At 65.5% G+C, this 55,303-nt stretch carries 54 protein-coding genes and 3 pseudogenes (2 of these 57 running past the window's edge); 19 read left to right on the top strand and 38 right to left on the bottom strand.

Features of this window, described 5'->3' with window-relative positions; genetic code table 11:
- The 4 genes and pseudogenes from IB229_RS10605 to desA form a co-directional block, all read right to left on the bottom strand.
- A protein-coding gene (locus IB229_RS10605) for a cytochrome-c peroxidase (protein ID WP_192328136.1) crosses the window boundary here: on the bottom strand, positions 1-578 show its 5' portion. It extends 415 nt beyond the left edge of the window; the window shows 578 of its 993 coding nt (coding positions 1-578); it begins with the start codon at positions 576-578; its stop codon lies beyond the left edge, outside the window.
- A 152-nt stretch (positions 579-730) separates the two neighbouring features.
- Positions 731-1,063, bottom strand: a pseudogene (locus IB229_RS22255) (methyl-accepting chemotaxis protein); the annotation flags it as partial.
- 245 nt (positions 1,064-1,308) lie between these two features.
- A pseudogene (locus IB229_RS22250) lies at positions 1,309-1,947 on the bottom strand (PAS domain-containing protein); the annotation flags it as partial.
- Between the two features lie 296 nt (positions 1,948-2,243).
- Complete coding sequence (gene desA, locus IB229_RS10595) at positions 2,244-3,434, bottom strand: delta-9 fatty acid desaturase DesA (protein ID WP_192328133.1); 1,191 nt, start codon at positions 3,432-3,434, stop codon at positions 2,244-2,246.
- A 182-nt stretch (positions 3,435-3,616) separates the two neighbouring features.
- On the opposite strand from desA, the gene dibA reads away from it, so the two are divergent.
- Positions 3,617-5,899 carry a phosphodiesterase DibA gene (dibA, locus tag IB229_RS10590; protein WP_192328130.1) on the top strand — a complete coding sequence of 761 codons (2,283 nt, stop codon included), beginning with the start codon at positions 3,617-3,619 and terminating at the stop codon, positions 5,897-5,899.
- Between the two features lie 57 nt (positions 5,900-5,956).
- Here dibA and hmpA read toward each other — a convergent pair whose 3' ends face one another.
- Complete coding sequence (hmpA, locus tag IB229_RS10585; protein WP_192328126.1) at positions 5,957-7,138, bottom strand: NO-inducible flavohemoprotein; 1,182 nt, start codon at positions 7,136-7,138, stop codon at positions 5,957-5,959.
- Positions 7,139-7,445: 307 nt separating this feature from the next.
- Between hmpA and IB229_RS10580 the strand changes: the two genes are divergently transcribed.
- Complete coding sequence (locus IB229_RS10580) at positions 7,446-9,347, top strand: diguanylate cyclase (protein WP_192328123.1); 1,902 nt, start codon at positions 7,446-7,448, stop codon at positions 9,345-9,347.
- A 7-nt stretch (positions 9,348-9,354) separates the two neighbouring features.
- On the opposite strand, the gene IB229_RS10575 is transcribed toward IB229_RS10580, so the two are convergent.
- The 7 genes and pseudogenes from IB229_RS10575 to IB229_RS10545 all read right to left on the bottom strand — a co-directional run bounded on the left by IB229_RS10575 (position 9,355) and on the right by IB229_RS10545 (position 13,729).
- Positions 9,355-10,581 (bottom strand): nucleoside recognition domain-containing protein, encoded by a 1,227-nt coding sequence (locus IB229_RS10575; protein ID WP_192328120.1) that lies wholly within the window; start codon positions 10,579-10,581, stop codon positions 9,355-9,357.
- Between the two features lie 336 nt (positions 10,582-10,917).
- Positions 10,918-11,378: pseudogene (locus tag IB229_RS10570) on the bottom strand (inhibitor of vertebrate lysozyme family protein).
- A 23-nt stretch (positions 11,379-11,401) separates the two neighbouring features.
- On the bottom strand, positions 11,402-11,566 hold the full coding sequence (locus IB229_RS10565) for a DUF1328 domain-containing protein (RefSeq protein ID WP_192328114.1): 165 nt from the start codon (positions 11,564-11,566) through the stop codon (positions 11,402-11,404).
- An 86-nt stretch (positions 11,567-11,652) separates the two neighbouring features.
- Positions 11,653-11,820 (bottom strand): hypothetical protein, encoded by a 168-nt coding sequence (locus IB229_RS10560; protein WP_192328111.1) that lies wholly within the window; start codon positions 11,818-11,820, stop codon positions 11,653-11,655.
- Positions 11,821-11,849: 29 nt separating this feature from the next.
- Positions 11,850-12,116 (bottom strand): hypothetical protein, encoded by a 267-nt coding sequence (locus IB229_RS10555; RefSeq protein ID WP_192328108.1) that lies wholly within the window; start codon positions 12,114-12,116, stop codon positions 11,850-11,852.
- 242 nt (positions 12,117-12,358) lie between these two features.
- Positions 12,359-12,790, bottom strand: coding sequence for a ferritin-like domain-containing protein (locus IB229_RS10550; RefSeq protein WP_192328105.1), 432 nt, complete (start codon positions 12,788-12,790; stop codon positions 12,359-12,361).
- A 93-nt stretch (positions 12,791-12,883) separates the two neighbouring features.
- The gene (locus IB229_RS10545; protein ID WP_192328102.1) at positions 12,884-13,729 is read right to left on the bottom strand and encodes a BON domain-containing protein; all 846 of its coding nucleotides are present in this window, start codon (positions 13,727-13,729) and stop codon (positions 12,884-12,886) included.
- A gap of 207 nt (positions 13,730-13,936) precedes the next feature.
- Between IB229_RS10545 and algB the strand changes: the two genes are divergently transcribed.
- The 3 genes from algB (at position 13,937) to IB229_RS10530 (ending at position 17,791) form a co-directional block, all read left to right on the top strand.
- A complete protein-coding gene (gene algB / locus IB229_RS10540) occupies positions 13,937-15,283 on the top strand; it encodes a sigma-54-dependent response regulator transcription factor AlgB (protein ID WP_192328099.1) in 1,347 nt (448 codons plus the stop codon).
- Positions 15,280-17,055, top strand: coding sequence for an ATP-binding protein (locus IB229_RS10535; RefSeq protein ID WP_192328096.1), 1,776 nt, complete (start codon positions 15,280-15,282; stop codon positions 17,053-17,055). The genes algB and IB229_RS10535 overlap by 4 nt, the downstream gene beginning before the upstream one ends.
- A 79-nt stretch (positions 17,056-17,134) precedes the next feature.
- Positions 17,135-17,791 carry a DUF3313 domain-containing protein gene (locus tag IB229_RS10530; RefSeq protein WP_192328093.1) on the top strand — a complete coding sequence of 219 codons (657 nt, stop codon included), beginning with the start codon at positions 17,135-17,137 and terminating at the stop codon, positions 17,789-17,791.
- 71 nt (positions 17,792-17,862) lie between these two features.
- Here IB229_RS10530 and IB229_RS10525 read toward each other — a convergent pair whose 3' ends face one another.
- The 3 genes from IB229_RS10525 to IB229_RS10515 form a co-directional block, all read right to left on the bottom strand.
- On the bottom strand, positions 17,863-19,446 hold the full coding sequence (locus IB229_RS10525; protein ID WP_192328090.1) for an EAL domain-containing protein: 1,584 nt from the start codon (positions 19,444-19,446) through the stop codon (positions 17,863-17,865).
- A 91-nt stretch (positions 19,447-19,537) separates the two neighbouring features.
- Positions 19,538-20,317: an N-acetylmuramoyl-L-alanine amidase gene (locus tag IB229_RS10520; protein ID WP_192328087.1), complete on the bottom strand. Its 780-nt coding sequence runs from the start codon at positions 20,315-20,317 to the stop codon at positions 19,538-19,540.
- A gap of 66 nt (positions 20,318-20,383) precedes the next feature.
- Positions 20,384-20,977 (bottom strand): MarC family protein, encoded by a 594-nt coding sequence (locus IB229_RS10515; protein ID WP_192328084.1) that lies wholly within the window; start codon positions 20,975-20,977, stop codon positions 20,384-20,386.
- A 228-nt stretch (positions 20,978-21,205) separates the two neighbouring features.
- On the opposite strand from IB229_RS10515, the gene IB229_RS10510 reads away from it, so the two are divergent.
- Positions 21,206-22,627, top strand: a complete 1,422-nt coding sequence (locus IB229_RS10510; RefSeq protein WP_192328081.1) for a DASH family cryptochrome — start codon at positions 21,206-21,208, stop codon at positions 22,625-22,627.
- Between the two features lie 20 nt (positions 22,628-22,647).
- Here IB229_RS10510 and IB229_RS10505 read toward each other — a convergent pair whose 3' ends face one another.
- The 5 genes from IB229_RS10505 to IB229_RS10485 form a co-directional block, all read right to left on the bottom strand.
- Positions 22,648-24,606 carry a GGDEF domain-containing protein gene (locus tag IB229_RS10505; RefSeq protein WP_192328077.1) on the bottom strand — a complete coding sequence of 653 codons (1,959 nt, stop codon included), beginning with the start codon at positions 24,604-24,606 and terminating at the stop codon, positions 22,648-22,650.
- Positions 24,603-25,481: an endonuclease/exonuclease/phosphatase family protein gene (locus IB229_RS10500; RefSeq protein ID WP_192328057.1), complete on the bottom strand. Its 879-nt coding sequence runs from the start codon at positions 25,479-25,481 to the stop codon at positions 24,603-24,605. The genes IB229_RS10505 and IB229_RS10500 overlap by 4 nt, the downstream gene beginning before the upstream one ends.
- 10 nt (positions 25,482-25,491) lie before the next feature.
- Positions 25,492-26,121, bottom strand: a complete 630-nt coding sequence (locus IB229_RS10495) for a thiol:disulfide interchange protein DsbA/DsbL (protein WP_192328054.1) — start codon at positions 26,119-26,121, stop codon at positions 25,492-25,494.
- A gap of 141 nt (positions 26,122-26,262) precedes the next feature.
- On the bottom strand, positions 26,263-26,913 hold the full coding sequence (locus tag IB229_RS10490; protein ID WP_192328051.1) for a c-type cytochrome: 651 nt from the start codon (positions 26,911-26,913) through the stop codon (positions 26,263-26,265).
- Positions 26,914-26,963: 50 nt separating this feature from the next.
- A complete protein-coding gene (locus tag IB229_RS10485) occupies positions 26,964-27,257 on the bottom strand; it encodes a c-type cytochrome (RefSeq protein ID WP_192328046.1) in 294 nt (97 codons plus the stop codon).
- Between the two features lie 181 nt (positions 27,258-27,438).
- On the opposite strand from IB229_RS10485, the gene yihA reads away from it, so the two are divergent.
- Entirely contained in the window at positions 27,439-28,095 is a 657-nt protein-coding gene (yihA, locus tag IB229_RS10480; protein WP_192328043.1) for a ribosome biogenesis GTP-binding protein YihA/YsxC, read from the top strand.
- Between the two features lie 336 nt (positions 28,096-28,431).
- Here the strand turns inward: yihA and polA are convergent, their stop codons facing one another.
- On the bottom strand, positions 28,432-31,239 hold the full coding sequence (polA, locus tag IB229_RS10475; protein WP_192328040.1) for a DNA polymerase I: 2,808 nt from the start codon (positions 31,237-31,239) through the stop codon (positions 28,432-28,434).
- Positions 31,240-31,312: 73 nt separating this feature from the next.
- Between polA and IB229_RS10470 the strand changes: the two genes are divergently transcribed.
- Complete coding sequence (locus IB229_RS10470; RefSeq protein WP_192328037.1) at positions 31,313-31,597, top strand: DUF2782 domain-containing protein; 285 nt, start codon at positions 31,313-31,315, stop codon at positions 31,595-31,597.
- A 50-nt stretch (positions 31,598-31,647) separates the two neighbouring features.
- Complete coding sequence (locus IB229_RS10465; protein WP_192328034.1) at positions 31,648-32,598, top strand: homoserine kinase; 951 nt, start codon at positions 31,648-31,650, stop codon at positions 32,596-32,598.
- 10 nt (positions 32,599-32,608) lie between these two features.
- Here IB229_RS10465 and znuA read toward each other — a convergent pair whose 3' ends face one another.
- Positions 32,609-33,526, bottom strand: coding sequence for a zinc ABC transporter substrate-binding protein ZnuA (gene znuA / locus IB229_RS10460; protein ID WP_192328029.1), 918 nt, complete (start codon positions 33,524-33,526; stop codon positions 32,609-32,611).
- A 63-nt stretch (positions 33,527-33,589) separates the two neighbouring features.
- Here znuA and IB229_RS10455 point away from each other — a divergent pair, with 63 nt between their 5' ends.
- The 7 genes from IB229_RS10455 to IB229_RS10425 all read left to right on the top strand — a co-directional run bounded on the left by IB229_RS10455 (position 33,590) and on the right by IB229_RS10425 (position 39,372).
- Entirely contained in the window at positions 33,590-34,087 is a 498-nt protein-coding gene (locus IB229_RS10455; RefSeq protein WP_192328026.1) for a Fur family transcriptional regulator, read from the top strand.
- Complete coding sequence (znuC, locus tag IB229_RS10450) at positions 34,087-34,878, top strand: zinc ABC transporter ATP-binding protein ZnuC (protein ID WP_192328023.1); 792 nt, start codon at positions 34,087-34,089, stop codon at positions 34,876-34,878. The genes IB229_RS10455 and znuC overlap by 1 nt, the downstream gene beginning before the upstream one ends.
- Positions 34,878-35,666, top strand: a complete 789-nt coding sequence (znuB, locus tag IB229_RS10445; protein ID WP_192328020.1) for a zinc ABC transporter permease subunit ZnuB — start codon at positions 34,878-34,880, stop codon at positions 35,664-35,666. Before znuC ends, znuB begins: the two co-directional genes overlap by 1 nt.
- Before the next feature lie 53 nt (positions 35,667-35,719).
- On the top strand, positions 35,720-36,619 hold the full coding sequence (locus IB229_RS10440) for a hypothetical protein (RefSeq protein ID WP_192328017.1): 900 nt from the start codon (positions 35,720-35,722) through the stop codon (positions 36,617-36,619).
- 214 nt (positions 36,620-36,833) lie between these two features.
- Positions 36,834-37,841 carry a methionine ABC transporter ATP-binding protein gene (locus tag IB229_RS10435; RefSeq protein WP_192328014.1) on the top strand — a complete coding sequence of 336 codons (1,008 nt, stop codon included), beginning with the start codon at positions 36,834-36,836 and terminating at the stop codon, positions 37,839-37,841.
- A gap of 11 nt (positions 37,842-37,852) precedes the next feature.
- Positions 37,853-38,518: a methionine ABC transporter permease gene (locus tag IB229_RS10430; protein ID WP_225579114.1), complete on the top strand. Its 666-nt coding sequence runs from the start codon at positions 37,853-37,855 to the stop codon at positions 38,516-38,518.
- 74 nt (positions 38,519-38,592) lie between these two features.
- Positions 38,593-39,372, top strand: coding sequence for a MetQ/NlpA family ABC transporter substrate-binding protein (locus IB229_RS10425; protein WP_192328008.1), 780 nt, complete (start codon positions 38,593-38,595; stop codon positions 39,370-39,372).
- A gap of 74 nt (positions 39,373-39,446) precedes the next feature.
- Here IB229_RS10425 and IB229_RS10420 read toward each other — a convergent pair whose 3' ends face one another.
- Genes IB229_RS10420 through IB229_RS10400 form a run of 5 tightly spaced genes read right to left on the bottom strand, consistent with a single transcriptional unit; the run spans position 39,447 to position 43,405 of the window.
- Positions 39,447-40,085, bottom strand: a complete 639-nt coding sequence (locus tag IB229_RS10420; protein WP_192328005.1) for an SCO family protein — start codon at positions 40,083-40,085, stop codon at positions 39,447-39,449.
- Positions 40,082-40,981 (bottom strand): heme o synthase, encoded by a 900-nt coding sequence (gene cyoE, locus IB229_RS10415; RefSeq protein ID WP_192328002.1) that lies wholly within the window; start codon positions 40,979-40,981, stop codon positions 40,082-40,084. The genes IB229_RS10420 and cyoE overlap by 4 nt, the downstream gene beginning before the upstream one ends.
- 24 nt (positions 40,982-41,005) lie before the next feature.
- Positions 41,006-42,058, bottom strand: coding sequence for a COX15/CtaA family protein (locus IB229_RS10410; RefSeq protein WP_192327999.1), 1,053 nt, complete (start codon positions 42,056-42,058; stop codon positions 41,006-41,008).
- A 47-nt stretch (positions 42,059-42,105) separates the two neighbouring features.
- Complete coding sequence (locus IB229_RS10405; protein WP_225578947.1) at positions 42,106-42,687, bottom strand: hypothetical protein; 582 nt, start codon at positions 42,685-42,687, stop codon at positions 42,106-42,108.
- Positions 42,662-43,405 (bottom strand): SURF1 family protein, encoded by a 744-nt coding sequence (locus tag IB229_RS10400; RefSeq protein WP_192327992.1) that lies wholly within the window; start codon positions 43,403-43,405, stop codon positions 42,662-42,664. Before IB229_RS10400 ends, IB229_RS10405 begins: the two co-directional genes overlap by 26 nt.
- Positions 43,406-43,480: 75 nt before the next feature.
- Here IB229_RS10400 and IB229_RS10395 point away from each other — a divergent pair, with 75 nt between their 5' ends.
- Entirely contained in the window at positions 43,481-43,684 is a 204-nt protein-coding gene (locus tag IB229_RS10395) for a twin transmembrane helix small protein (protein ID WP_192327989.1), read from the top strand.
- Positions 43,685-43,723: 39 nt separating this feature from the next.
- On the opposite strand, the gene IB229_RS10390 is transcribed toward IB229_RS10395, so the two are convergent.
- From IB229_RS10390 to coxB, 4 genes are read right to left on the bottom strand one after another with little or no spacing between them, the layout of a single operon-like run.
- On the bottom strand, positions 43,724-44,611 hold the full coding sequence (locus IB229_RS10390; RefSeq protein WP_192327986.1) for a cytochrome c oxidase subunit 3: 888 nt from the start codon (positions 44,609-44,611) through the stop codon (positions 43,724-43,726).
- Between the two features lie 12 nt (positions 44,612-44,623).
- On the bottom strand, positions 44,624-45,202 hold the full coding sequence (locus IB229_RS10385; protein WP_192327983.1) for a cytochrome c oxidase assembly protein: 579 nt from the start codon (positions 45,200-45,202) through the stop codon (positions 44,624-44,626).
- A gap of 10 nt (positions 45,203-45,212) precedes the next feature.
- Complete coding sequence (ctaD, locus tag IB229_RS10380; RefSeq protein ID WP_192327980.1) at positions 45,213-46,802, bottom strand: cytochrome c oxidase subunit I; 1,590 nt, start codon at positions 46,800-46,802, stop codon at positions 45,213-45,215.
- Between the two features lies 1 nt (position 46,803).
- Positions 46,804-47,931 carry a cytochrome c oxidase subunit II gene (coxB, locus tag IB229_RS10375; RefSeq protein ID WP_192327977.1) on the bottom strand — a complete coding sequence of 376 codons (1,128 nt, stop codon included), beginning with the start codon at positions 47,929-47,931 and terminating at the stop codon, positions 46,804-46,806.
- A 368-nt stretch (positions 47,932-48,299) separates the two neighbouring features.
- Between coxB and IB229_RS10370 the strand changes: the two genes are divergently transcribed.
- Positions 48,300-48,941: a hypothetical protein gene (locus IB229_RS10370; protein ID WP_192327974.1), complete on the top strand. Its 642-nt coding sequence runs from the start codon at positions 48,300-48,302 to the stop codon at positions 48,939-48,941.
- A 46-nt stretch (positions 48,942-48,987) separates the two neighbouring features.
- On the opposite strand, the gene IB229_RS10365 is transcribed toward IB229_RS10370, so the two are convergent.
- The 4 genes from IB229_RS10365 to IB229_RS10350 form a co-directional block, all read right to left on the bottom strand.
- Positions 48,988-49,713 carry a carbonic anhydrase gene (locus IB229_RS10365; protein WP_192327971.1) on the bottom strand — a complete coding sequence of 242 codons (726 nt, stop codon included), beginning with the start codon at positions 49,711-49,713 and terminating at the stop codon, positions 48,988-48,990.
- 85 nt (positions 49,714-49,798) lie between these two features.
- Positions 49,799-50,860 (bottom strand): PA0069 family radical SAM protein, encoded by a 1,062-nt coding sequence (locus IB229_RS10360; protein ID WP_192327968.1) that lies wholly within the window; start codon positions 50,858-50,860, stop codon positions 49,799-49,801.
- 77 nt (positions 50,861-50,937) lie between these two features.
- Complete coding sequence (locus IB229_RS10355; protein ID WP_192327965.1) at positions 50,938-51,339, bottom strand: hypothetical protein; 402 nt, start codon at positions 51,337-51,339, stop codon at positions 50,938-50,940.
- A gap of 39 nt (positions 51,340-51,378) precedes the next feature.
- Positions 51,379-52,377: a bile acid:sodium symporter family protein gene (locus tag IB229_RS10350; protein WP_192327962.1), complete on the bottom strand. Its 999-nt coding sequence runs from the start codon at positions 52,375-52,377 to the stop codon at positions 51,379-51,381.
- An 84-nt stretch (positions 52,378-52,461) separates the two neighbouring features.
- Between IB229_RS10350 and IB229_RS10345 the strand changes: the two genes are divergently transcribed.
- The gene (locus IB229_RS10345; protein WP_192327958.1) at positions 52,462-53,253 is read left to right on the top strand and encodes an AraC family transcriptional regulator; all 792 of its coding nucleotides are present in this window, start codon (positions 52,462-52,464) and stop codon (positions 53,251-53,253) included.
- On the opposite strand, the gene IB229_RS10340 is transcribed toward IB229_RS10345, so the two are convergent.
- The 3 genes in view from IB229_RS10340 to prlC are tightly spaced (at most 14 nt apart) and all read right to left on the bottom strand, a layout consistent with a single transcriptional unit that may run on beyond the window.
- Positions 53,254-54,657 carry a hypothetical protein gene (locus IB229_RS10340; protein ID WP_192327921.1) on the bottom strand — a complete coding sequence of 468 codons (1,404 nt, stop codon included), beginning with the start codon at positions 54,655-54,657 and terminating at the stop codon, positions 53,254-53,256.
- A gap of 14 nt (positions 54,658-54,671) precedes the next feature.
- A complete protein-coding gene (locus IB229_RS10335) occupies positions 54,672-54,950 on the bottom strand; it encodes a YheV family putative zinc ribbon protein (RefSeq protein WP_192327918.1) in 279 nt (92 codons plus the stop codon).
- Positions 54,947-55,303, bottom strand: partial view of an oligopeptidase A gene (gene prlC / locus IB229_RS10330; RefSeq protein WP_192327915.1) — the 3' portion only. It continues 1,707 nt past the right edge of the window; only the last 357 of its 2,064 coding nucleotides appear in the window; its start codon lies beyond the right edge, outside the window; its stop codon occupies positions 54,947-54,949. The genes IB229_RS10335 and prlC overlap by 4 nt, the downstream gene beginning before the upstream one ends.

Raw genomic sequence — 55,303 nt, 5'->3', positions numbered from 1 at the left:
TCGACCTGGCTGATGGCCTTCTTGTCGCCCTTGAGCCACAGATCGAAACGCGAGTTGGGCGTGACCAGGGTCTTCTCGAATTCGGCGATGGCATCGGTCACCGCATCCAGGGTGATCTCGTCACTCTTGTACACGTCGGCGAATGCCTTGCGGTACTGCGGGATCGAACGCAGCACGTCGAGGGCGAGGATGTGGGTGAAGGCCATTTCTTTCGGGTTGGCGATCGGCCCGCCAGCCTGCGCCTTGAGGTCGGCGGCGCGGCCGTCCCAGAACTGCGCGAGGTTGAGGCTGGAGTTGAGCACCGTCGGCGAGTTGATCGGCCCCTGCTGCCAGTTGTGGCCGATGGAGGTCGGCAGGTTGTCGCTGCCGCCCATGCTCAGGTTGTGGCACGAGTTGCAGGAAATGAACCCCGAACGCGACAGGCGCGGGTCGAAGAACAGCTGCTTGCCAAGTTCGACCTTGGCCGGCTCGGTAATGGTCGCCGCCGCGATGGGCTGGATGGGTTCCTCGGCCGCGGATACGGCCCAGGCACTGGCGCTCAGGCATAGCCCGGCGACCAGCACGTTGGTGATGTGCATGGTTTATCTCCTCATTGGGTCGGCTTGTTTTTTCTCGACCATGCGCGCCGGTTTCATCGGGCGACTTGATCCAGGTCAACAGCGACCAACGGCAGATACCTGCGGATACAAATAGCCCGCCGGGGCGGCGGGCCTGGGAGATGCGGCAGCGGTCAGTCCTGCATGGCCTCGGTGAACTGGCCGATGGCATCGACCACGCGTTGCGCCTCGTCGCGGATCTCCAGCATCACCGTGCCGGCCCGGTTGGCCAGCTGGACCCCCTGTTCGGCCTTACTCTTGCTGCCGTCCATGCCGCTGACCGCCTGCTGCGCGAGATCATGGTTGAGGCGCACCACGTCGTTGATCTCGATCGTCGCCTGACTGGTGCGGGCGGCAAGGTTGCGCACCTCGTCGGCGACCACCGCAAAGCCACGCCCCTGCTCGCCCGCCCGCGCCGCCTCGATGGCCGCATTGAGGGCCAGCAGGTTGGTCTGCTCGGCAATGCCTGGACGATGCTGCTGATGCGCTCGGACTGATCACTCAGGGCGCCGACCTGGGTGGCCACACTGGCCAGTTCGTCGGAGATGCCACGCACCACCTGCACGGTCTCCTCCACCGTGTTCGCCCCGCTCACCGCGCGGGCGTCGGTCTCGCGGGCACTGGCGAAGGCCACCTGCGCCGCTGCGGCCTCGGCCTCGCGGTGCTGCACCTGGTGGGTTATGTCGCTGGCGATCTTGACCACGCCGTACAGCGTGCCGGTGGCGTCGTACAGCGGGTTGTAGGTGGCGCGCAGCCACACCACCTGGCCGGACTTGGCGATGCGCTTGAAACGGTCGGAGATGAACTCGCCCTGGTTCAAGCGCTGCCAGAACCGGCGGTAACCCTCGCTGGCGACCTCTTCCGGCTCGCAGAACTGGCTGTGGTGCCGTCCGCGGATTTCCTCCAGACGGCAGCTCATGGTCTGCAGAAAATTTTCATTGGCATCGACCACCCGCCCTTCGCGGTCGAACTCGATCACCGCCATGGAGCGGTTCAGCGCGTTGAGCAGGCTCTGGTGCTTGTGCTCGGCGGCGACCTGGGCAGTGATGTCGGTGGCCACCTTGATCACCCGGGTGACCTGCCCGTGGCTGTCGCGCACCGGCATGTAGCTGGCTTCCAGCCAGATCTCCCGGCCACCCTTGGCCAGGCGCATGAAGCGGTCGCTGAAGCTCTCGCCACTGCGCAGGCGCTGCCAGAACTGTGCGTAGGCTGGCGAAGACACCTGCTGCGCCGGCATGAACAACCGGTGGTGCTGGCCGCGCAACTCTTCCAGGCGATAGCCCATGGTGTTCAGGAACGCCTGGTTGGCGTCGAGAATCTCGCCATCCGGGCTGAATTCGATCAGGGCCATGGTCTGCCTGATCGCCGCCAGGGTCTGCTGGCTGGACGCCAGCTCATCCTGGCAATGCTGCAGCTGTTTGCGCGTTTCGGATCCAACATGGCACGGTCGCTCCATAGAAAGTCCGAGCGTTGCCTGGCAGCGACCGGAGTATCACCCCTGATAGACCTGACTATAGGTGAAGGAAACGGGTTCCTTGATCCGGATGACAGGGCGGCGGATCACGGCGCTGACGGACGGGCGGTAGGACGCGAATCGCGGGCATGAAAAAGCCCGCCGAGTGGCGGGCTTTTTCATTGCTCAGTGGCTCAGGCCGTCGCGGCGACCGGGCGCAGCGAGTAGGTCTTGAGTTGCTCGGCGAAGTCGCGCAGCGACTGGATGCCGCTGGCCTCGGCGTCGTGCACCCACTGCTTGATGGCTTCGAGCATCTCGTGGCCGTTGGCGCTGGTCTTCACCCAGATCTGCTGCAGGGCGATGCGCTTCTCGTAGATCACCTTCAGCGCGTGGCTCTGCTCCAGCATGGCGGCGATGCGCTGCTGGTGCTGCTCGTCGAGCAGGCTGGTCTCACGCGACAGCAGGCGCTTGGCGCGGCGGAACAGGTGGCGCACCGACTCGTCGGCCTTGGCCAGTTCCTGCTGCACCAGCGGCTTGATCACCAGCTTGCGGTACTGCGCCATGATCTGGAAACGGTTGTTGAGGATGGCCATTGCCGTGTCCATATCCAGCTGCTGCTTGCCGGCGACGCGGTGGGCGATGGGCGCCACGCGCTGCACCTTGGCCAGGCGCAGGAAGCTGAACAGCTGAATCCACGCCCAGCCCATGTCGAACTCCCACTTCTTCACCGACAGCTTGGCGCTGTTGGGGTAGGTGTGGTGGTTGTTGTGCAGCTCTTCGCCGCCGATCAGGATGCCCCACGGCACCAGGTTGGTGGCGGCATCGCGGCATTCGAAGTTGCGGTAGCCGACGGCATGGCCGAGGCCGTTGATCACGCCCGCGGCCCACACCGGGATCCACATCATCTGGATCGCCCAGACGGTGATGCCGAGCACGCCGAACAGGGCCAGGTCGATGATCGCCATGAGGATGATGCCGCCCATCGGGAAGCGCGAGTAAACGTTACGCTCGACCCAGTCTTCCGGGCAGTTCTTGCCGTAGATGCGCAGGGTGTCGGCGTTCTTCGCCTCCTGCTGGTAAAGCTCGGCGCCGGTGCGCAGCACGGTACCCAGGCCCTTGATCACCGGGCTGTGCGGGTCATCGACGGTTTCGCATTTGGCATGGTGCTTGCGGTGGATGGCCGTCCACTCGCGGGTGTTCTGGCCAGTGGTCATCCACAGCCAGAAGCGGAAGAAATGTTTGAGCGCGGGATGCAGTTCCAGCGAACGGTGCGCGGAGTAACGATGCAGGTAAACAGTAACGCTGACGATGGTGATGTGGGTGATCACCAGGGTCACGGCGATGAGTTGCCAGACCGACAGATCGAGGAAGCCGTTGTACCACATGGATGGTGTTGCCTCGCGGGGAAAGAAGCGGCGAAGAGAGACGGTCCGCACGACAGACCTGATCGCATTATCTACGAGCGGGGTGAGAAAACCAGTGCGCCTTTAGAATCGAACGCACTGGATTGTTACTTATCTATAATGTGCGGCAATTCGCATTCCCCAGCCAGGCCCGCCGTTCGCCGATGAAAGTACCCCGTCGCCCGCTCCCCCTGACCCTGCTCTACCTGTTCGTGGCCCTGCTGTGGGTGATCGGTGGCGACAGCCTGTTGCTGCGGCTGGGCACCCCCGGCCAGTTGCCGGTGGGCATCGAAGTGTTCAAGGGCGTGGCCTTCGTGCTGGTCACCGGACTTCTGCTGTTCATCGTCCTCAGCCAGCGCGACCGCCAGCAACTGCAGGCCGACGACGCCCTGCGCGACAGCGAGGAACGCCTGACCCTGGCCATGGACTCGGCCCAGGAAGGCCTGTGGGATTGGGAAGTCGGCGCGCCCAAGGTGTTCTACTCGCGCCGCTACTGCGAAATCCTCGGCTACCAGCGCGACGAGTTCGGCGACACGCCCGACGCCTGGAAGGACCGCCTGCACCCCGACGACCGTGGCCTCGCCGAACAGCGCCTGCGCACCCTGCTCGACGAGCGTAGCCCGCATTACGCCGGCGTGTTCCGCCTGCGCCACCGCGACGGCAGCTACCGCTGGATTCACGCCCGCGGCCAGCTGCTGTTCGATGCCACGGGCAGGCCACAGCGCTTCATCGGCACCGCCGTCGACATCACCCAGCGCCGCGCCGACGAAGAAAGCCTGCGCCAGGCCGCCGCCGTGTTCGACAGCACCCAGGAAGGCGTGGTGGTCACCGACGCCGCGCAGCACATCGTCCACGTCAACCCGGCGTTCAGCCGCATCACCGGCTTCACCCTCGACGAAGTGCTCGGGCAGAACCCGTCGCTGTTCAAGTCCGGTCGCCACGACCAGGCCTTCTATCAAACGCTCTGGCACTCGCTGGAGCAGCGCGGCTCGTGGAGCGGCGAGATCTGGAACCGGCGCAAGGACGGCGACATCTTCCCGATGTGGCAGTGCATCCGCGCCATTCACGACGAGAACGGCAACCTCAGCCACTACGTCGCAGTATTCTCCGACATCAGCGCGATCAAGCACTCGCAACACGAGCTGGACTATCTGGCCCACCACGACCCGCTCACGGCCCTGCCCAACCGCCTGCTGTTCAGCGAGCGTATCGAGCAGGCCGCGCAGCGCGCCAAGCGCGAGAAGATCCGCGGCGCGCTGCTGCTGATCGACCTCGACCACTTCAAGATCATCAACGAGAGCCTGGGGCACAACATCGGTGACCAACTGCTCAAGCTGATCGGCGAGCGCCTGCTGATCGAGGTGGAACACAAGGCCACCCTGGCACGCCTGGGCGGCGACGAGTTCGGCGTGCTCAGCGACAACTGCGCGCACGCCGAGCAGGCCTCGACCCTGGCCCAACGCCTGCTCGACAGCCTGGCCAAGCCGTTCGAGATCAATGGCGAGACGCTGTTCATCAGCGCCAGCATCGGCATCAGCCTGTTCCCCGACGACGGCACCTCGGTCGAGCAACTGCTGCGCAACGCCGACTCGGCGCTGTTCCGTGCCAAGAGCAGCGGCCGGCAGACCTTCAGCTTCTACAGCCAGGACATGACCGCCGTCGCCCAGCAGCGGGTCAAGCTCGAGGCCGAGCTGCGCCAGGCCCTGCTGCAGGATCAGCTGCGCGTGTACTACCAGCCGATCCACAGCCTCGACGACCGGCGCATGCTCGGCGTCGAGGCGCTGGTGCGCTGGCAACACCCGCAACGCGGCCTGGTGCCGCCGATCGAGTTCATCCCCATCGCCGAGGACAGCGGGCTGATCGCCGCCATCGACGCCTGGGTGCTGCAGCAGGCCTGCCAGCAGATGTGCCGCTGGCTGGAGCAGGGCGTGACCCTGGAGTTCGTCGCGGTCAACGTCTCCAGCCGCCTGTTCAGCCGCGGCGAGCTGGATCAGCAGGTCGCCCAGGTGCTGGCCAAGACCGGCCTCGACCCGGCGCGCCTGGAACTGGAAGTCACCGAAAGTGCGGTGATGGATGACCCGGACCGGGCCATGGAACTGCTGCTGCACCTGCGCGCACTGGGCGTGCGCCTGGCGATCGACGATTTCGGCACCGGCTACTCGTCACTGGCCCGCCTCAAACGCCTGCCGGTGGACAAGCTGAAGCTCGACCAGAGCTTCGTCCACGGCCTGCCTCAGGACAACGACGACGCCGCCATCGCCCGCGCAGTCATCACCCTGGGCAAGAGCCTGGGTCTGCGTGTGCTCGCCGAAGGCATCGAAACCGAAGCGCAGGCCAGCTACCTGCTCGAACTCGGCTGCGGCCTGGGCCAGGGCTACTGGTTCGGCCGCCCGCAACCGGTCGACGAACTGCTCGCACAGCTACCGCGAGCCAGCGAACAGGCCTAGCGCAAAAACGCCCGGCGGCAGCGTCGGCGGGCGTGTTGCGAGGCTGCAAGGCCGGACTCAGGCGTCGAGCGAGGACGCGGGGCCGAAGAACTCGTAGCGGCTCTGCTGTTCCGGAACGCCGAGGTCGCGCAGGTTGCGCTTGAGCATGGCCATGAAGGGTTTCGGGCCGAGGAAGTAGGCGTCGATGTCGCGGTCTGCAGGCAGCCAGGCCGCCAGCTGTTCGCGGCTGAGGAAGCCCACCGCATCGGCTACGTCGTCCGCACGCGGCTCGTTGTAGCAGACGTAGTGCTGCAGTTGCGGGTGCTCGGCGGCCAGTTCGGCGACGCGCTCACCGAAGGCGCGCACGCCGGCGTGGCGGGCGCAGTGGATGAAGCGAATCGGCCGGCCGCTGTGCACCGCGCTTTCGAGCATGGTCAGCAGCGGGGTGATGCCGACCCCGGCGCTGATCAGCACCAGTGGCTTGGCCGAACGGTTCAGGGTGAAGTCGCCAGCCGGCGCGAACAGCTCGAGCTCGTCACCTTCGTGCAGCTGGTCGTGCAGGTAGTTGGAGACGCGACCACCGGGCTCGCGCTTGACGCTGATGCGGTAGTCGACACCATTGGCGCCGGCGGACAGCGAGTAATTGCGACGCACCTCTTCGCCGTCGAGGTGCAGACGCAGGCCGATGTACTGGCCGGGGATGAAGTCGATCACCGCACCGCCGTCGACCGGCTGCAGGTAGAAGGAGGTGATCTCCTCGCTCTCGGCGACCTTGCGCGCCACGCGGAAGGCACGTCCGCCGCGCCAGCCACCGTGGGAGCGCTCGGTGGCGGTGTAGACCTCCTCTTCGGCACCGATCAGCAGATCGGCGAGCTGGCCGTAGGCCAAGGTCCAGGCGTCGATCACTTCGTCGGTGGCGATCTCGGCGCCGAGCACTTCGCGGATGGCGCGCAGCAGGCAGCCGCCGACGATCGGGTAATGCTCGGGCAGGATCTGCAGCGAAACGTGCTTGTTGACCACACGGCCGACCAGCGGGCCGAGCTCCTGCAGCTGGTCGATGTGACGGGCATACATCAGCACGCCGTTGGCCAGGGCGCGCGGTTGATCGCCGCTGGCCTGGTGGGCCTGGTTGAACAGCGGGCGCACTTCCGGGTGCTCACTGAGCATCATCCGGTAGAAGTGGGTGGTCAGTGCTTCACCGCCGCTTTCCAGCAGTGGCACGGTGGCTTTGATCAGGGCGGTCTGTTGAGCGGATAGCATGGGTGACTCCGGTTGCACGCAGGGTTTGGTTTCTAGCGGAGTTATTCCAGAATCCGTGCCATATTTTTATTTGTTATAAATCATATATTTACAAATTTAGCGGTCCGTATGACTCCCTGACTAGCGCGGTCAAATCGACCCTGAGCGGTCGGAATGACTCCAGTCTTTCTAACTGACAGCGTGCATTGCAGCGTGAACCTCGCGTCGCCGGATCGGGTCATCCTCTTGTTCGCTTGTACGCGGACGCGCATCACTGCTATAGGTCGACTGCAGCGACCAAAAAACCAAAAACCGTCGGAGTGTCTGCATGCGTTCATCCACCGCATTCCTCTCCCTGCTGTTGCTTCTGTTCTGCCCCCTGCTGCGTGCCGCCGACGTGCCCGCGGCGAATCTCTATCCACTTCACGACAGCCAGCCCACACGCCTGGTCGGCCAGGGCGTCGGCTACCTGCTCGGCAGGGAGCAGGCGACGTTCGAGGAGATCCAGGCTCTGCCGGCCGAGGCCTGGCAGTGGAGCACGCGCAATGCCCTGGCGCTGGGCACGCAGCCGCAGGGGGTGTGGCTGCGCTTCGACGTCCTGCGCGAACATCCGGGTGCCACGCCCTGGCTGCTGGAGATCAAGTGGCCGCTGCTCGACCGCGTCGAGGTTCGCCTGTTCGACCAGGTCAGTGGTGCCTGGAGCCCGCCGATGCTTGCCGGCGATGGCGTGCCGCTGAGCCAGCGGCCGTTGCGCCAGCGCTTCCTGCTGTTCCCGCTGGAGATCGAGGCGCAGCAGCGCAGCAGCGTGTTCATGCACGTGCACGCCGCCGAAGCGCTGATCCTGCCGATGCAACTGGTCAACCAGACACAGCTGCAGGACGACGAGCGCGTGCAGCTGGCGCTGATCTACATGTTCTTCGGCGGGCTGCTGGTGATCCTGCTGTACAACTGCAGCCTGTACCTGTTCACCCGCGACCGTAGCTACCTGTTCTACTCGCTGTATATCGCCAGTGCGATCTGCTACGAGCTGGCGCTGACCGGGCTCGGCCAGCTGTATTTCTGGCGCGAGGTGCCGGCCTTTTCGGTGAAGGCCTACGCGCTGTTCGGCGCGCTGACCTTCCTCACCTCCAGCCTGTTCGCCCGCTACTTCCTCGAGTTGCGCCAGTACGGCGGCTGGGTCTACCGGGTCAATAGCGCGCTGATCGCCTACTGGGCGGTGTTCCTCCTGCCGATCCTGTTCTACCCGGCGGCCGTGAAGTTCTTCCTGCCGGCGATCATGCCGCTGCTGACCTGCGTGATCGCCATCGCCAGCACCACGTACCTGTGGCGCAAGGGCAATCGCTCAGCGCGACTGTTCACCGTCGCCTGGCTGGCACTGATCGTCTTCACCATCATTCACCTGTGCGCCCTCGGCGGGCTGCTGCCGCTCAACACCTTCACCCTGGGCAGCCAGATGCTCGGCGTGTTCGTCGAATTCGTGCTGCTGTCCATCGCCCTGGCCGAGCGCATCAACCGCGAGCGCGCGGCACGGGTGCAGGCGCAGGAGCAGGTGCTGGTATCGACGCAGAACCTCGCCCGCGAGCGCGAGGAGAAACTGCGCGCGCAGCAGCAGACCCTGGAGATCCAGCGCCAGGCCAACGAGCAGCTGGAAGGCCGCGTGCGCGAACGCACGCAGATGCTGCAGGAAGCCAAGGAAGAGCTGGAAAAGGCCATCGAGGAGCTGGCCCGGCTGAACGTCACCGACGCGCTGACCCAGCTCTACAACCGCCGCCATTTCGACAAGGCGATCAAGGACGAGATGGGGCGGGCGCGGCGCACCAGCGTGCCGTTGGCCGTGCTGATGATCGACATCGACCACTTCAAGCAGATCAACGACAACCACGGCCACGTGTTCGGCGACGAGTGCCTGCGCGCGGTCGCCAAGGTGCTGCAGGAGCACGCCCGCCGCGCCGGCGACCTGGCCGCACGCTACGGTGGCGAGGAGTTCATCATGGCGTTGCCGGCCACCGACCTGGCGCATGCCCTGGAGGTTGCCGAGCACGTTCGCCAGGGCATTGCCGCCCTGAGACTGGCGCATCATGGCAACGTCGTAAGTCTGACCGCCAGCCTCGGCGTGGCGCTCTTCGAGACGAGCCGACATGACAGCCTGGAGCAACTGGTCAATGCCGCCGACGATGCGCTGTACCGCGCCAAGCGCGGCGGGCGCAATCAGGTGGTGAGCGCGGCGTGAGCCGCCGTCAGCCGAAGAACCAGTAGCACACGCCGATCGACGCCAGCACCCCGGCCAGGTCGGCGAGCAGGGCACAACCCACGGCGTGCCGCGCACGTTGGATGCCGACCGCGCCGAAGTACACGGCGAGTACATAGAAGGTGGTTTCAGTGCTGCCCTGCATGGTCGCCGCGACCAGCGCCGGGAAGCTGTCGACGCCACTGGTCTGCATGGTTTCGATGAGCATCGCCCGCGCCGCGCTGCCGGAGAACGGCTTGACCAGCCCGGTAGGCAATGCCTCGACGAAGCGGGTGTCCCAGCCCAGGCCTTCGACGCACCAGCGGATGCCTTCCAGCAGCACGTCGAGGGCACCGGAGGCGCGCAATACACCGACCGCGCAGAGCATCGCCACCAGGTACGGCAGCAGGCTTTTCGCCACCTCGAAGCCTTCCTTGGCACCCTCGACGAAGCTCTCGTACACCGGCACCCGACGCAGCGCACCGAGCAGCAGGAAACTGAGGATCAGGCCGAACAGGGTCAGGTTGCCCAGCAGCGAGGACAGGCTCGACAACGCCGCGGCACTCAGCCCGGCCAGCGTCGCCATGAAGCCACCGAGCAGCAACGCGGCGCCGCCGAACCAGGCCAACAACACCGGATCGCCAAGCTTGAGGCGCTGCATGAACGCCACGGAGAGCAGTGCGGTGAGAGTGGAAATGGCGTTGGCCAGCAGAATCGGCAGGAACACCAGGGCCGGGTCGGTGGCGCCGGCCTGGGCGCGGTACATGAAGATCGACACCGGCAGCAGGACGAACGACGAGGCGTTCATCACCATGAACAGCACCTGCGCGTTGGTCGCGCTGGTCGGGTTGGGGTTAAGTTCCTGCAGGGCCTTCATCGCCTTGAGGCCAATGGGCGTGGCGGCATTGTCCAGGCCCAGGCCGTTGGCGGTGAAGCTCAGGGTGACCAGGCCGAGTGCCGGATGGCCGCGCGGCACATCGGGCATCAGGCGGGCGAACAACGGACCGAGCAGGCGCGCGAGGATGTCGATCAGCCCAGCCTTTTCAGCGATGCGCAAAAAGCCCAGCCACAGTGTGAGGGTGCCGAACAGCAGGACCATCACCTCCACCGACAGCTTGGCCATGGCGAATAGGCTTTCCACCATCGCCGCCCAGACACCCGGGTCACCGCCGATCCAGCGCACCAGCGCAGCGACTGCCGCAATCACGAAAAAGCTCAGCCACAGGCCGTTAAGCATGCTCTACCCCCGCAAACGATGGGCGGATGATAACGCCTGGGCACGCCTCGGTCGCCCCGTGATGTCGGCAGGCATCTAAGAGGGCGAGTCGCGGGCTATATAGATGAAGGGATAAAAAAGGCGCTGCAGGAATCTGCCGCCTGGCAATCGATATGGCTCTACCGCAGGGCTGGTGGTACCAACCCCGCGGTTCAGCCTCCTGACCCGGCCCGCTCACGGAGGTACTCCCTGTACCCCTAGGTCACACCGCCCATCCCTGGCGCAGTGCATCCCGGCCCCCTGGTCACTAGCCCGCTTGCCGACGGGTCGTCAGGCAACAGGGCAGGTTCTTGCCGATCAATTCCAGTTCGGATCGGCACTCAAGCGTTCTTGCAGAATCTTCTGCAGTTTGGCGTCCGGCTTGCCGAGCCAGCGCAGGCTGGCGTGGCGGCTGGGCGCCTGGTCGGCAGCCAGGCCTTGCGGCAGCTGCACGTACAGGGCGTACGCGGCATCCTTGTCCCAGCTGAAGGCTACATACAGACGCTGGTTGAAACAGTCGTGCGCTTCGCACAGTTCGCCCACCAGGTACCTGTCGCCTTCATTCTCCACCGCCGTCATTGGCGGTGCGGTGCCACTCAGGTTGATCACCCATTCGGGTAGTCGATCTTCCTGTTCGACGACCTTCTGCCAGGTTTGCTGGTACTGCACATCGCTGCTCAGCAGCTCGGTCAGGCGCAACTCGGCATCGCGGTCGCGGCCACCGCCACCGCGCTGCTGGCCAGCAGCAACCCGGCGGCGAAGGTCTTCAGGTGACGCATTGCAACTCCTCTGGTCTTGCGGTCTAGCCTCGTGGGCGACGACCCATGACGAACGACACAATGAACATCACCAGGAACACCACGAACAGGATCTTGGCGATGCCAGTAGCCGTGCCGGCGATACCACCGAAGCCAAGTACTGCAGCGACGATGGCGATGATCAGGAAGGTTATGGCCCAGCTCAACATGGCATTTCTCCTTAACTTTTTGTGGTCTTGCGGTACATCACTTTGGAACGGTGAAGCAGTGAAAAGGTGCAGTCCTTTTTTGCCGTTCAGGCACCAATGGACTCGAAATTGCTCTCGGTACGGACCTGGCGCGACTCGTCGATATCGCTGGTGTCGCGACTCTCGTTGAGGGCCAGACCGACCAGCCAGGCGCTGCCTACGGAAGCGCTCAGCACGGCCAGGAGGAGGGTGACGAACAGGCTGATGATCCACATGATGCGTTCTCCTCGGCGATAATTTGGGCTCAGAACACCCAACGCGGTTGGCGGGGTTGTTCGTTCCAGCCTTGCAGCTGGTTGTCGTCGTCGGTGGCGACGTTGCTGCTGGCGGTATGAACCTGGCTACGCTGCTGCACGGCGGGTTGCGCACGCAGCATCTGCTGTTGGGTCGCCAGTGCCACGGTGGCTTGCGGTGCGGCATGCGGTGTAGCGGTGCTGCTCAGCAGGAGCATCACGGCACCGGCCAGTACGGCGTTGCCCATCAGAACGCAATGCATCAAGTGGCTGTTCATCCTGAATCTCCTCCCAATCTGTTGTCGGGGTAACCGCCTTGGCCGTTACCGTCATGTAGCTTGCTTATCAGGGATATTGCAGACTGCATGCCACTCGGGATTCAAATAAATATCGTTTTAAATCAATAACTTAAAAACACTTCAAACGCTTGCCGGTTGCATCCTGCACGATTGCCTGGAAATTCATCGTGCGATTTGCACGAGCCAAGCCGGCAGGGCCTCCATGCCCCGCCACACAGCGGTCAGGCCGAATGCTTCATGGCGCGCATGCGGTCATGGCAGGCACGCACTTTCGGCATCTCCTGCAGCAGCACCTGACGCACGTCCGGCTCGGCGCTTTCCAGGGCATCCTCGAAGGCGTGCAGGATGCGATCCTCGGCTTCCTCGAGCTGCGCCACGTAGGTGGCTTCCTTGTCCTTGGCGATCATCGCGCGGGTGTCGGCATACACCTCACGCAACTTGCCAAGCACCGTGCCGCCGCTGGCCGGCTGCTCCTGATTGGCCGCCACGCTGGCAGCCAGGGCACGGATCACTTCGGTCTTGGCCCGCAGCATGTCGCGGAACAGCGCCTGCAGGCGCACGTCCTTGACCTCGTCATGGGCGTGCTCGTAGAAGCGTTCGCCGTCGCGGGTGATTTCGATCAGTTCATTGAGTTGAGCGGTCTTGTCCGACATGGTGGATCTCCTCTGACAGGGCCCCGGCGGATGCCGTGACCGGCGTGCAACCGGGCCACGGGCCCGGCGTAACGAATTTGCTGGCGGGCGGCCTCAGCTGTTGTCGACCACGCGCAGGGCGTCGGCCTGCACTTCACGCACGCCGCGGATGTTCTGCGCGGTTTCCACGGCGAGCAGCTTCTCGGTGCTGCTCGGGACGGTGCCGGTGAGGCTCACCGTGCCGCCGTCAGTGGCCACGGAGATATCCAGGCCATCGAGGCGGCGGTTGTAGAACAGGCTGGATTTCACCTTGCTGGTGATCCACGCGTCGCTGATCGCCGCGCTGGCGTCATTGGCCTCGGCCTGGGCGCGCTCCAGCGTGCCGCCGGCGCTGCTGATGCTCAGCAGGTTGTTCACCCGCTGCACGCCATTGGTGTTCTGCGCCAGTTGCCCGGCCAGCTCCTTGGCGGCTGCCGAGCCGGCCTGGCCACTCAGGGTGACCACGCCATGTTCGGTCTTCACCGCGATATCCAGGGCTTCGGTGCTGCTGTTCCACAGCAACTTGGATTTCACCGTGGCGGTCAGGCTGGCGTCATCAAAACGCTGGGCGAAATCGAGCTTCTTGCCGCTTTCCCGCGGCTTGAGCGCGGCGTCGAGCTGCAGCTGGTTGTCCACCTCGTCCACGCCCTCGATACTCAGAGCGACCTGCTCGGCGAGGTCCTTCTCGACCTGGGTCTCGACCTTGCCGGTGAGTCGCGCGGTGCCGTTCTCGACGTCGACGCCGATATCGAACGGATTGAGGTGACGATTGAGCGCCATCGCGGTCCAGATCGAACCCTCCTGCCGCGCTTCGCTCACTTCACGACTCACGGCACCTTCGGCAGCGTGTATGGTCAGCGGCGTGAGGCCGAATACGGCGGCGCTCGAAACGGCCAAGGCGAGAGTTTTCAGGGAAGGCATGGGCACGGGTCTCCAGTCGGTGATACTGGAGGGAATTTCGCAAGGCCCATGCCAGCCTTTCTCAATGAATAAGCACAATAAAATCAAAGGCTTGTATGGGATGTGCAAATGCCATCAACATGCAGCTTGCAAGATCGCCCCATACTAACCGTGCAACTTGCACGAAGATTTCAGGACTAAGCTCTGAATCTGGACAGGGAGGCTTCCATGGAAGCAGTAGAAACACAGCACGGGCGCATTCTTCTGGTCGACGACGAATCGGCGATCCTGCGCACCTTTCGCTATTGTCTGGAGGACGCCGGCTACCAGGTGTCCTGCGCCAATAGCGCGGCCCAGGCCGACGTGCTGTTGCAGCGGATGGTCTTCGACCTGTGCTTCCTCGACCTGCGCCTGGGCGATGACAATGGCCTCGACGTACTGGCGCAGATGCGCATCCAGGCGCCATGGATGCGCGTGGTGATCGTCACCGCGCATTCGGCGGTGGATACCGCGGTCGACGCGATCCAGGCCGGCGCCGCCGATTATCTGGTCAAACCCTGCAGCCCCGACCAGCTGCGCCTGGCCACCGCCAAGCAACTGGAGATCCGCCAGCTGGCGGCCCGCCTCGAAGCCCTCGAAGGCGAGGTCAAGCAGACCAAGGAAGGCTTCGACTCGCACTGCCCGGCGATGATGTCGGTGCTGGAAACCGCCCGCCAGGTCGCCGTGACCGACGCCAACATCCTCATCCTCGGCGAATCCGGTACCGGCAAGGGCGAACTGGCCCGCGCCATCCACGGCTGGAGCAAGCGCGCGAAGAAATCCTGCGTGACCATCAACTGCCCATCCCTGACCGCCGAGCTAATGGAAAGCGAGCTGTTCGGCCACAGCCGCGGCGCCTTCACCGGCGCCAGCGAAAGCACTCTGGGGCGGGTCAACCAGGCCGACGGCGGCACGCTTTTTCTCGACGAGATCGGCGATTTTCCCCTCACACTGCAACCCAAGTTGCTGCGCTTCATCCAGGACAAGGAATACGAGCGGGTTGGCGATCCGGTGACCCGTCGCGCCGATGTACGCATCCTCGCCGCAACCAACCTCAACCTCGATGAGATGGTCCGCGAAGGGCGTTTCCGCGAGGACCTGCTGTATCGCCTCAACGTCATCACCCTGCACCTGCCGCCCCTGCGCGAACGCCGTGAAGACGTGGTCGAACTGGCCGAGCGCTTCCTCGCCCGCTTCGTCATCGAATATGCACGCCCGGCTCGCGGCTTCAGCGACGAAGCCCGCAACGCACTGCTCGACTATCAATGGCCCGGCAACATCCGCGAGCTGCGCAACGTGGTCGAGCGCGCGAGCATCATCTGCGCCGAGGAACAGGTGCAAGTCAGCCACCTGGGGATGAGCAAAGCCACCACCAACAGTGCACCGCAGGTTGGCGCCGACCTCAGCCTGGAAGCCCTGGAGAAAGCCCATATCGCGGCCGTCCTGGCCAACAGCGAAACCCTGGAGCAGGCCTCCAAGGTGCTCGGCATCGACGCCTCGACGCTGTACCGCAAACGCAAGCAGTTCGGCCTATGAAACTGCGCAACCGCCTGCTGATCAGCAGCGGCGCGCTGATCACGGTGGCGCTGGCCGGTCTGGCCCTGAGCATGTTCAGCGTGATGCAGCTGACCAAGACCCAGAGCCAGACGATGACCCGCAACCTGCAGATCATCGAAGCAACCATCGGCCTGCGTCAGGAAGTGGGCCGTCAGGTCACGCTGGTGCTCTCGGAGACGCTCGACAGGCAGGCGCTGGACCACGCGGACGCCGAGTTCAACCGCCTGCTGCGCGCCGCTGGCGAAGTCGCTACCGAGTCGGCAGATCAGAAGGCGCTACTCGAGATCGGTCGCGCTTACCAGGTGTTCGCCGACATGCTCGAGCAGCCTTTTGCGGTGCGCAATGAGCTGCTGCAGAACGACAAGTTCGGCGGCAACCTGCAGAACCTGCGCAACCGTATCAACGAGGTGCAGACCCGTTATCTCAGTGCCGTGCAGCGCGCCCAGGACAGTGCCACCGAACGCGCCGTGCTGATCACCTGGCTGCTCGGCCTGATCGCCCTGGCTGTACTGCTGATCGGCTTCGTCACCGCCAACAGCATCGCCCAGCGTTTTGGGCGACCGATCGAGGCGCTGGCGCATGCCGCCGACCGCATCGGCCAGGGCGATTTCCATGTCACCCTGCCGATTTCACCGGTGGCGGAACTGTCCGCGCTGAGCCGTCGTTTCGGCCTGATGGCCGAAGCATTGCGCCAGCTCAAGAGCAGCAACGTCGAGGCCCTGCTGTCCGAACAGCGCCGCCTGCAGGCAGTGCTCGACAGCATCGACGACGGCCTGCTGATCCTCAACCGCGACGGCCTGCTGGAACACTTCAACCCGGTGGCCCAGCGCCAGCTCGCCTGGACCACCGACCAGCTCGGCATGAGCCTCGGTCAGGCCCTGCAGCGCCCGGAACTCAACGACCAGGTGCAGGCCGTGCTGCGGGGCGAAAGCGCCGACCGCAACATCGACGACCTGGAAGTCGAGGCGCAGGGCGAGACCCGCCTGCTGACCTACAGCATGACCCCGGTCAGCCACAGCGAAGGGCGCATCCTCGGCGCCGTGCTGGTGTTGCGTGACGTCACCGAGCAGCGCGCCTTCGACCGCGTGCGCAACGAGTTCGTCCTGCGCGCCTCGCATGAACTGCGCACCCCGGTCACCGGCATGCACATGGCCTTCGCCCTGCTCCAGGAACGCCTGAAATTCCCCGCCGAAGCCCGCGAAGCGGACCTGGTGCGCACCGTCGACGAGGAAATGCACCGCCTGGTGCGGCTGATCAACGACCTGCTGAATTTCTCCCGTTACCAGAGCGGCCTGCAGAAGCTGGAGTTGGGCTTCTGCGACATCGGCGAGTTGCTGCAGCAGGCCAAGGAACGCTTCACCAACCAGGCCGCGGAACGGCAGATCGAGCTGGTCGTCGAGGTGCATGAAGAGCTGCCGCAGGTGCGCGTGGACCGTCTGCAGATCGAGCGCGTCCTCGACAACCTGCTGGGCAACGCCCTGCGTCACAGCCACAGCGACAGCCAGATCCACCTGCAGGCACGCCGCCAGGACGGCCGGGTGATCTTCAGCGTCACCGATGAGGGCGAAGGCATCGCCTACAACCAGCAGGCGCGGATCTTCGAACCGTTCATTCAGGTAGGCCGCCGCAAGGGTGGTGCCGGCCTGGGCCTGGCCCTGTGCAAGGAAATCATCCTGCTCCACGGCGGGCGCATCGGCGTCAACTCCAAGCCCGGCGAGGGCACCCAGTTCTACATGACCCTGCCGCTGTAGATCCCCTGTGCGGGGCATGGCACAAACGCCTGCCCCAGCTACAGTCAAGAGCGCCCCTCCCCTCATAGGAATCGCATGGATGAGCGCACCCCGAATCGTTCCCCTCGCCCTGCTCGCCGGTGTGCTGCTGGCCGGTTGTGCCAGCCAGACCACCAAGCCCGAGCAGTATTCCGGCTTCCTCAGTGACTACTCGCAACTGCAACCGGCCACCTCGGCCAGTGGCGCGCCGGTACTGCGCTGGGTCGCCGCCGATTTCGACCCCAGCCGCTACCGCTCGGTGATGGTGGAAAAGCCGCAGTTCTACCCCAAGCCGCAACCCAGCGCGCAGGTCAGCGAAGCGACTCTGCAGCAGATCGCCGATTATCTGCAGCAGGCCCTGCAGCGTGAACTACAAGGGCGCATGGTGGTGGTCGACCAGCCGGATCAGGACACCCTGGTGCTGCGCAGCGCGATCAGCGCCGTAGACGTTTCGCCCGAGGGCCTGAAGGCCTACGAGGTGATCCCCATCGCCCTGCTCGCAGCGGCCGCCACCACGGCGTCCGGCGCGCGTGACATGGACAGTGAGATCTACGTGGAGCTGGAGGCGCTGGATGCCCGCACCAGCAAGGCGGTGGCCCGCGTGGTACGCAAGGGCCACGGTCTGGCGCTGGAAAACAGCAACACGCAGCTGACCCTGAACGACCTCAAGCCGGCACTCGATACCTGGGCGCTGGATGCACGCAACTTCAAGCCCTAGCCGCCGCCCTCCCGGGCGAGCGCCAAGGCCAGCCGGCAACGGCTGGCCTTTTTCTGCACCGCAGAAACCCCTCAGGCAGTCTGCAGCTCCACCAGCTTGCGGAACTGCCGCGCCGTCAGCGGCTTGGCGAACAGCCAGCCCTGGCCGCACTGGGCGCCCTGCGCGGCCAGGTACAGCGCCTGCGCCTCGTGCTCGATGCCCTCGGCGACCACCTTGAGCTGCAGTTCATTGGCCATGCGGATGATGTGCGGCGCTACCCCGCTGCTGGCCGCGTCATGGCCCAGCGCATCGACGAAGGACTTGTCGATCTTCAGCACGTCCGCCGGCAGGCTCTGCAGGTAGGCCAGGCTGGAGTAGCCGGTGCCGAAGTCGTCGATCAGCACACGATGACCACGGGCCCGTAGCTGCGCGAGGATCGGCTGCGCCGCCTGGATGTCGGTGAGCCCCGACTCGGTGACCTCGAAGGCGATCTGCGCCGCACCCACCTGGTACTGCAGCAACAGGCGCGTGGCCAGCTCGTCGATACGCGGCACCGCCACGTCGCAGGCCGCCAGGTTGACCGAGATGTACAGGCCCGGGTTGGCGCGCAGCAACGGCCCGAGCTGGGACAGCACCTGCTCCAGCACGTAGTCGGTGAGCTCGCGGATCTGTCCGCTGCTTTCTGCCATGGGGATGAACATGTCCGGGCCGAGCAACGTGCCGTCGGCGCGGCGCCAGCGCACCAGAGCCTCGGCACCGACGCAGCGGCGGCTGGCCAGATCGAAGATCGGCTGGAAGCGCACCCGCAGCGCTCGGCGGCGCAGGGCACCCGGTAGCGAGCCGCTGAGCGACTGGCGATAGCGCACCTGATGGAACGTCAGCAGGGCCACCAGCAAGGCCAGCAGCAACGCCACCGGCAGCCAGTTCATCAACGCCTCGTCGAGGCGCTGCTGCAGGCCGCTGCGGTCGGCGAACAGCACCACCTCGAAATCCGGCGTACGCGTCGGCATGCGGTAGGCCAGTTGCTGCGGCGCCACCAGCAGCGACTCGCCCTCCGGCCACGCCTGCGCCGGCGGCCAGCTGATCGCCGGGCCGAGGATCGGCAGCGCCTTGTGCAGTGGCCGCACCACCAGCAGCAGGCTGCCGCCGGGAGGCAACTCGACCATGTCGGCCAGGTGCCCGCGTGAGGTGGACAGGCGGAAATAGCCGCGGCCGATGACCAGCGCGGCCAGGTCGTCATTGGGCTGCGCACTGGTGTTCAGCCAGTAGCGCTGGCGCGGCCCGTCGATATCGGCCGGGCGCTCCGGGCCCAGCGAGCTGCGCCGCGGCGACGATGAGCAGCGCTGGTTGCCACCGATGAACGCGGCCTCGTAGACGAAACGATGGCTGAAAGTGATCTGCCGCAGCGTCTCCACCATGGCCAGGTCGCAGCCCCGCAGCGGCTGCTGTTCGAGACGGTCGAGGGCCTCGTCGAGCTGGCCGAAGATCTGCTCGATACGCTGCAGAAAGCGCTCGCCCTGCTCACGAAAACGCGCGCTCTCGGCACGTTGCGCCTGGCTGTTGGCGATCCACAGGGCCGCCAGACCGAACAGACCGGCAGCCAGCAGGAAGGCCAGCAGGGCCATCGGCCAGGGGTGGTAGAGGGAACGGCGCAGACGTGCCAGGGACGGCGACATGCAGCGAACTCCGCGGAGGGGTCACTGAGGTATAGCCCAGCCACGAGTCGCCGCACGCAAGCCGACGCGCGGTCGTGCAACGCCCGCCGGACTAGGTCTGCGGCGCGTTGAGCACCTGCAGGATGGCGGCGCTCTCGGCGTCGGGCTCGCCACCATACAGGCGCGGTCGGTACTTCATCTGGAACGCCGCCAGTACCTGGCGCGTGGCCTCGTCGAGTTGCCCGGTCTGTGGCGTCAGGTAGCCGAGTTGGGCCAGTTGCACCTGCCACCAGTGCGCCGTCGGCGGCTGCAGGGCGAAGCGTGCCTGCTCGCGTGCCACTGCCGCCGCGTCCGGCCAGCGGATCAGCCCGGCATCGGCGAGGCGCTTCCAGGGGAACAGCGGGCCTGGATCGACCTTGCGCTGCGGGGCGATGTCGCTGTGCCCGATGATGCTGTCGATGGGCAGCTGGTGGCGCTCGACCAGATCCTTGAGCAGCACGATCAGCGCGTCGATCTGCGCCGGGTCGTAGGGCTGCCAGTAGCGCCCGGCCGGGCCGTCGAAGTAGCCCTGGTTGACCAGTTCGATGCCGATGGTGCTGGCGTTCAACCAGGTACGGCCCTGCCACTGGCTGTCGCCGGCGTGCCAGGCCCGGCGGTTTTCGTCGACCAGGCGGTAGATGGTCGGCGTGCCATCGGCGATCAGGTAATGGCTGCTGACCTCGCCCTGGGTCAGCAGGGCCAGCGAGCGCGGCAGGTCGGTGGAGGTGTAGTGCAGGACGATGTACTGCACCCGGCTGCTCTGGCCGCGCGAGGTGAAGCTGTCGTTGATCGACGGCCCGCCCGTACAGGCGGAGAGGAGCAACGCGGCGAGGATCAGGCAGGCAAATCTCATCGGAACGGGCGACTTATCGGTAGTGGCGACGAGCCCGCAGTTTACCTGCCTGAGTGCGCCCGTCGATCACGGATCGATGTGAAACACGCTCTGCATGTTGTCGAGCAGCATGTCGACGCTGAGCATGATCAGCAGCATGCCGGTCAGGCGCTCCACCGCCATCAGCCCGCGCGGGCCGAGGAAACGCTGCAGCCAGGAGGCCTGCAGCAGAATCAGCGCGGTGGCCAGCCAGGCCAGGAACACCGCGAGGTACAGCTCCCACAACGGGCCGACGTGGGTGTTGCGCAACGTCATCAACACCGCCAGCGCCGATGGCCCGGCCACCGCCGGGGTGGCCAGTGGCACCAGCATCGGCTCGCCATCGGGCAGGTCGCCGAGCACGCCTTCGGGGCGGGGGAAAATCAGGCGCATGGCAATCACGAAGAGGATGATGCCGCCGGCGATTGCCGTGGCTTCGCGCGACAGGCCGAGGCCGCTGAGGATCTTGTCGCCGAAGGTGAGGAACAGCATCAGCAGGACCAGGGCGAACAGCAGTTCGCGCAGCGCCACGCGCAGCCGCCGCTCGGGAGCGACACCCTTGAGCGCGGCCAAATAGATGGCGATATTGCCGAAAGGGTCGGTGACCAGAAACACCAGCACGGCGATGCCGAAAAGATCCATGACGAACTCCTGAACAGTGCGCCACAGTCTAGCCAGATCGCCGCACGGGATCTTCCGCCAAAGCGTCCTGCAGCAGTGCAATCGGGACAATCCCGCGCCCGGCCACTGCGACCTGCATCACAGTTCTCCATCGCGCAGCAGACGCAGGGAACATCGCTGCTGATGAACGGCTCTATTGCTCGGCAAGGCCAGCGTATTGTTGCTCCATACCCCTTGAGGATTACCGTCATGCATCGCCTGCTGCTCTGGTTCAAACAGGACCTGCGCCTTGACGATCACCCGGCCGTGCACGCCGCCCTCGACGCCGACCGTGTCCTGCCGCTGTACGTGCTCGACCCCAGCGTGTTGCAACCGACCGCCCTCGGCGCCCGTCGCCTCGGTGTGCACCGCGCGCGCTTCCTGCTGGAAAGCCTCACCGCCCTCGATGGCCAGTTGCGCCAGCGCGGCTCGCGCCTGCTGGTGCTGGTCGGCAAGGCCGAGCAGCTGATTCCGCAGGTGGTCGAACAACTCGACCTGCGCGAGGTGCTGACCCTGGAAGAGATCGCTCCCGAGGAGCGCGCCCAGCTCAACGCCGTGCGCAAGAACCTCGGCCATGTGGCACTGCGCGAACTGCCCGGCAATCACCTGCTGCGCGCCGAAGAGCTGCCCTGCAGCCTCGAGGAGCTGCCACAGGTCTACGCCCAGTTCCGCGAGCTGGTCGAGCAGCGTCTGCCGGTATTCCAGCCGTTGCCGACTCCGGCCAACCTACCGCCGCTGCCGGAGAACGCCGAGGCCCTCTACCAGCCGCTGCCGACGCTTTCGCACCTGGGCCTGGGCGAGCCCTTGAGCGTACCGGCCAGCGCCTTCCCCTTCTCCGGTGGGGAGCCCGCGGCACAGGCGCGCCTGCGAGACTACCTGTGGCTGAGCCAGGGCGTGCGCGAGTACAAGGACACGCGCAACGGCCTGATCGGCAGCGAGTACTCGTCGAAGTTCTCTCCGTGGCTGGCCAACGGCAGCCTGTCGCCTCGGCGCGTGGTCGCCGAGCTGCGCCGCCACGAGTCGCAATACGGGCGCAACGACTCGACCCACTGGCTGTGGCTGGAAATGCTCTGGCGCGACTTCTTCCGCTGGACCCTGGTGCGCCACGGCAGCGCCCTATTCCAGGCTGGCGGACTGAAGGCCACCGAGCGCGCGCCACGTAACGTCGACCAGCGCTTCGAGCAGTGGTGCCAGGGGCGCACCGGCATGCCGCTGGTGGATGCCAACATGCGCGAACTGGCGGCAACCGGATTCATGTCCAACCGCGGCCGGCAGATTGTCGCCAGCTACCTGGTCAACGACCTGCAGCAGGACTGGCGCCACGGCGCCGCCTGGTTCGAAGAGCATCTGCTGGATTACGACCCGGCGAGCAACTGGGGCAACTGGGCATACCTGGCCGGTGTCGGCAGCGACCCACGTCATCAGCGCATGTTCAACGCCCTGCGCCAGGCCCGTCAGTACGATCCGGATGGCGCCTACGTCAGCCTCTGGCTACCGGAGCTGCGCAGCGTGCCGGCGCACCTGCGGCATACGCCGTTTCTGCTCTCGCACCTGCAACTCGATGCCATGGGTTACCCACGCCTGCAGGAGATTCCGGAGACTTGGAAGCCCTACCTGCCCAGCGCCGCCTGAGGCCGCGCCGGCGAGCGGGCTCAGGCCTGCTCGATACGGTTGCGCCCGGCGCGCTTGGCCCGATAGAGCGCCTGGTCGGCACGCTCGAAGACCTTCTCGCTGTCTTCCTCGGCGGCGAACGCGGTGAAGCCGCCCGACAGGGTGATCACCACCCGCTCGCCACGGAAATGGAACGGGCAGCTCTCGATCGCATTGCGCAGGCTGTCGAGCAGCTGCTCGCCACCCGGTAGCGGCGTGGCCGGCAATAACAGGACGAACTCCTCGCCGCCGAAGCGGGCGATGAAGTCGGTCTTGCGCAGGCGCTTGTTCAGCTCGCCGGCAATGATCTTCAGCACCTTGTCGCCGGCCAGATGGCCGTACTCGTCGTTGATGCGCTTGAAGTGGTCGATGTCAAGCACCGCCAGCAACAGCGGCTCGCCGCCGTAACGCTGCCAGCGCGCCACTTCCAACTCCAGGCGCTCGCTCCAGGCGGCACGGTTGGGCAGGCCGGTGAGTGGGTCGATCAGCGCCTTCTGCCGTTGCTCCTCGAGGTGGTCGCGGAAGCCCTGAGCTTCCTGCTCCATCTCCGCCACGCGCTGCACCAGGACCTGGAGCTTTTCCGCCACCTCGCCCTCACGGCTGTCGCGCTGACGCTGGTGCTCGCTGACGGTGTTCAGCAGGCCATCCAGGCGCGCCTCCAGTGCCTGCTTCAGGCTGGTCAGGTCGACTGCCTGCTTGACGCTGCTTTGCAGGTCGCTGACCTGCTCGCGCAATTCCTGGTTGAAGCTGCGTGCGCTGGCCACCGATTCGCTATAGCCCTCATGGGCCTCGCTCAACGTGCCGAGGAAGGCCATCAGGCGCTCGTTGAGCTGCTGCAGGTAACCGGCGAACTCGCGCTGCCCGCTGTCGGTGACGGCGAGGATCAGCACCGCGAGGTCGTCCAGCACCGGCACCAGCTCGTACCAGTTCAGGCCACCCTGCAGACGTTCGCGCAGCGATTCGCCCTGTGGCTGATGACGCGGCGGCAGCTCCAGTTCATCGAGCAGACCGAGCAGGCTGTTGGCCACGTGCGGCGCGACCGCGCTGTAGCCGGGTTCTGGCTGTGCGGGCAGGGCGTAGGCCGGGTCGCCTTCGCCGGTAAACATCTTTACGTCCAGCGGCAGGCTATCGAGCGCCGGCAGCGCTTTGCCCCGCGCCGGTAGATCGAGCACTGCGGCCGACTGCATCTCGGCAGCGGCTAGCGGAGCCGGAGCCACCGTGCGTGCTGGCGCTTCGGCGACTGCTTCCACCGCCACGGGGGCAGCCGGGCTGTCGCCCCGCGTGTCGGCGACCAGCGCCAACGCTGGAGCTGGAGCTGGAGCTGGAGCTGGAGCTGGAGCTGGAGCTGGAGCTGGAGCTGGAGCTGGAGCTGGAGCGACAGGATCGTGGGCTTCGCTGGCGCCATCGGCAATCCCTTCCGCCGCCTCGCTGGCCGTATCGTCGCCACTGCCGAACAAACGCTGCAGCAGGCCGGGGCGAGCGACGGTGTCGCTGCCGAGCACCTCCAGCACCTTCTGCTGCAGGCTGCTCAGCTCGGCCAGCACGGCGGGCATTTCGCGCGACTGGCTGGCCCGCTCATCGATGCGCTTGCTGAACTGCTTGAGCGCCTTGCGCACATCGCGCGGCAGGTCCATGGCAAGCAACTGTTGAGTCAGGCCGGTGATCCCGGCGACGTTCTGTTCGACGCGCTGCTGCCGGCGTTGCTCGGAGTCGAGCACGGCCTTTTCCAGGCGCGGGATCAGCCCGGCGAGGCCGGCATCCATCTGCTCGCCACGGATGATCTCGCGCAGCTCCTGCATGCACTGGTCGACCGCCTTGTCACTGCCCTCGGCCGCCAGCGAACTGCGTACCAGGCCGCGCCGCAGCAGGTCGAGCCGCGCATCCCAGCGCCGCTCCAGCTTCTCCTGCTGCTCGAGGCTTTCGAGGTACTTGGCTTTCCAACGCTGGGAGTCATCGGTCATGGAGGCGATCCAGTGGTAAGCGTTTTCGAGGTGGACGGAGCCGGGTCGCAAAGGCCGTCAGGCAGACGGATATCGACGGCGACCGGCAGGTGGTCGGAAATCGGCTGGCTGAGTACCGCCACCCGCTCCAGCGTCAGCTCGGAGCTGAGCAGAATATGGTCCAGGCAGCGCTGTGGGCGCCAGCTGGGAAAGGTAGCCTCGATCTGCGGGGCGAGCAGGCCGAGGTCACGCAACGGCGAATACTGCAGCAGATCGGTGGCATGGGTGTTCATGTCGCCCATCAGCACCTGATGACGATAGCCGCCAATCAGCTCGCGGATATAGGCCAGTTGCCGCGTGCGCGTGCGGGCGCCGAGCGCCAGGTGCATGACTACCACCACCAGCGCATCGGGCCCCTCGCCAAAACGCAGCAGGATCGCACCACGGCCGGCCGGGCCGGGCAGCGGGTGATCCTCCAGCAGGGTTGGCTGCAGACGGCTGAGGACACCATTGCTGTGCTGAGCGAAACGCCCGAGGTTGCGATTGAGCTGCTGGTACCAGTAGGGGAAGGCCGCCAGCTCGGCGAGGTGTTCGACCTGGTTGACGTAGCCCGAGCGCAGGCTGCCGCCATCGACTTCCTGCAGGGCCACCAGGTCGTAGTCGCTGATCAGCTCACCGATGCGCTTGAGATTGCCGGTGCGCCCCTGGTGCGGCAACAGGTGCTGCCAGCTGCGTGTCACGTAGTGATGGAAGCGCTCGGTGCTGTTGCCGACCTGGATGTTGAAGCTGAGCAGGCGCAGCCGGCCATCGGTCGGCAGGCCGGATGTCTCACAACGGCCGTTGACCTGCGGTTGGCGCAGGCCAGCGACGCGCGTGGAACTCCAGCGGCGCAACATGCGTGGCGACTCAGCGCGCCGCGCGTTCTTTGTCGATGAGGAAGTCAGCCACTTTCAGTGCCTCCTCCGGGCCGCCCGAGCTGTGCACGTCGAAGCGGTATTTGCCGTTGACGATCAGTACCGGTACGCCGGTGATCTGATAGGCCTTGGCCAGTTGACGCGCCTTGCCCATCTGACCTTTGACGGCGAAGGAGTTGTAGGTGCTGAGGAAGGCTTCGCGGTCGACACCCTGGCCGGCGAGGAAATCGGCCATCTCGTCCGGGTCGGCGAGCTTCTTGCCTTCGTTGTGGATGGCGTCGAACACGGCCTTGTGCACCTTGTGCTCGACCTTCATCAGATCCAGGGTGATGAACAGCTGGCCGTGGATATCCCAGGTGCGACCGAACAGGGCCGGTACGCGGACGAAGTTGACGTCGGCCGGCAGTTTCTCGACCCAGGCGTTCAGCGTCGGCTCGAACTGGTAGCAATGCGGGCAGCCATACCAGAACAGCTCAACCACTTCGATCTTGCCGGGTTGCGACACCGGCACCGGGTTGGCCAGTTCGACGTACTGCTTGCCAGCTTCGATCGAGTCGGCGTGAGCGCCGACGCCGAACAGACTGAGGGTGGCGAGGGCAGCACTGAAAATCAGGTTACGCATGCATGACTCCTTGGCGAATGGGGCCGCTCTGGGCCGGCCGGTTTTCGACCGGAGCCTGTCAGGCGGGTTCCAGCATTGTAGCGGGACAGGCAATAAAAAAGGGTGGCCGTAGCCACCCTTTTCTGTCCGCCCATCCGTGCCTTAGTGCAGGCCCTGGATGTAGCTGGATACCGCCGCGATGTCCTTGTTGCTCAGCTTGGCGGCGATGGCGCGCATGATCATGGTGTCGCCATCGTTGGTGCGGTTGCCTTCGCGGAAGTCGGTCAGCTGCTTGGCCACGTAGGTGGAATGCTGGCCGCCGATTTTCGGGAAGCCGGCAGCGGCGTTACCCGCGCCGTCCGGCGAGTGGCAACCGGTGCAGGCCGGCATGCCTTCTTCGATCTTGCCACCACGGAACAGTGCCTGGCCACGCTCGACCAGTGCCGGGTCGGCAGCGCCAACGCTCATGCCCTGATGGGAGAAGTAGGCGGCGATGTCGGCCAGATCCTGCTCGCTCAAGTTGTCCAGCATGCCGGTCATTTCCAGCACTTTCCGGCCCGTGCCCGCTTCAGCGGTCGGCGCAGTGCCGGCCTTGATGTCGTGCAGCTGTTTGAGCAGGTAGCGCTCGCCCTGGCCAGCCAGTTTCGGAAAGTTCGGCGCCGGGCTATTGCCGTCCGCACCGTGGCATGCGCCACAGACGGCCGTCTTTGCCTTGCCCGCTTCGGCATCGCCGACGATTGCGGTATTGCCAGCAGCCTGAGCGACGGCGGACATGCCCAGGGTCAACAGCAGACTCACGAGTACTTTGTTCATCAGCTAATCCAATAACGGCTAGAGGTAAAAAGGGTTTTTCTTTAAGGGACTTACTCGCTCATCACGCGAATGACGGCCTGGTAGTCCTCTGCACTGCAATCCATACACAAGCCACCAGGTGGCATTGCCTTCAATCCGCCGGTGACGCTCCGTACCAGGCTGTCCATGCCCTTGGCCAGACGCGGCTCCCAGGCTGCCTTGTCGCCACGCTTCGGCGCCATCGGCAATTGTCCATTGTGGCAGGCTCCACAGGATTTGGCGTAAACCGCTTCTGCGTCCTGTGCGGCGTGCAACCTGCCACACAAGGCGAACAGCACGACCACAACGACCACCAATTTATTCATGGGCCAACCTCTTCGCAGAGGAACGAACCGCGTTCTATCGCGCAGTTATGACGACCGTTCCCGCACAACGAATGGGACAAAGCGCACACAAAATCTGCGGCATTATATACTGGCGTCGCTGAAACGGAAGCGACACCATGCCGCGCCCCATGGCCGGCGCCCGCCCCAACCGGAAACCCTCATGCAACCCAAGAATCCCATCATCGGTCTGTGCCAACAGGCTGACTTCATGATCAGCGCCGCCAAGGTCGATCAGTGCCCACCGGACGAAGGCTTCGAAGTCGCCTTCGCCGGGCGCTCCAATGCCGGCAAGTCCAGCGCGCTGAACACCCTGACCCACGCCAGCCTGGCGCGTACCTCGAAGACGCCGGGGCGCACCCAGCTGCTCAACTTCTTCCGCCTGGACGACGAGCGCCGCCTGGTCGACCTGCCGGGTTACGGCTACGCCAAGGTGCCGATTCCGCTCAAGCAGCACTGGCAGCGCCATCTGGAAGCCTACCTGGGCAGCCGCGAAAGCCTGGCCGGGCTGATCCTGATGATGGACATCCGTCATCCGCTGACCGAGTTCGATTGCATGATGCTGGACTGGTCCCTGGCCAGCCACATGCCCATGCACATCCTGCTGACCAAGGCCGACAAGCTGGCCTTCGGCGCGGCCAAAAACGCGTTGCTCAAGGTGCGTCAGGACATCCGCAAGGGTTGGGGTGAGGGCGTGAGCATCCAGCTGTTTTCGGCACCCAAGCGTCAGGGCATCGAGGAAGCACAGGCCGTGCTGGCACAATGGCTCGGCCTGGTGGAAGAAGAAGAGGAAGGCACCGATCCCGATTTCGCGGGCTGAAGCCAGGCAGGGCGAGTGCGCGTTGTGGATCAGCAGCCCGAGGCGGCTTTTAACGGCGCCTGGGCCACGCGCCACAAATCGCAGGCAAAAAAAACCCCGGGCTTCGTATGGGGAGGGAGAAGTCCGGGGTTCAATACTGAACCGCTAGGGCGGGGTTCAGATATCTGCCAACACTAAACACAACAAAGGAGCATCGAAGGGCTTACATGCCATTCGTAAACTCTGACCGGCCGCAATCGGGAAAGGTTCAGATTTGCTTAAATCGCATTGTTATTAAAATTATGAATTTAATAACCTGATCCATGAGAGCCTTTCCTCACGGGGCCTGTAGAGGCGTCAGTGCGCCTCGTCCCAGTTCGCTCCGACCCCGGCTTCTACCAGCAACGGCACATCCAGCTCGGCTGCACCGCTCATCAGCGGCAGCAACCCGGCCTTCAGCGCCTCGATCTGATCCTCGCGAACCTCCAGCACCAATTCGTCGTGTACCTGCAGGATCACCTTGGCATCCAGGCCACAGGTCAGCAGCCAGCCGTCCACCGCGACCATCGCCCGTTTCATGATGTCCGCTGCGGTGCCCTGCATCGGCGCGTTGATCGCCGTGCGCTCGGCGCCCTTGCGCAGGGAAGGGTTTTTCGCGTGGATGTCCGGCAGGTACAGGCGGCGCCCGAACAGCGTTTCAACATAGCCTTGCTGCGTGGCCTGCTCGCGGGTGCGTTCCATATAGGCCAGCACGCCGGGGTAGCGGGCGAAGTAACGGTCGATGTAGGCCTGCGCCTGCTTGCGGTCGACGCCGATCTGCTTGGCCAGGCCAAAGGCGCTCATGCCGTAGATCAGGCCGAAGTTGATCGCCTTGGCGCTGCGGCGCTGGTCACCACTGACGGCATCCAGCTCGACGCCGAAGACTTCCGCCGCCGTCGCCCGGTGCACGTCGCGATCATTGCGGAAGGCATCCAGCAAGCCTTCATCCTTGGCCAGGTGGGCCATGATGCGCAGCTCGATCTGTGAATAGTCCGCCGCCACCAGTTTGTAGCCACTCGGCGCGACGAACGCCTGGCGAATACGCCGGCCTTCGGCGGTACGGATCGGGATGTTCTGCAGGTTCGGATCGCTGGACGACAGACGCCCGGTCGCTGCCACGGCCTGGTGGTAGCTGGTGTGGATGCGCCCGGTGCGCGGGTTGATCTGCTCCGGCAGGCGGTCGGTATAGGTGCTCTTGAGCTTGCTCAGGGAACGGTACTGCATCAGCACCTTGGGCAGCTCGAAGTCCTGCTCGGCCAGTTCGGCGAGCACCGCTTCGGCGGTCGAGGCCTGGCCGGTGGCGGTCTTGCTGATCACCGGCAAGCCGAGTTTTTCGTAGAGGATCGCGCCGAGTTGCTTGGGCGACCCGAGGTTGAATTCCTCGCCGGCGATGGCGAAGGCCTGGCGCTCCAGCTCGACCAGGCGCTCGCCCAGCTCGACGCTGTGCTCGCCGAGCAGCTTGGCGTCGACCAGCGCGCCCTGGCGCTCGATACGCGCCAACACCGGCACCAGCGGCATCTCGATTTCGCACAGCACCTTGGCCAGCGACGGTGTGGCTTCGAGCTTCTGCCACAGGGTCTGGTGCAGGCGCAGGGTCACGTCGGCGTCTTCCGCCGCGTAGGGCCCGGCCTGCTCCAGGGCGATCTGGTCGAAGGTCAGCTGCTTGGCGCCCTTGCCGGCGATGTCCTCGAAACGGATGGTGCCGTGGTCGAGGTACTTCAGCGCCAGGCTGTCCATGTCGTGACGGGTGGCGGTGGAGTCGAGCACGTAGGACTCGAGCATGGTGTCGAAGGCCACGCCCTGCACGCTGATCGGCGTCGAGGCGTTGGCCAGCACATTGATGTCGTACTTGGCGTGCTGGCCGACCTTGGCCTTGGCCGGGTCTTCGAGAATCGGCTTGAGCGCGCGCAGCACCGCATCTCGGTCCAGTTGCGCGGGCACGCCCATGTAGGAATGCGCCAGCGGCACGTAGGCCGCTTCGCCAGCCGTGACGGCGAAGGACACACCGACCACCTGCGCCTGCTGCGGGTCGAGGCTGGTGGTTTCGGTGTCGAAGGCGATCAGCTCGGCGGCCTGCAGCTTCTCCAGCCAGGCCTCGAAGCGCGCCTGCTCCAGCACGGTTTCGTACTGGCTGGCAGCGGCAGCCGGCTCATCGGCAGCGTCCTCCGGCTGGTCGAGCTGATCGAACAGGCCGCCGCTCGGTGCCTTCGTTGCCGGAGCCGGTGGTGCAGCGAGACGCGCCTTGGCCTGCTCGCGCTGCAGGTCGTCGAGCCAGCCCTTGAATTCCAGCTCGGCGAACAACGCGGCCAGTGCCTCGCGGTCCTGCTCGCCGGGGTGCAGCGCGTCGATCTCGATATCCAGCGGCACGTCGATCTTGATCGTCGCCAGCTGATAGGAGAGGTAGGCCATCTCGCGGTGCTCGGCGAGTTTGGCGGCCAGGGTCTTGGCCCCGCGGATCGGCAGGTCGGCGACCTTGTCGAGGTTGGCGTAGAGCACATCGAGGCCACCATTCAGGCCGACCAGCAAGCCCTGCGCGGTCTTTTCGCCGACACCGGGCACGCCGGGAATGTTGTCGACCTTGTCGCCCATCAGCGCCAGGTAATCGATGATCAACTCGGGGCCAACGCCGAACTTGGTCTTCACCCCTTCGATGTCGTAGACGCTGCCGGTCATGGTGTTGACCAAAGTGACGTGCTGACAGACCAGCTGCGCCATGTCCTTGTCGCCGGTGGAGATGATCACGTCGCGGCCCAGCGCCGCGCACTGGCGGGCCAGGGTGCCGATCACGTCGTCGGCCTCGACGCCTTCGACGCACAGCAGCGGATAACCCAGCGCACGCACGCTGGCGTGCAGCGGCTCGATCTGCCCGCGCAGCTCTTCCGGCATCGGTGGGCGGTTGGCCTTGTAGTCGGCGAAGAGTTCGTCACGGAAGGTGCCGCCCTTGGCGTCGAAGACCACCGCGAACGGGCTGTCTGGGTACTGCTTGCGCAGGCTGCGGAGCATGTTCAGCACGCCCTTCACTGCACCGGTCTGCATGCCCTTGGAGTTGGCCAGCGGCGGCAGGGCGTGGAAGGCCCGGTACAGATAGGAGGAGCCGTCGACCAGAACGAGAGGGGCGTGGGACATGCGCAGGATCAACCTTTTCCTGAGGGCCGGGGTTAAACTGGACCGACCATTGACGAGAAGGGACAAGGTTACCATGCGTGTACTCAACCCACTGATGCTCGCCGGCCTGCTGGTCGTCTGCCCGCTGGCGGCGTTTGCCGAAGACGCACCGAGCGCGGACCCCGACGTGACCATCCGCCAGGACGGCGACAAAACCATCACCGAATACCGCCAGAACGGCTTCCTCTATGCCATCAAGATCACCCCGGCCAAGGGCAAGCCGTACTTTCTGGTACGCGCGGACGGCAGCGAAGGCAACTTCGTGCGCTCCGACCAGCCGGACATGCTGATCCCGGCCTGGGAAATCTTTAAGTGGTAACCCGCCGGGCGAGCCTCGTGCTCGCCCGCGCCTGATTTCGAGAGCGCAGCATGTCGGTCTTCACCCCCCTGGAACGCCACGAGCTGGAAGCCTTCCTCGCCCCCTACGCCCTGGGGCGGCTGAAGAGCTTTGCCGGCATCAGCGCCGGTACCGAGAACAGCAACTTCTTCGTCAGCCTGGAAGCCGGCGAGTACGTACTGACCCTGGTCGAGCGCGGGCCGCGGGCGGACATGCCGTTTTTCATCGAGCTGCTGCAGCGCCTGCACCAGGCCGGCCTGCCGGTGCCTTATGCGGTGCCAACCCGCAGCGGCGAAACCCTGCGCGAGCTGGCGGAAAAGCCGGCCCTGTTGCAGCCACGCCTGGCCGGCAAGCATGTCAGCGAGGCCAATCCTCACCACTGCGCCGAGGTCGGCAGCCTGCTGGCGCGCCTGCACCTGGCGACGCGCGAGCAGATCCTCGAACGGCGCAGTGACCGCGGGCTGGACTGGATGCTCGAGGAAGGGCCGGTGCTGGCGCTGGAGCTGCACGACGAACAGCTGCCGCTGCTGCGCGACAGCCTGCACGAGGCCGCCGAGCTGAAGGCGCGCATCCTCGCCCTGCCGCGCGCCAACCTGCACGCCGACCTGTTCCGCGACAACGTACTGTTCGATGGCAACCGGCTGGCGGGGGTGATCGACTTCTACAACGCCTGCTCGGGGCCGATGCTCTACGACCTGGCGATCACCGTGAACGACTGGTGTTCGCAGGACGACGACCGCCTGGACGGCCCGCGCACCCGTGCCCTGCTCGGCGCCTACGCCGCGCTGCGACCCTTCACTGCCGCCGAAGCCGCGCTGTGGCCGGCCATGCTGCGCATCGCCTGCCTGCGCTTCTGGCTGTCGCGCCTGATCGCTGCGCGGCGCTTCCAGGGCCGCGATGTGCTGGTCAAGGACCCGGGGGAATTCCAGCGCCGCCTGGCGCAGCGCCAGCAGGTCGATCAGCCGTTGCCGTTCGCCCTCTGACGCACTTGCTTCAGAGGCTTTCCAGGCAGCCGGCCAGCTGCTCGGCGAGGTCTTCCAGCAACTGCTCGTAACCCCGCGCATCGACCTTCACCTTGGCGCCCAGCGCATCCATTTCCGCCAGCTTTACCGGCAGGCCGGCGCTGAGGGTCTGCGCCAGGCGTGGGCGCAGCGGCGGCTCGCTGAACACGCAGGTCGGCCCTACGGCTTGCAGGCGTTCACGCATCTGCGCCACGTGACGGGCACCGGGTTGCACCTCGGTGGCGACGCTGAACACACCCGTGTGTTCGAGGCCGTAGGCCGTCTCGAAATAGTCATACGCCTGGTGGAAGACGAAGAACGGCTTGCTGACCACGCCGGTGAGGCGTGCCTTCAGGCGCTGATCCAGGGCATCCAGGCGCTCGCCAAACGCGGCCAGGTTGGCCTGGTAGCGCGCCGCGTTGGCCGGGTCGGCCGCCGCCAGATCCGCCGCCATCTTCGCCGCGATCACCCGCGCGTTGTGCGGTAACAGCCAGAGGTGAGCGTCCAGCGTGCCGGGGCGGTGATCGTGGTCATGCTCGTCTTCGTCGCCATGCGCATGCTCATGGGCGTGCTCGCCTTCGTCGAAATGGCGCAGCTGCAAACCAGGCAACGCTTGCAACGCGGTGCTCGGCTGGCTGCGGCCGGTGAGCACGCGTGGCAGGAAGCCTTCCATGTCCGGGCCGATCCAGTACAGCAGCGCCACGCTCTGCACGCGCCGCACATCGGAAGGGCGCAGGGCGAAATGGTGCGGTGAGGCGCCCGGCGGCAGCAGCACCTGCGGCGTGCCGACACCGTCCTGCACGGCAGCGGCAATCAGCTGCAGCGGCTTGATGCTGGTCAGCACCTCGACCTCGGCATGGGCACTCAGGGAGAAAACCAGCGACAGAACAACAAGCGACAAACGCGACACGACTCAACACCCGGCAGGCAAAGAGTAATAGAATAACGTCTCTAACCCCGGACGTCGCCGCCCATGCTCAAACCTCTCACCTCCAAGAGCCCGCTGGCTTACCTGCCGCACGACCATTCGCACTGCGTGAACAGCGCGCTGGCCGAGGCCGATGTGATCTGCGCCAAGCAGGGCGTGCGCCTGACCGCCCTGCGCAAACGCGTGCTGGAACTGGTCTGGCAGAGCCACAAGCCGCTCGGCGCCTACGACATCCTCGGCGTGCTCAGCGAGGAAGACGGCCGTCGTGCCGCGCCGCCGACCGTCTATCGGGCGCTGGACTTCCTCCTCGAGAACGGCCTGGTGCACCGCATCGCCTCGCTCAACGCCTTCATCGGCTGCGTGCGCCCCGAGCATGCGCACCAAGGCCAGTTCCTGATCTGCAAGCAGTGCCACACCACCATCGAACTGGAGCAGGCCTCGATCAGCCAGGCGATCGTCGCCAGCGCCCAGGAAATCGGCTTCGCCGTGGAAGCGCAGACGGTGGAAATCGTCGGCCTGTGCGCGAGCTGCCGGAGCAACTGATGAGCGACGCGCTGATCCAGCTCGCTGGCGTGGCTGTGCGCTTCGGCGGCCAGAACGTGCTGCAGGACGTGCAGCTGGCGGTGCGCCCCGGCGAGATCGTCACCCTGATCGGCCCCAACGGCGCCGGCAAGACCACCCTGGTGCGCGCCGTACTCGGCCTGCTCAAGCCCGACAGCGGTAGCGTGCAGCGCAAGCCGCGTCTGCGCATCGGCTACATGCCGCAGAAGCTGCAGGTCGATGCGACCCTGCCGCTCTCGGTGCTGCGCTTCCTGCGCCTGGTCGGCGGCGTCGACCGTAGCCGCGCGCTGGCCGCGCTGGCCGAAGTCGGCGCCGAGCAGGTCATCGACAGCCCACTGCAGAGCATCTCCGGCGGCGAGCTACAACGCGTGTTGCTGGCCCGCGCCCTGCTGCGCGAGCCCGAGCTGCTGGTGCTCGACGAGCCGGTGCAGGGCGTCGACGTCGCCGGCCAGGCTGAGCTGTATCGCCTGATCACCCGCCTGCGCGACCGCCACGGCTGCGGCGTGCTGATGGTTTCCCACGACCTGCACCTGGTGATGAGCACCACCGACCAGGTGGTCTGCCTCAACCGCCACGTCTGCTGCTCCGGCCACCCGGAACAGGTCAGCAACGACCCGGTGTTCGTCGAGATGTTCGGCCAGGACGCCAAGAGCCTGGCGGTCTACCACCACAACCACGATCACAGCCACGATCTGCACGGCGCGGTGGTCGACCAGCCCGGCCTGACCATTCACGGTCCGGCCCATGTTCACGGTCCAGGCTGCAAACACTGATGCCCGATTTCCTGCTCAATGCCCTCCTCGCCGGCCTGGCCCTCGCCCTGGTCGCCGGCCCGCTCGGCTCGTTCGTCGTCTGGCGGCGCATGGCCTATTTCGGCGACACCCTGTCCCACGCAGCCCTGCTCGGCGTGGCGCTGGGCTTACTGCTGGATGTCAGCCCGACCCTGGCCGTCACCGCCGGCTGCCTGCTCCTCGCCGTGCTGCTGGTGACCCTGCAGCAGCGCCAACCGCTGGCCTCCGACACGCTGCTCGGCATCCTCGCGCCGACCACGCTGTCTCTGGGCCTGGTGGTGCTGAGTTTCATGAGCGAAGTGCGTATCGACCTGATGGCCTACCTGTTCGGCGACCTGCTCGCCGTCAGTGGCAGCGACCTGGCGTGGATCCTCGGCGGCAGCGCTCTGGTGCTGCTGTTGCTGCTGCCACTGTGGCGGCACCTGCTGGCGATCACCGTGCATGAAGAGCTGGCACGGGTCGAAGGCCTGCCCGTGGCGACCTTGCGCATGGCACTGATGCTGCTGATCGCCGTGGTGATCGCAGTGGCGATGAAGATCGTCGGCGTGCTGCTGATCACCTCACTGCTGATCATTCCCGCTGCCGCCGCCCAGCGCCACGCCCGCACCCCGGAGCAGATGGCCATCGGCGCCAGCCTGCTGGGCATGCTCGCGGTGTGTGGCGGGCTCAGCCTGTCCTGGTTCCAGGACACGCCCGCCGGGCCTTCCATCGTGGTCAGCGCCGCGGGTCTTTTCCTCCTGAGCTTTGTGCTCCCGCGTCGGGCCCGCTAGTATTGAGCGCTTTTTGCACAGTCCGAAACGCCTCAGAACCAGCGAGTCACAAAATGAACCTCTCTACACCGAAGCATCTGGGCGCTTTCGCATTGGCTTTGCTGCTGAGTAACGCGGCCCACGCCGAGTTCTGGACCACCGATGAACTGGTCAAAGGCTTCAATGAAGTCTCTGCGCAGATCGACCGTGGCGAACTGACGGGGGCCGAGTCCAGCCTGGCGGCCATGCGCGGGCGCACCGAAGCCAACGATGTACGTATCGAGCAGTATCAGCGCGAACTGGCCGGCGCGTACCTGCGCCAGGGCCAGCAGCAGCTGAGCGCCGGCAATGCCAGCGCGGCAGCCGCCAGCCTGGCCAAGGCCAAGCCCTACATCGCCAAGGCGCCGAGCCTGAAAGCGCAGTACGAGAAGAGCCTGGCGGCGACCACGGCCGCCAGCGCACCGGCACCCGCAGCCAAACCGGTAGCGGTCGCCGCGCCGCTGGCCAAGCCGGCGCCGACCGCCGAGGAAATCGCCGCGCGCCGCGCCGAAGCCGAGCGCCGCGAGCGTGAAGCCGCAGCCCTGGCCGAGAAGAAAGCCGCGCAGAAGAAGGCCGCCGACGAGAAAGCCGCCCAGGCCGAGCGCGACGCGGAAGCCAAGCGTCTGGCCGATGCCACGCCGCGCGCCCAGCTGATCGACCCGAACGCCGCCAGCAGCGAGATCGCCATGCCGATGCTCGACGCGCAGGACCGCGAGAGCCTGCGTACCCTGCTCGATGCGGTCGCCGCCGACGTGGTCGCCTTCAACTGTGCGGTGCGGGTGGAAGTGCGCGAGTCGAAGGACTACCCCTTCGTCGCCGCCCTGCTTTCGGCGCGGATCAAGAAGCTCAACCCGGGCCTGGTGCCGCAGCTGTCGCCGTCGCTCAAGCCGGACCAGGTGCCCCGCCTGGTACTAAGCCCGCAAGCCAAGGGCTGACCGAGGGCGGACGCCAGCAGGGCGAGGAAGCCGCAGGTTTCCTCGCCCTGTTTGCTTATGCCTTCGTGTAACCAATTCGAGCCAAGAAAGACTAAGAGCGCATAAACAAACCGGCTAAAATGCGCGGCTTTCGGCTAACCGCCTACGCTTGCTGGAGTCGTCCGATCCGACCGGATTGAGACAGATCCTCCATCGCACCCACAAGGTTCGCTCAGTGATCGAGTTCCACCACATCCAGAAGACCTACAAGGTCGCCGGGCGGGATATCCCCGCGCTGCAATCCACCGATCTGCGCATCGAGAACGGCCAGGTGTTCGGCCTCATCGGCCATTCCGGCGCGGGCAAAAGCACCCTGCTGCGCCTGATCAACCGCCTCGAAGAACCCAGTGCCGGGCGCATCGTCATCGACGGCACCGACATCACCGCCCTCGACGCCAACGGCCTGCGGCGCTTCCGTCAGCAGGTCGGAATGATCTTCCAGCACTTCAACCTGCTGTCCTCCAAGACCGTTGCCGACAACGTCGCCATGCCGCTCAGGCTGGCCGGCGAACTGTCCGCCAAGGACATCGCCGAGCGCGTCGCCGAACTGCTCGCCCGCGTCGGCCTCAGCGACCACGCCAACAAATACCCGGCGCAACTTTCCGGTGGCCAGAAGCAGCGCGTCGGCATCGCCCGGGCCCTGGCCACGCGCCCGAAGATCCTGCTCTGCGACGAGGCCACCAGTGCCCTCGACCCACAGACCACCGCCTCGGTGCTCAACCTGCTGGCCGAGATCAACCGCGAGCTGAAGCTGACCATCGTGCTGATCACCCACGAGATGGACGTGATTCGCCGCGTCTGCGACCAAGTGGCGGTGATGGACGCCGGCGCCATCGTCGAACAGGGCCCGGTGGCTCAGGTGTTCCTGCACCCGCAACACCCCACGACCCGGCGTTTCGTCCAAGAGGACGAGCACATCGACGAAGACGAGCAGCGTGACGACTTCGCCCATGTGCAGGGCCGTATCCTGCGCCTGACCTTCCAGGGCGAGGCGACCTACGCGCCACTGCTCGGCACCGTCGCACGCGAGACCGGCGTCGATTACAGCATCCTCGCCGGACGTATCGACCGCATCAAGGACAACCCCTACGGCCAGCTGACCCTGGCCCTCACCGGCGGCGACATCGATGCCGCGCTGGCGCGCTTCCAGGCCGCCGACGTGCACCTGGAGGTGCTGCGATGATCGAATCGCTGATGACCACCTGGCTGCCCAACGTCGACTGGGAAGAGATCGGCTACGCCAGCATCGACACCCTGAACATGCTCGGCGGCTCCATGCTGTTCACCGTGCTGCTCGGCCTGCCATTGGGTGTGCTGCTTTTCCTCACCGGCCCTCGGCAGATGTTCGAACAACGCGCCCTGTACGGCGTCCTGTCGCTGCTGGTCAACGTGCTGCGCTCGGTGCCGTTCGTGATCCTGCTGATCCTGATGATCCCGCTGACCGTGCTGATCACCGGCACCTCGCTGGGTGTCGCCGGCGCCATTCCGCCCCTGGTGGTCGGCGCCACGCCGTTCTTCGCGCGCCTGGTGGAAACCGCGCTGCGCGAGGTCGATCGCGGCATCATCGAGGCGACCCAGGCGATGGGCGCGACCACCCTGCAGATCATTTTCCGCGCGCTGCTGCCCGAGGCCCTGCCTGGGCTGATCGCCGCCGCCACGGTCACCGCGATTACCCTGGTCTCCTACACCGCCATGAGCGGTCTGATCGGCGGCGGCGGCCTCGGCGACCTGGCCGTGCGCTACGGCTACCAGCGCTACCAGCCGGACGTGATGGCCGTCACCGTGATCCTCCTGCTGGTGCTGGTGCAGGTCCTGCAGACCGCCGGCGACAAGCTGGTGGTGCACTTTTCCCGTAAATAGCGTCACCCAAAAAGACAGCAGGCGACCGGCCACCCGCCGGACCCTGCGCCACACTTCCCACAAGGAGTTGAACCATGAAAAAACTGCTCACCGCCTTCGCCGCCGTCGCGGCATTCAGCACCGTCGCCCACGCGGCTGACAGCGTCAGCGTCGCGGCCACCGCCGTACCGCACGCGGAAATCCTCGAGTTCGTCAAACCGGCCCTGGCCAAAGACGGCGTCGACCTGAAGATCAAGGTCTTCACCGACTACGTGCAGCCGAACGTACAGGTCGCCGAAGAGCGTCTGGACGCCAACTTCTTCCAGCACCAGCCGTACCTGGATGAGTTCAACGCCTCGCGCGGCACCAAGCTGGTGAGCATCGCCGGTGTGCACGTGGAACCCTTCGGCGCCTACTCGAGCAAGATCAAGAACCTCGCCGATCTGCCAAAAGGCGCTCAGGTCGCGATCCCCAACGACGCCACCAACGGCGGCCGTGCCCTGCTGCTGCTGGCCAAGGCCGGCGTGATCACCCTGAAGGACGGCGCCGGCATCACCGCCACCGTCAAGGACATCGCCGAGAACCCGAAAGCCATCAAGGTTCGCGAACTGGAAGCCGCTACCCTGCCGCGCGTGCTGGATCAGGTCGACCTGGCCCTGATCAACACCAACTACGCACTGGAAGCCGGCCTGAACCCGACCAAGGACGCCCTGGTCATCGAAGGCAGCGACTCGCCGTACGTCAACATCCTGGTCGTGGCTGAAGCCAACAAGGACAAGCCGGCCCTGCAGAAGCTGGCCAAGGCGCTGAACAGCGCTGACGTCAAAGCCTTCATCAACGAGAAGTACAAGGGCGCCGTGGTACCGGCGTTCTGATCGCCGGGTTACCTGACCCCATGAAAAAGCCCGCTCGATAGCGGGCTTTTTTCTGCCTGACGCTTGCTCAGGTATCAGCCATCGGTCTTCAGCAGCGACGGTAGCTGTGCCGCCAGCTTGTCGACGTTGAGTGGCGCGCGAATGAAGCCGCGCTGGGTGCCGTCCGGGCCGATGATCACCAGGTTGCCGCTGTGGTCGACGGTGTAGTTCTCCTTGCTGGTGTCCGCCGGGATGAACGGGATGCTCACGCCGTTGGCCAGTTTCTGGATGTCCGCCGCCTCGCCGGTAAGGCCCTGGAAGGCCGGGTCGAAGTAGGTCAGGTACTGCTTGAGCTGCTGCGGGGTGTCGCGCTTGGGATCGACGGTGACCAGCACCATGCGCAGCTTGGCCTGGTCCTCGGCCGAGAGCATGCCCTTGAGCTGGCGTAGCTGGGCGAGGGTCGCCGGGCAGATGTCCGGGCAGAAGGTGTAGCCGAAGAACAGCAGGCTCCACTGGCCCTTGAGCTGGTCCACCGCCACCGCCTCGCCGTTCTGGTTGGTCAGGCTCAGGCCCGGCAGGTTACGGCTCTGCGGCAACAGGACGATGCCGGCATCGAGCAGGGCGACCTTGTCGGTGCCGTCACCCTTGCTGTTGAGCACCTTGTTGACCGTAAGGCCGAGGACCAACGCGACGAGGGCAACGAGGATGAAAACGGTTTTCTGGGTTCGGCTCATAGATTCAACAACAGGTAGTGGTCGGCGAGGAGGGCGATGAACAGCAGGAACAGGTACCAGATACTGTACTTGAAGGTGTTGATCGCCGCGTGCGGTTTGCTGTCACGGTACAGCACCAGCGCCCAGTGCAGAAAGCGCAGGCCGAGTGCGACGGCGCAGACCAGGTAGAGCACGCCGCTCATGTGGATGGCGTAGGGCAGCAGGGTCACGGCGAACATCACCAGGGTGTAGAGCAGGATGTGCACCTTGGTGTAGTGCTCGCCGTGGGTCACGGGCAGCATGGGGATGTCAGCCTTGGCGTATTCCTCTTTGCGGTGGATGGCCAGTGCCCAGAAGTGCGGCGGCGTCCAGGCGAAGATGATCAGCACCAGCAGCAGCGGTTCGGCGCTCAGGTGGCCGGTGACGGCAACCCAGCCGAGCAGGGGCGGCGCAGCGCCCGCCAAACCACCAATGACGATGTTCTGCGGCGTGGCGCGCTTGAGGAAGCCGGTGTAGATCACCGCGTAGCCGAGCAGCGAGGCCAGGGTCAGCCAGGTCGCCAGCTCGTTGGTGAACACCAGCAACAGGGCCATGCCGGCAACCGCCAAGAGCAGGGCAAAGGCCAGTGCCGCCGTTGGCGATACGCGTCCCGAGGTGACCGGCCGTTTGTGCGTGCGCGCCATGATCGAATCGATGCGCCGGTCGACCACGTGGTTGACCGCTGCCGCCGCGCCGGCACACAGGCCGATGCCGAGGTTGCCGAACAGCAGCACCGTCCACGGCACGCCGGCGCGGGTGGCGAGGAACATGCCGACCAGCGAGGTGATCAGCATCAGCAGCACCACGCGCGGTTTGGTCAGCTCGAGGTAGTCGCGCCAGGTGGCGGCTTCACGGTGAGCCTGCAGCAGAGTAGCCATGAGGGTCTCTCCTTGGTTGTTCGGTCAGTCGCCGGCCGCAGCCAGCACCCGTGAGGCCTGCATCGCCGCCAGGCCAGGAACGGCGGCGCTCGCACGCAGCCGGTAATTGATCAGCACCAGCACCAGCAGCAACGCCGCACCACCGGCGTTGTGCGCCACCGCCACGGCCAGCGGCAGGTGCAACAGCACGTTGCTCACGCCGAGGCTGATCTGCAGCGCCAGCGCCAACAGCAACAGCCCACCCAAGCGCGCCAGCCCGGCTGCGAACAGGCGCCAGGCCAGCACCAGCAGCACCAGGCTGACCAGCAACGCGCCGATGCGGTGAGTCAGGTGGATGGCGGTACGCGCATCGCTGTCGAGCTGGCCGCCAAGGTAATTAGGGCCGATGTGTTGGGTCAGGTGAAAGCCGTTGGCAAAGTCGGCATTCGGCCACCACTCGCCGTGGCAGGTCGGCAGGTCAACGCAGGCCACCGCCGCGTAGTTGGAACTGACCCAGCCGCCCAGCGCGATCTGCCCGATCACCACCAGCAATGCGACGCCAGCCAGCGCGCGCAATCGTGCGGACAGGTTCGGCAACACCGGCAGGCCGGCAGACAGACGCAAACAAAGCAGGAACAGCAGCGCCAGCGTGGTGAAGCCACCGAGCAGATGCGCGGTGACCACCTGCGGCCAAAGTTGCAGCGTCACCGTCCACATGCCGAATGCCGCCTGGGCCGTGACCACCGCCAGCAGCAACAGCGGCAGCTTCACCGGTTGCTGCGGCTCGTTGCGCCGACGCAGCGCCTGCACCGCCAGGCCCAAGATCACCAGGCCGAGGCTGCCGGCGAAATAGCGATGGATCATCTCGTTCCAGCCCTTGTGCGCCTCCACCGGCGCATGAGGGAAATGTTCCTCGGCATGGGCCAGTTGTGCCTCGCTCTGCGGCACGGCGATGAAGCCGTAGCAGCCGGGCCAGTCCGGACAGCCGAGGCCGGCGTGGGTCAGCCGGGTGTAGGCGCCCAGCAGCACGACCACCACGGCCAGCACGGTGGCGAAGATGGCCAGGCGATAACCTGGCAGGGTTCGACGTTCAATCATCCATCAGCCTCTTCTTGTTATTCTGCGGGCGTAGAGGTGTGAAACGGTCAGCCGATCTGCGAGAGCTTCAGCAACAGGCGCAGGTCGTTGAGGATCGCCTTGCCCTTGCTCGTCGCGTCATAGCGCAGCACCAGGTTGCCGTGCGGGTCGACGATCCACAGCTGCGCACCCGCGGTGCCCTTGACTGTCTTCGCGTAGGCCTGCGGATCGAGACCGAAGCGGCCGAGCTGCGGGTACTCACGCTGCAGCTGGGCATCGTAGTCGGCCGGCAGTGGGCTGCTCACGGCCAGGCCATGAGTCGCCCGCGCAGCATCGCGGTTAAGACCGATCTGAATCTGCCGCGCGGTGTAAACCAGCTGACGACAATCCTCGGCGCACTCGCCCGGTGCGGTAACCAACAGTTGCCAGCGCTCCTGCGCTGCGCCGCTCACGCCGAGGTCGGCCAGGCTCTGTCCGTCGCCGATCAGCACGCCGTTGTAGTTGCGCCCGTCCGGCACCCAGAAGCGCCACTGGTACATGGCCGTGGCCAGGATCATCGGCGCGATCGCCACCGCCAGGATGAGGATCAGCTGCAGGCGCCCGCGCGCCCGCTTGGGTGCCGCCTCAGAGAGGGTGCTGGGGGGATTCATGGTTGTGTTCATGCTGCTGCTCCCGCGCATTGCGCCATCCGAGATAGAGATAAAGGCCGCACAGGGCCGCCGCCAAGGCGAACCATTGCACGGCATAACCGGTGTGCTTTTCCGGGCTCATGGCCACCACCGGCCATTGCGCCAGGTAGCTGGCCGGGCCGGGCTCCAGGCGCACTTCGTAGGCCAGCCCGCCCCGCCCGAGCTGTTGCCAGAGCGGCGTCGGCTCGACCTTGGTGATCAGTCGCGGCCAGTCGCCACCGGGCTGGTCGGCCCGCAGCTGGAAGCTCGCGCCCGGCGGCAGGTAGACCTGGCCAATCAGTTCCTGCGGCTGCTCCGGGGTGCTGAATTGCGGCGAATTGCGCCGGTCCGGCCAGGGCAGCCAGCCGCGATTGACCAGTATCCACAAGCCGCTGGGCTGGTCGTAGAAGGGCTGCAGCAACTCGACGCCGACCTGGCCATTGTGGGTGCGGTTGTCCAGCAGCAGGCTATGGCCGGCATCGAACTGACCGCTCAGGCGAATCCGTGTATTGGCCAGGTCCTCGCGCTGTTCGAGCTGCGCCAGGCTGATCGGCGCCGCGTGCTGGCGCGCCTCATGGCTGGACAGCAGGGCACGCTTTTCTTCGGCGCGGGAGAGCTGCCAGAAACCCAGCACGATCAGCAATGGCAGCACCAAAGCCACCACCAGGCTGGGCAGGATTCCGGGCCGAAAGGCACTCACCGGTGACTCCCGAAACCCGCTGCGCGGCTGGCTATACTGACACTGCACCTCATTCCCCTACCCCCGGAGTCTCGCATGCTCAAAGCCGCGATCGTCCTCTTGCTGCTGGCCACGATGGTCAGCCTGTTCAGCGGCCTGTTTTTCCTGGTCAAGGACGAGGGCCGTGGCTCGCGAGTGGTCAATTCGCTGAGCGTTCGTGTCGCCCTGACCGCTGTGACCGTGGCGTTGATCGCCTGGGGGTTCTACAGCGGCCAGCTGGCCAGTCATGTCACCTGGTAGCGACCTGAACGAGGTCGCCACCCACCTTGTTTCACCTCGTCACAGCACGTAGACGAAGATGAACAACCCCAGCCAGACCACGTCGACGAAGTGCCAGTACCAGCTGGCCGCCTCAAAGCCGAAGTGCTTGTCCGCAGTGAAATGCCCTTTCATCACCCGCACCAGCATCACCGTGAGGATCAGCGCGCCCATGGTCACGTGCGCACCGTGGAAGCCGGTGAGCATGAAGAACGTTGCACCGTAGATGCCCGAGCCCAGGGTCAGCCCCAGGTGCTGGTAAGCCTCGTAGTACTCGTACGCCTGCAGGATCAGGAAGAACACGCCGAGCAGCACGGTCGCGCCTAGCCACAGCTTCAGCGGGCCGCGCTTGTCCTTCTTCAGGGCATGGTGGGCGAAGGTGACGGTGAAGCTGGAGGTGACCAGCAGAAGGGTGTTGATCAGCGGCAGGTGCCAGGGGTCGATGACATCCTTCGGGCCGGGAAAGAGCTTCGGATCGGGCGTCTGCAGCAACGGCCAGGTGTACTCGAAGTTCGGCCAGAGCATGTTGGAGACGCCCTTGTCGCCCTCGCCACCGAGCCACGGGCCAGCCCAAGTGCGGATGTAGAACAGGGCGCCGAAGAAGGCAGCGAAGAACATCACTTCGGAGAAGATGAACCAGCTCATGCCCCAGCGGAACGAACGGTCCATCTGCGGGCTGTAGAGGCCCTCGTGGCTCTCCTTGATCACGTTGCCGAACCAGCCGAACAGCATGTAGGCGAGGAACAGGCCGCCGACGAAGAACAGCCACGGGCCGTTGGAGTCGGGACGATCAGCCTTGAGATCGTTGAACCAGGTAGCCAGGCCGTAGACGGTGATCAACATGCCCAGGGTGGCGATGATCGGCCACTTGCTCTGAGCGGGAACGTAGTAGTTCTCATGACTCGACATTTCTTATTCTCCTTATGGAGCCGCCCGGGTAAGGGCTGTCTGGGCGAGAGTCGCCTGCGCGACGGGCGGTTTGCGCGCAGTGATATCGAACAGCGTGTAGGCCAGGGTCAGGTGGCGCACATCGGCCGGCAGGTCCTTGTCGACGATGAAGCGCACCGGCATTTCGATGCGCTCGCCCGGCTGCAGCACCTGCTGGGTGAAGCAAAAACACTCGGTCTTGTGGAAGTAGGCGGCGGCCTTCGACGGCGCCACGCTGGGCACCGCCTGGGCTGTCATCGGTTTGTCGGTGGGGTTGTAGGCCACGAACAGCATCTCGTTGCTCGACCCCGGGTGTACGGTCAGCTCGTCACCCTCCGGCTTGAACTCCCAGACCATGTCGGCGGCGTTGGTGGCGAGAAACTGCACGCGCACCTGGCGCTGTTCGTCCACCACCTGCGCACCGTTGTAGGCCCCGGCGGTCTTGCCGTTGATGCCGAAGGCCTGGCACATCACGTCGTAGATCGGCACCAGGGCGAAGCCGAAGGCGAACATGCACGCCACCACGGCCAGCAGGCGCAGGATCAGGCGGCGAGTCGCCAATGCTTCGCTCATGGCCGTGCTCCTACTTCACTTCCGGCGGTGTGCTGAAGGTGTGGTACGGCGCCGGCGACGGCACGGTCCACTCCAGCCCCTCGGCACCGTCCCATGGCTTGGCCGGCGCGGGTTTGCCGCCACGGATGCACTTGATGACGATGAACAGGAAGAACAGCTGGGTGGCACCGAAGGTGAACGCGCCGATCGACGAGATCATGTTGAAGTCGGCGAACTGCAGGTTGTAGTCCGGAATCCGCCGTGGCATGCCGGCCAGGCCGACGAAGTGCATCGGGAAAAACGCCATGTTCATGCCGATGAAGCTCAGCCAGAAGTGCAGCTTGCCGAGGGTTTCGTCGTACATGTGGCCGGTCCATTTCGGCAGCCAGTAGTACGCTGAGGCGAAGATGCCGAAGATCGCCCCAGGCACCAGTACGTAGTGGAAGTGCGCCACCACGAAGTAGGTGTCGTGGTACTGGAAATCCGCCGGGGCGATGGCCAGCATCAACCCGGAGAAGCCGCCGATGGTGAACAGGATGACGAACGCCACGGCGAACAGCATCGGCGTTTCGAAGGTCATCGAGCCCTGCCACATGGTGCTCGCCCAGTTGAACACCTTCACCCCGGTGGGCACCGCGATGAGCATCGTCGCGTACATGAAGAACAGCTCGCCGGTGAGCGGGATGCCCACGGTGAACATGTGGTGCGCCCAGACGATGAACGAGAGGAAGGCGATCGACGCGGTGGCGTAGACCATCGAGGTGTAGCCGAACAGCGGCTTGCGCGCGAAGGCCGGGATGATCGCGCTGACCGCGCCGAACGCGGGCAGGATCATGATGTACACCTCGGGGTGCCCGAAGAACCAGAACACGTGCTGGAACAGCACCGGGTCGCCACCACCGGCGGCACTGAAGAAGCTGGTGCCGAAGTGGATGTCCATCAGCATCATGGTCACGCAACCGGCCAGTACCGGCATCACCGCGATCAGCAGGAAGGCGGTGATCAGCCAGGTCCAGACGAACAGCGGCATCTTCATCAGCGTCATGCCGGGCGCACGCAGGTTGAGGATGGTGGCGATCACGTTGATCGCGCCCATGATAGAGCTGATGCCCATCAGGTGCACGGCGAAGATGAAGAAGGTCACCGATTCCGGCGCGTAGGTGGTCGACAGCGGCGCGTAGAAGGTCCAGCCGAAGTTCGGCCCGCCGCCCTCGCTGAACAGCGTGCTGACCAGCATGCCGAAGGCCGCCGGGAGCAACCAGAAGCTGAAGTTGTTCATCCGTGGCAGGGCCATGTCCGGCGCCCCGACCATCAGCGGGATCATCCAGTTGGCCAGGCCGACGAACGCCGGCATCACCGCGCCGAAGACCATGATCAGGCCGTGCATGGTGGTCATCTGGTTGAAGAACTCCGGCTGCACGATCTGCAGGCCGGGCTGGAACAGCTCGGCACGGATCACCATCGCCATCGAACCACCGAGGAGGAACATGGCGAAGCTGAACCACAGGTACATGGTGCCGATGTCTTTGTGGTTGGTGGTCAGCACCCAGCGCATCAGGCCCTTGGCCGGGCCGTGGTGATGGTCATGTCCGGCATGACCGTTGTCGATCACTGCACTCATGTCATTGCTCCTCGGCCTGTTTGAGCTCTAGGACTTCTTTCGGGGTGACCATGTCGCCGACGTTGTTGCCCCACGCGTTGCGCTCGTAGGTCACGACGGCGGCGATATCCACTTCCGAAAGCTGCTTGCCGAAGGCCGCCATCGCGGTGCCCGGCTTGCCGTGGAAGACGATATCCAGGTGGCCCTGCTTCGGTCCGGTGGCGATCTTCGAACCCTTGAGTGCCGGGAACATCGGCGGCAGGCCCTGGCCCTCGGCCTGGTGACAGGAGGCGCAGTAGCTGTGGTAGACCTTGTCGCCACGCTCGACCAGCTCCTCGCGGGTCCACTCCTTGCTGGTCAGCTCCTTGAGCTTGGCGGTCTCCGCCTTGCGCTCGGCGAGCCAGATGGCGAAGTCTTCCTTGGATTTGGCCTCGACCACCACCGGCATGAAGCCGTGATCCTTGCCGCACAGCTCGGTGCACTGGCCACGGTAGATGCCGGGCTCGTCGATGCGCGTCCAGGATTCGTTGACGAAGCCGGGGATGGCGTCCTTCTTCACCGCCAGCGCCGGCACCCACCAGGAGTGGATCACATCGGCGGCGGTGATCAGGAAGCGCACCTTGGCGCCGACTGGCACCACCAGCGGCTGGTCGACTTCGAGCAGGTAGTGCTCGTCCTTCTCGGCCTTGTTGTGAATCTGCTCGCTGGGCGTCGCCAGGTTGCTGAAAAACTCGACGTCTTGGCCCAGGTACTTGTAGTGCCACTTCCACTGGTAGCCGGTGACTTGGATATCCAGCTCGGATTCCGAGGTGTCATAGATGTCGATCAGCGTCTTGGTCGCCGGCACCGCCATCACCACCAGAATGGCGAAAGGCACGACGGTCCAGAGGATCTCGACCGTGGTGCTTTCATGGAAGTGGGCGGGCTGCTGGCCGGTGGAGCGGCGGTGGACGATCATCGACCAGAACATCGCGCCGAAGACCACCACGCCGATGACGACGCAGATCCAGAAGATGGTCATGTGCAGATCGAAGACGGTGCGGCTGACCTCGGTCGCGCCGGGTGCCATGTTCACCGTCCAGGCGGCTTGCGCCGAGCCGAATGCCAGCCACAGCAGGAGGCCCATCCAGACTCGTGGATGTCGCATCATTGCGGGTTCCCCTTAATTGTTCTTGTTATCCCGCCGGCGAAGCCTGCGGCAAAGGGATCGACGGCCAATACGGCTGGCTACAACTGTCGAAACCTCTCCGTGCCGAAGCCCGTCGGTTCCATCAGGTTCACGCCTTGCGATTTCGAGTATAGACAGGGAGCGCGACATAACAACGCAGCCAGAAAAATGCCGCGGCAGTTTTGCGGCACGGCGCAAGCGCTAGAGCGACAAGGGGTTCGGCGCAGAGCGCTGCAGCCGATATAGCGAGTCAGAATAAATATTCCATAATTATGACAATCCGATCTTAGCCGCCGGAGTGGGGCAGCTAATGTGATTCTCGCTCGTCATGTCCCTGTCTAGGAGCCGTCATGAATACCCTCGCCCTGCGCGAACAAATCCGACAAGCGCTGGCTCAGGAAGCCAGCAGCGGTGATCTCGCTCGCCAATTGCAGAGTCAGCTCGCCCACCTCCACCCCAGCATCCAACTGCCGGAAAGCGACGCCCGCGGCGTGCTCGAACGCTTCGTCAGCGCCTACATCGAACAGGTGCCGGATGTGCTCGATGCCGCCAACGCGGTAGCCCGCGATGCCGGTATCGAGGCTCAGGTCAAACCCGTGCTGAAGCTCGCCGAGCAGTTCTTCCTCAGCCCGCCCAGCCTGATGGAAGGGCACCAGGGCCTCGATGCGTTGCTCGACGAGGCCTACCTGGCGCATCGCCTGGTCGAGGAGGTCAACGACCGCTACATCACCCACCTCGGCCAGCCGCTGATCCCGCTCGACACCACGGTGGCCAACCTGATCGCCCACCAGCTGATCGGCGAAGCGTTCGCCAACCAGCTCGACGAAGCGGTGCACCACGCCGTGGATGAACTGCTCGACGAGCAGGTGTTCCAGCAAAGCTCGGTGCAGGACTACCGCGCCCGCCTGAGCAGCCCGCAGACCGCTGCGGCCTGGCAGAACTGGCCATGCCTGTCGCGTCAGCTGGGGGTGGAGCTGGGCCTGCCCGCCTGAGGACAGCCTGGATGCAACAAGGCCCGCGATTGCGGGCCTTGTCGTTTCACTGTGGCTGGTAGCGCGCCTTGGGCGTGGCCATCGGCACCACCTCGCCATCCAACGGCAGGAAGTGACCCGTCTCGGCGTCGTAGGCGCGGATCGCACTGGTCTCGATGTCGTAGACCCAGCCGTGGATGAACAGCTGCCCGTTGGCCACGCGCGCCGCCACCGAGGGGTGGGTGCACAGGTGATTGAGCTGGGCCACCACGTTCTCCTCGGTGAGCACGCCGAGGGTATCTTCGCCGCCGCAGCCGCAGTTCTCCTCGACCACCCGCAACGCCACCTCGCTGTGACGCAACCAGGCCTTTACCGTCGGCATGCGCTCCAGGGTCTCGGGGGCGAGCACCGCCTTCATTGCACCGCAGTCGGAGTGGCCGCAGACGATGATGTGCTGCACACCGAGGGCCAGCACCGCGTACTCGATGGCGGTGGAAACGCCACCCATCATCTGCCCGTAGGCCGGCACCACGTTGCCGACGTTGCGGGTGACGAACAGGTCGCCCGGCGCGCTCTGGGTGATCAGCTCGGGGACGATGCGCGAGTCGGCACAGGTGATGAACATGGCACGCGGGTTCTGCGCGCTGGCGAGGGCCTTGAACAGCTCCTCCTGCTGCGGGAAGACCTCGTTGCGAAAGCGTTTGAAGCCTCCGACGATGGCGTTCAGCGCCTCATCGGCGCTCTCCGGCGCTGTACGCGCCTGCAGGGGAATGGCGTTGTGCTTGTAGGGCATTGCGTCTACCTCATGCTGAACCGTTGCGCTGGGGCGAATTATCGACCCGCCATGCGGACAGTTGCCAGCCTTGAAGAGTCACAAATTACAGCAGCGCCATTTGCCGGCCAGGCGGGGCGAACTGGCTGCAATCGAGCGTGAAGCCCTCGCGGCGGATCAGCCCCAGACGCTTGCGCGCCAGGGCGAAACGCTGGGCCAGCAGGTCGGCGAAGATGCCCTCGCCACGCATGCGTTTGCCAAACTGGCTGTCGTAGTTCTTGCCGCCGCGGGACTGGCGAATCAGGCTCATCACATGGGCGGCGCGCTCGGGAAAGTGCGCCTGCAGCCATTCCTCGAACAGCTCGGCGATCTCCAGCGGCAAGCGCAGCAGCACATAGCCGGCTGACTGCGCGCCGGCGTCGCGAGCGGCTTCGAGGATCGCCTCCAGCTCACTGTCGTTGATCATCGGGATCATCGGCGCAGCCATCACGCTGACCGGCACGCCATGTTCGCTCAGCGTGCGCATGGCCTTGAGGCGCGCGCCGGGCGATGCCGCACGCGGCTCCATGATGCGCTTCAGCTCGTTGTCCAGGGTGGTCAGGCTGAAGGCCACGCTGACCAGATTGCGGCTGGCCAGCTCTTCGAGCAGGTCGAGGTCGCGCAGGATCAGCGAACTCTTGGTGATGATGCTCACCGGGTGGCGAAAGCGCAGGAGGATTTCCAGCGAGCGCCGCGTCAGCTGGTACTCGCGCTCGATCGGCTGATAGCCATCGGTGTTGATGCCCAGGGCAATCGGCTGCGGCACGTAGTTGGGCTTGCTCAATTCCTCTTCCAGGCGGTCGGCCAGGTTGGTCTTGGCGATCAGTTTGGTTTCGAAGTCGATCCCCGGCGACAGGTCCCAATACGCGTGGCTGGGTCGCGCGAAGCAATAGATGCAGCCGTGCTCGCAACCGCGATAGGGGTTCACCGAGCGGTCGAAGCCAACGTCCGGCGACTGGTTGCGGCTGATCACCGTCTTCGCCGTTTCCCGGCGTACCTCGGTGGCATGGGTGAAGGGTGTTTCATCCTGATACCAGCCATCATCCTCGACCTGCGAGCGGGTCTGGGCGAAGCGGTTGTGCGGATTGCTGGCGGTGCCGCGACCGCGCGGCGGCAGGGAAATGCTCATTGAGTAACGCCCGGATAACTGTATATAAATACAGTATTCCGAGAAGCTGATCGGCACAAGCCAGGCGCGCCGAATGGTCAGGCGTCGCGCAGCAGGTCGTTGGCGTTGAGCAGGTCGAAGGCAATTTCAGGGGTACGTTCCAGGCAACGGCGGATCGCCGCCGGAACCTCTTTGCGCGTCTTGCGACACAGGCCGGGACGTGGCTCGAGGGCGATGCTGATGCCGCGCATGGTGCGCACCTCGTTATGCCCGGGCGAGATGTGCAAGGTGACACCCAACTGCTCGTACAGGCGGCGTTGCATGTGCTGCAGGTCCGCCAGGCTGGTGAGGCTTTCCAGCCGCTCCAGCAGGCGTTTTTCCTCCTGCGCGGTCAGCCGCAGGATGCGCACGTCAGCGCCTGCCTCCTGCATCAACCGCTCGCGGTCGCAGGTGCAGGCACCGGGTGGACATTCCTTGCGCGTGGGAAAAGACTCGATCATGCCGCCGATAATAGCGAGGGCACCGGCGTAAAGGCAGACTCAGCGACTCACGGGCACTTGCGCCTCGACGACCGGCTCCGCACGCCGCGCATAGCGTTGCGCCAGTACCGCACAGACCATCAGCTGGATCTGATGAAACAGCATCAGCGGCAGGATCAGCAGGCCGATGCTGCCGCCGGCGAACAACACCTGGGCCATCGGCACGCCGGTGGCCAGGCTCTTCTTCGAGCCGCAGAAGAGGATGGTGATGCGGTCTTCCAGGCTGAAGCCCAGCCACTTGCCGAGCAGTTGCGTGAGCAGCAGCGCCAGCGCCAGCAGCACACAGCAGGCACCGACCAGCGCCACCAGGGTCGGCAGCGACACCTGCTGCCACAGGCCTTCGACCACCGCCTCGCTGAATGCGGTGTAGACCACCAGCAGGATCGAACTCTGGTCGACGTACTTCAGCCAGTCCTTGTTACGCCCGACCCAGGCGCCGATCCAGCGCCGCGCGATCTGCCCGGCGATGAAGGGCACCAGCAACTGCAGGGTGATCTTGCCCATGGCGTCGAGGGTCGAGCCGCCATCGCCGTGCACGTCGAGCAGCAGCGCCACCAGCAGCGGCGTGAGGAAGATGCCGAACAGGCTGGACGCCGCCGCGCTGCAGATCGCCGCCGGGATGTTGCCGCGCGCCAGCGAGGTGAAGGCGATGGCCGACTGCACCGTGGCCGGCAGCGCGCACAGGTAGAGCATGCCGAGGTACAGCTCATGGCCCACCAGCGGCGCCAGTAGCGGCTTGAGCGCCAGGCCGAGCAGCGGAAAGAGGATGAAGGTGCAGGCGAAGATCAGCAGGTGCAGGCGCCAGTGCAAAACACCGGCGATCACCGCCTCGCGCGACAGCTTGGCACCGTGCAGGAAGAACAGCAGGGCGATGGCCAGGTTGGTGATCCAGCCGGCGATCACCGCCGGCTGGCCGCTGCAGGGCAGCAGGCTGGCGAGCGCGACCACGCCGATCAGGGTCAGGGTGAAGTTGTCGGGGAGCAGGCGGGAGCGGGCCATGGGCAGTATTTCCAGGGGTTGCCAGAGCGATGTGGCGACTCTACCGTGACTGTAATCGACCGACTAACGCCAACAGGCCAGTAAATGCCGCGTAACGGACAAAGCAAACCCTACAGACGCACCATTCCCGGCCTGCCCAGCTTGCCCCGGCCGGTCTATGGGCGCACCGAATCGCTGCCCAACCGTGCACTCACCCATCGCCACAGCCACCCCTGGGTGCAGCTGTCTTACGCGATTCAGGGAGTGCTGGAAATTCACACCGACACTGGTCGCTTCGTCGCCCCGCCGCAGCGCGCGGTGTGGATTCCGGCGGGTGTGCCGCATCGGGTGTTCAGCTCGCCACGCACGGAAATGCGCAGCCTGTACCTGGACTGCAGCGTTACCGCCTGGGCGGCCGAAGGCTGCCGGGTACTGCAGGTCAGCGACCTGCTGCGCGAGCTGATCCGCGCCTTCAGCGACGTGCCGGTGGAATACGAGGAAAGCGGCGCCGACGGGCGCCTGGCGCAGGTGCTGCTGGACCAGCTGGCCGCGGCACCGACGGTCGAGCTGATGCTGCCGCTGCCCCATGACGAACGCCTGCGCCAACTCTGTCGCCAGCTGCAGGCGCAGCCGGAGCAGGCCACCACGCTGACGCAGTGGAGCCAGCGCCTGGGCCTGTCGGAGAAAACCCTGAGCCGCCTGTTCCTGCGCGACACCGGCCTGACCTTCCGCGCCTGGCGCCAGCGCCTGCGTCTGCTCGGTGCGCTGACGCCGCTGGAGCAGGGCGCGCGCGTCACCGACGTGGCGCTGGACTGCGGCTACGACTCGACCTCGGCCTTCATCGCTGCCTTCCGCCAGCAGTTCGGTGCGACACCAGGGGAATTCTTCCGCGGCTGATCAGCGACGCGGCGCCAGTTCCAGGGTGCCGCGCTGCATCTGGTCGAGCACCTCGGCCTCGAAGGCCTTGCCGCTGTCCATGGCGGCCGTGGGCCTGGCCAGGGTCACCTGCTGCGTGTCGATCAGGTGCTGCACCGCCGGGCTCGGCCCGGCCAGCAGCAGGGCGGTCTGGTCGCCGGTTTCCAGGGTGGCCAGGCTGACATCGAGGCCCTGGTCGCGGATCAGCCTGCCGAGCAGGTCGAGCACCGCGTCGACGTCATACCAGTCGCCGTAGTTGATCGCTTCACGCTGATAGACGGCGCCGTCGACATAGGCCAGCAACTGGTACGGCCCCTCATCGTCCGGCGGATAGCGCTCCTCGAACACCACCTCGCCCAGCGCCGGCGAGGCCAGCCGAGCCAGGCGGCGCAGCAGGGAATCATGGCCATTGGGAAAGGTGCCGGTCTCCGTGTCGAAGCCGTACAGGTAGTCGGCCGCCATCAGCAGCGCCAGCGGGTCGGCGCTGCTCTGTGCCTGCGCATCCAGCGTGGCGACGCGGGTGAAACCCAGTTCGGCGAGGTCGGCGATGCGCTTGCTCACCGCCTGGTGATCGACGGCGGCCACGGGCTCGCTGTCGCCGGTGCTGTAGTCCGACCTGTCCGGCGAGCACATCGGGTCGCGCGGGCGGCGGGCGCAGGCCTGTTGCGCGCGATCACGGCCCTGCGGGTCCTGCGTACGCAAAAACGCCATGGCCACCTGATCGGCCTGGGCCTGGTCGCGGATACCGGCGTGAATGCGCAGCAGGGCCGCGGTGGCCTGCGGTTGCTGCAGCCCGGCCAGCACGAACGCCGCAGCGCGCTGCTCGTAACCTTCGCCCTGGTCGATCAATGTCGCAGCGGCACGTTCCAGACGAGGGTCGTAGGGAAGGCTCACGCCCTGCTCCTGCTGCACGTCGTAGAAGGCCAGCAAGGCCCGCGCCGGCGTCTCGTCACGCAGCAGCAACGCCGCATCGGCAGGCTTCGCACAGGCCTGCGCGAAGGGCAGGGACAGGGCCTGGCGCGGCAGACCATCGGCGCCCTGCAGGCTGCTGCGGGCATAAGCGCAGAACGCCGGGCTGACCTCGCTGTACTGCAGATGGCGCTGCCAGAAGCGCACCCAGGCCTCGGCATCTCCGGGCGCCACCCGTGCGGCGGACTCGCGCCAGCGTTGCAGCCAGGCCGAATTGCCTTCGGCGATCTTGTCCTGGGTATGGGACAGCGGCGGGAAGCGCCGCAGGTCTTCATCCCACGCGGCGAGGTCGGCCGCCTTGACCGGCAGGGCGGCGGCATAACGCGCGGGCAGCGCCGCTGGCGCGCGGCTGACTGCGTCGGCAACGGCCAGGCCACTGGCGAGCAGCGTCAGTCCGGCGATCAACAGGCGCTTCATCGCTGGCCTCGGCGTTATTCGCTAGGTTTCTTCAGTTTCGGATTGGGGAAGAACTGCACGCCCTGGACCTTGGGGTCGGCCGGTTTTGGCGGTGCCAGGCTGACCCGTGTGCTCAGTTCCCTGGGCACCGACTGGCCCTGGGCGTTGAGGGTGTCGGCGTAGCCACAGGTCACGCACTCGCGGTGCGGCACGCCGTCGACGTTCCACATCTTGATGGTGTCCTGGCCGCTGCACGCCGGGCACACGGCGCCGGCGATGAAGCGTTTGGGGGTGACGACCTGCTCCTCGCTCATGCCGCCTCCGCGCTCAGGCCGAGGTGGCGCAGCAGGGCGTCGATGCTCGGCTCGCGGCCGCGGAAGTCGACGAACAGCACCATCGGCGCCTGCGAACCGCCACGGGCGAGGATCGCTTCGCGGAAGGCACGGCCGGTGTCGGCGTTGAACACGCCGTCTTCCTCGAACTTGGAGAAGGCGTCTGCGGAGAGCACTTCGGCCCATTTGTAGCTGTAGTAACCGGCCGCATAACCGCCGGCGAAGATATGCGCGAAGCTGTTGGCGAAACGGTTGAACACCGGCGGACGCATCACCGAGGTTTCCGCACGGATGCTTTCCAGCACCTCGAGCACGCTGCGGCCGTCGCCGTGGGT

Origin of the sequence: Pseudomonas sp. PDM14, from assembly GCF_014851905.1 — a bacterium.
GTDB lineage: Bacteria > Pseudomonadota > Gammaproteobacteria > Pseudomonadales > Pseudomonadaceae > Aquipseudomonas.
The sequence above is the reverse complement of the archived record's forward strand: the minus strand, read 5'-3'. Positions and strand labels throughout refer to the sequence as shown.

Excerpts from the sequence above, each read along its gene's own strand:
- desA (WP_192328133.1), bottom strand. The coding sequence starts at position 3,434 with ATGTGGTACAACGGCTTCCTCGATCTGTCGGTCTGGCAACTCATCGCC.
- dibA (WP_192328130.1), top strand. The coding sequence starts at position 3,617 with ATGAAAGTACCCCGTCGCCCGCTCCCCCTGACCCTGCTCTACCTGTTC.
- hmpA (WP_192328126.1), bottom strand. The coding sequence starts at position 7,138 with ATGCTATCCGCTCAACAGACCGCCCTGATCAAAGCCACCGTGCCACTG.
- IB229_RS10580 (WP_192328123.1), top strand. The coding sequence starts at position 7,446 with ATGCGTTCATCCACCGCATTCCTCTCCCTGCTGTTGCTTCTGTTCTGC.
- IB229_RS10575 (WP_192328120.1), bottom strand. The coding sequence starts at position 10,581 with ATGCTTAACGGCCTGTGGCTGAGCTTTTTCGTGATTGCGGCAGTCGCT.
- IB229_RS10565 (WP_192328114.1), bottom strand. The coding sequence starts at position 11,566 with ATGTTGAGCTGGGCCATAACCTTCCTGATCATCGCCATCGTCGCTGCA.
- IB229_RS10560 (WP_192328111.1), bottom strand. The coding sequence starts at position 11,820 with ATGTGGATCATCAGCCTGTTCGTCACCCTCCTCCTGGCCGTGCTGAGC.
- IB229_RS10555 (WP_192328108.1), bottom strand. The coding sequence starts at position 12,116 with ATGAACAGCCACTTGATGCATTGCGTTCTGATGGGCAACGCCGTACTG.
- IB229_RS10550 (WP_192328105.1), bottom strand. The coding sequence starts at position 12,790 with ATGTCGGACAAGACCGCTCAACTCAATGAACTGATCGAAATCACCCGC.
- IB229_RS10545 (WP_192328102.1), bottom strand. The coding sequence starts at position 13,729 with ATGCCTTCCCTGAAAACTCTCGCCTTGGCCGTTTCGAGCGCCGCCGTA.
- algB (WP_192328099.1), top strand. The coding sequence starts at position 13,937 with ATGGAAGCAGTAGAAACACAGCACGGGCGCATTCTTCTGGTCGACGAC.
- IB229_RS10535 (WP_192328096.1), top strand. The coding sequence starts at position 15,280 with ATGAAACTGCGCAACCGCCTGCTGATCAGCAGCGGCGCGCTGATCACG.
- IB229_RS10530 (WP_192328093.1), top strand. The coding sequence starts at position 17,135 with ATGAGCGCACCCCGAATCGTTCCCCTCGCCCTGCTCGCCGGTGTGCTG.
- IB229_RS10525 (WP_192328090.1), bottom strand. The coding sequence starts at position 19,446 with ATGTCGCCGTCCCTGGCACGTCTGCGCCGTTCCCTCTACCACCCCTGG.
- IB229_RS10520 (WP_192328087.1), bottom strand. The coding sequence starts at position 20,317 with ATGAGATTTGCCTGCCTGATCCTCGCCGCGTTGCTCCTCTCCGCCTGT.
- IB229_RS10515 (WP_192328084.1), bottom strand. The coding sequence starts at position 20,977 with ATGGATCTTTTCGGCATCGCCGTGCTGGTGTTTCTGGTCACCGACCCT.
- IB229_RS10510 (WP_192328081.1), top strand. The coding sequence starts at position 21,206 with ATGCATCGCCTGCTGCTCTGGTTCAAACAGGACCTGCGCCTTGACGAT.
- IB229_RS10505 (WP_192328077.1), bottom strand. The coding sequence starts at position 24,606 with ATGACCGATGACTCCCAGCGTTGGAAAGCCAAGTACCTCGAAAGCCTC.
- IB229_RS10500 (WP_192328057.1), bottom strand. The coding sequence starts at position 25,481 with ATGTTGCGCCGCTGGAGTTCCACGCGCGTCGCTGGCCTGCGCCAACCG.
- IB229_RS10495 (WP_192328054.1), bottom strand. The coding sequence starts at position 26,121 with ATGCGTAACCTGATTTTCAGTGCTGCCCTCGCCACCCTCAGTCTGTTC.
- IB229_RS10490 (WP_192328051.1), bottom strand. The coding sequence starts at position 26,913 with ATGAACAAAGTACTCGTGAGTCTGCTGTTGACCCTGGGCATGTCCGCC.
- IB229_RS10485 (WP_192328046.1), bottom strand. The coding sequence starts at position 27,257 with ATGAATAAATTGGTGGTCGTTGTGGTCGTGCTGTTCGCCTTGTGTGGC.
- yihA (WP_192328043.1), top strand. The coding sequence starts at position 27,439 with ATGCAACCCAAGAATCCCATCATCGGTCTGTGCCAACAGGCTGACTTC.
- polA (WP_192328040.1), bottom strand. The coding sequence starts at position 31,239 with ATGTCCCACGCCCCTCTCGTTCTGGTCGACGGCTCCTCCTATCTGTAC.
- IB229_RS10470 (WP_192328037.1), top strand. The coding sequence starts at position 31,313 with ATGCGTGTACTCAACCCACTGATGCTCGCCGGCCTGCTGGTCGTCTGC.
- IB229_RS10465 (WP_192328034.1), top strand. The coding sequence starts at position 31,648 with ATGTCGGTCTTCACCCCCCTGGAACGCCACGAGCTGGAAGCCTTCCTC.
- IB229_RS10455 (WP_192328026.1), top strand. The coding sequence starts at position 33,590 with ATGCTCAAACCTCTCACCTCCAAGAGCCCGCTGGCTTACCTGCCGCAC.
- znuC (WP_192328023.1), top strand. The coding sequence starts at position 34,087 with ATGAGCGACGCGCTGATCCAGCTCGCTGGCGTGGCTGTGCGCTTCGGC.
- znuB (WP_192328020.1), top strand. The coding sequence starts at position 34,878 with ATGCCCGATTTCCTGCTCAATGCCCTCCTCGCCGGCCTGGCCCTCGCC.
- IB229_RS10440 (WP_192328017.1), top strand. The coding sequence starts at position 35,720 with ATGAACCTCTCTACACCGAAGCATCTGGGCGCTTTCGCATTGGCTTTG.
- IB229_RS10430 (WP_225579114.1), top strand. The coding sequence starts at position 37,853 with ATGACCACCTGGCTGCCCAACGTCGACTGGGAAGAGATCGGCTACGCC.
- IB229_RS10425 (WP_192328008.1), top strand. The coding sequence starts at position 38,593 with ATGAAAAAACTGCTCACCGCCTTCGCCGCCGTCGCGGCATTCAGCACC.
- IB229_RS10420 (WP_192328005.1), bottom strand. The coding sequence starts at position 40,085 with ATGAGCCGAACCCAGAAAACCGTTTTCATCCTCGTTGCCCTCGTCGCG.
- cyoE (WP_192328002.1), bottom strand. The coding sequence starts at position 40,981 with ATGGCTACTCTGCTGCAGGCTCACCGTGAAGCCGCCACCTGGCGCGAC.
- IB229_RS10410 (WP_192327999.1), bottom strand. The coding sequence starts at position 42,058 with ATGATTGAACGTCGAACCCTGCCAGGTTATCGCCTGGCCATCTTCGCC.
- IB229_RS10405 (WP_225578947.1), bottom strand. The coding sequence starts at position 42,687 with ATGAATCCCCCCAGCACCCTCTCTGAGGCGGCACCCAAGCGGGCGCGC.
- IB229_RS10395 (WP_192327989.1), top strand. The coding sequence starts at position 43,481 with ATGCTCAAAGCCGCGATCGTCCTCTTGCTGCTGGCCACGATGGTCAGC.
- IB229_RS10390 (WP_192327986.1), bottom strand. The coding sequence starts at position 44,611 with ATGTCGAGTCATGAGAACTACTACGTTCCCGCTCAGAGCAAGTGGCCG.
- IB229_RS10385 (WP_192327983.1), bottom strand. The coding sequence starts at position 45,202 with ATGAGCGAAGCATTGGCGACTCGCCGCCTGATCCTGCGCCTGCTGGCC.
- ctaD (WP_192327980.1), bottom strand. The coding sequence starts at position 46,802 with ATGAGTGCAGTGATCGACAACGGTCATGCCGGACATGACCATCACCAC.
- coxB (WP_192327977.1), bottom strand. The coding sequence starts at position 47,931 with ATGATGCGACATCCACGAGTCTGGATGGGCCTCCTGCTGTGGCTGGCA.
- IB229_RS10370 (WP_192327974.1), top strand. The coding sequence starts at position 48,300 with ATGAATACCCTCGCCCTGCGCGAACAAATCCGACAAGCGCTGGCTCAG.
- IB229_RS10365 (WP_192327971.1), bottom strand. The coding sequence starts at position 49,713 with ATGCCCTACAAGCACAACGCCATTCCCCTGCAGGCGCGTACAGCGCCG.
- IB229_RS10360 (WP_192327968.1), bottom strand. The coding sequence starts at position 50,860 with ATGAGCATTTCCCTGCCGCCGCGCGGTCGCGGCACCGCCAGCAATCCG.
- IB229_RS10355 (WP_192327965.1), bottom strand. The coding sequence starts at position 51,339 with ATGATCGAGTCTTTTCCCACGCGCAAGGAATGTCCACCCGGTGCCTGC.
- IB229_RS10350 (WP_192327962.1), bottom strand. The coding sequence starts at position 52,377 with ATGGCCCGCTCCCGCCTGCTCCCCGACAACTTCACCCTGACCCTGATC.
- IB229_RS10345 (WP_192327958.1), top strand. The coding sequence starts at position 52,462 with ATGCCGCGTAACGGACAAAGCAAACCCTACAGACGCACCATTCCCGGC.
- IB229_RS10340 (WP_192327921.1), bottom strand. The coding sequence starts at position 54,657 with ATGAAGCGCCTGTTGATCGCCGGACTGACGCTGCTCGCCAGTGGCCTG.
- IB229_RS10335 (WP_192327918.1), bottom strand. The coding sequence starts at position 54,950 with ATGAGCGAGGAGCAGGTCGTCACCCCCAAACGCTTCATCGCCGGCGCC.